We start from the raw sequence: 57,246 nt of genomic DNA on the forward strand, positions 1-57,246 counted from the left end.
CCCGAGACAGGCAGCGTTCGAGACAGGCAGCGCGGGTCACGAGCCCAGGTACAGGCTCCGTGACACCACGCCCACGTCGGTCTGGTCGGTGAACACGCCGTCGACGCCCGCCCGCAGGAAGGCGAGGTGCTCGTCGATCGCCTTGCCGTACGCGCCCGGGTCGGTGCCGAACCGCAGGTCGGTCGGCAGGAACGTGTTCTCCGCGCGCAGCGTGTACGGGTGCACCACCAGCCCGGCGGCGTGCGCGTCGGCGACCAGCGACGACGGGGCGGCCAGACTGCCGTCGGCGTTGCGCGGGATGACCTGGTTCTTGTCCGGCCCGATGCCGTTCACGTACCCGGACAGCTCACGCAGCCCGGCCGGGGTGAGGTAGTCGGCGTACCGGCGCGGGTCCCCGAACGGGGTACCGGAGCCGCCGGTCAGGAACACCTTGCGGGTTCGGAGCCGGTACCTGTCGTGGAGCATCCGCAGGTTCGAGGCCTCGAACGACTGGACGAAGGCCGGGGCGTCCGGCCGGTCCAGCCCGTACCGGCGCAGCGTGCTCACCAGCGCGTCCTCCAGCGGCCGACCCTGGGCCCGGAAGTACGTGGGGTGCTTGGTCTCGGGGTAGACGCCGATCTCCCGCTCCAGCTCCTTCGACAGCGTCATCCGCAGGTCGAGGACCTCGGTGAAGGTGGGGATTCCGAACAGTCCGTTGTAGAGGGTGTTGTGCTGGCGTACCTGCGGCAGCCGCTCGACCGCCCGCAGGGTCCTCAGCTCGGCCAGGGTGAAGTCCTCGGCGAACCAGCCGGTGACCGGCACCCCGTCCAGCAGTTTCGTGGTCCTGCGGCTCGCGAAATCGGGCCGGTTGGCGACGTCGGTGGTACCGCCGATCTCCGGCTCGTGCCGCACGACCAGCACGCCGTCCTTGGTGATCACGAGGTCCGGCTCGATGAAGTCGGCGCCCATCCGGGCGGCCAACTCGTACGAGGCCAGGGTGTGCTCCGGGCGGTACCCGCTCGCGCCGCGGTGGCCGATGACCAGCGGCCGGCGGTGACCACGGCGCTGCTCGGCCGCCTGTGCCGGGCCGGCCGGCGACACCCCCGTCATCACAGCCGGCGCCGCGATCAGCGCACCCGCCTGCAGGACGGCTCGACGACTTGCCACGTCTCCTCCACGGAGCCGTGACGGCGTACCTCGCCGGCCGGCCCCGGAAGGTGAGTCGAGTCGATGCAGGCATACAAATGGCGACGGCTCTGTATCGGTCGGGCGAACTTTTGCGACGCTTCACCCGGGCGCGTGGACCCGTACCGGCCTGAGGTGCTCGAGGAACCACTCCCGCGCCAGCCGGGCCACCTCCTCCAGCGCGCCCGCCTCCTCGAACAGGTGCGTCGCGCCGGGGATGATGTCCAGGCGGGTCTCGCCGGGCAGTTCCCGCTGCGCCTGGCGGTTGAGCTCGATCACCACGGGGTCCTCGCCGCCGACGATGAGCAGGACCGGCTGGTTCACCAGGCGCAGGAATTCTCCGGCGAGGTCCGGCCGGCCGCCCCGGGACACGACCGCCTGCACGATGTCGGGCCGGGCGGCGGCCGCGACGAGCGCGGCCGCGGCACCCGTACTGGCGCCGAAGATCCCGATGCCCAGGTCGGCGGTGCGCTCGTTCTCGGTCAGCCAGTCGGTCAGCCCCGCCACCCGCGTCGCCAGTAGCCCGATGTCGAACCGCAGTTCGGCGGTGCCCAGGTCGACCTGCTCCTCCTCGAGCGTGAGCAGGTCGGCGAGCACGGTCGCCAGGCCGGCCTCGTTGAGCTGGCCGGCCACGTACCGGTTGCGGGGACTGTGGCGGCCGCTGCCGCTGCCGTGCGCGAACAGCACCAGCCCCTTGGCGGCGTCGGGCACCTCGATGTCGGCGTCGAGGATGACACCCGCGACGGGGATTTGTGCACTCTGGTGGTCCACGTCCACAGCGTCCTCCCGGCGGCTCACACGGTGAAGGGGTACGTCTCGGGCACCTCGCCGCGCTCCCAGAGGGCGGTGCGTTCGAGGGGCTCGACCGCCCGCGTGTCGTCGATGTGGATCAGCGCGTCGAACTGCTCGGACGCCCGTACCTGGAAGTAGTGGCTCTGCCGTTCGGTGTCCGGTCGGTAGATGACGCCGATGGCCCGCTCCAGGCGCGCCGCGCGCAGCGCCTCGGCGGCGCGGGACGCATGGCCGAACGACAGCAGGAACTCCTTCTCGCCGGCGGAGTGGAACAGTTCCTCGACGCTGTCGGGCAGCGCCGGCCGTACCCACTTGCGTTCGGCCGGCGAGCCCCAGTCGTCCGCGGCCGTCACGGTACCGGTGTAGGTCGTGAAGCCGAGCAGGCGGCAGTCGCCGGGGTGCCGTTCCCGTACGAGCTGGCCGACGTCGACCTCGCCCTGGCTGCCCAGTTCGGTGGCGCGGGCGTCACCGATGTGCGAGTTGTGTGCCCACACCACGACCTTGGTCGGCTGGCCCTGTTGCCGGCTGAGGTGGCCGACGAGCGCGTCCAGGGTGTCGACCATGTGGGTGTCGCGCAGGTTCCAGGAGGAGACCCGACCGCCGAACATCGACCGGTAGTACTCCGCCGCCGCCCTGACGACCCGGGCGTTCTGCTCGGCGTAGAACGCCTCGTCACCGGCGACCAGCTTGTCGCGTCGCGCGTACTCCGCCGCGTGCCGTTGCAGGTCGACGAGCTGCTCCACGGCACCCTGCTCGCACGTCTCGCCGGCGCCGAAGGCGGCCGCGAACCCGTACGCCTGGCCGTCGTCGCCGCTCGCGTGGTCGAAGCAGGAGTACCGTTCCCGGGCCCGTTCGGCGGCGGCCGGGTCGACGCGTTCGAGGTACGCGATGACCTCCTGGGCCGACCGGTGGAGGCTGTAGAGGTCCACGCCGTAGAAGCCGGCCTTGGCCCGCTCGTCGCCGCCCAGCCGGTCGTTGTACTCGCGCAGCCAGCCGACGAAGTCGAGCACCACGTTGTTGCGCCACATCCAGGTGGGGAAGCGCTCGAAGCCGCGCAGCGACTCCTCGGCGGTCTCGTCGTGGCCACGGCCGCGCACGTACCGGTTGACCCGGTACGCGTCGGGCCAGTCCGCCTCGACGGCGACCGCCCGGAACCCCTTGCGCTCGATCAGCCGCCGGGTCATCGCCGCGCGGGCGGCGTAGAACTCGTGCGTACCGTGGGACGCCTCGCCGATACAGACGAAGTGCGCGTCGCCGACCAGGTCGAACAGCGCCTCCTCGGACGGCACGCCCTCCTCGGTCTGCATCGCGTCGGCGCGTACGACCGCCACCTCGGTCGGGCCCTGTACGCCGGCCGGCGCCCGGGTGGTCGCGGCGGCGCGCAGCAGGTTGCGCACCTCTTCGTCGGTGGTCTGGGTGAAGTCCCAGTACGAGGCGCCGACGGCGAAGAACGGCGACGGGGTGGTCGCGCACACCACCTCGTTGAGGACCATGGACAGTTCCTGGCAGGTCGAGGCCGGTGCGGCCGGCACGGCGACCACGATCGAGGCGGGCCGTTGCCGCTTGATGGCCTGGATGGCGGCGCGCATGCTCGCGCCGGTGGCGAGCCCGTCGTCGACGAGGATGACCGTCTTGCCGCCGATCTCCGGTGGCGGCCGGCCCTCCCGGTACGCCTGCTCGCGGCGCAGCAGCTCGCGACCCTCCTGCTCGGCCACGTGCTGGATCGTCTCCGGCGTGATCCCCAGGCCGCGGACCACGTCGTCGTTGAGCACGACCACCCCGCCGCTGCCGATCGCGCCCATCGCGAGCTCCTCGCGGCCGGGCACGCCGAGCTTGCGGACTCCGAAGACGTCGAGCGGGGCGCCGAGGGCCATCGCCACCTCGTACGCCGCGGGTACGCCGCCCCGGGGCAGGCCCAGGACCAGCACGTCGGGCTGGCCGCGGTAGTGGTCGAGGAGGCCGGCCAGGACGTGACCGGCATCCCTTCGGTCGCGGAACAGGCGGTCGGCCATGCCGGCCCTCCCGAAGTGAGCGGAGGTGACCTACGGTGTCGGCGCTACCCGACGCCCGCCCGCCAAACCCGTTCCGGCCGGTTTGTGGCGATGCGCGCGGCGATGCTCACAGCGCGGGAGTGATGCGCGTGCGGCCAATCTCCTCCGCCGTGCAGGTTAGTTTCTCTTTTTCGCGGCAAGGCGACACGGGGAAAGTCCTGGAAGGAGGTTGTCGCCATGGTACGACCAACCGTGTCGATCGACGATCACCCGGAAATAGCCGAACTGCGTGATCGGTTCGACCGGGTCGCGGAGACTTCTACCGCGAAGTCGGTCGATGGGCTCGCGCTGCTCTCGGGCCTGTACCTCGCCCTCTCCCCGTGGGTGGTGGGGTTCCGGCCCATAGCCGGCGATCTCGCCTCCAACAACCTGATCTGCGGACTCGCCGTGGCGTTGCTGGCGTTGGCGTTCGCCACCATGTGGGGTCGTACCCACGGCCTGTCCTGGGTCGTACCGGTCATCGGGGCGTGGACCATCGTCGCCCCGTGGGTGATCCGCGGTCGTGCCGTCGACGCCGGCATGATCGCGAACAACGTGATCACCGGCCTCGTCATCCTCGCCCTCGGTCTGGCCGTGACCACCATGGCACGCACCAGAAGGGGAGCGGGCGCACCGGGCGCCGGAGCCGGCGGGCGTCGCTGATCCGGCCGACCAGCCGCGGCCGGGCTCCGGCGGCCGGTGGTGATCCCCGGTCGGCGGAGATCGGCGCCTGGGATGATGGGCCGATGCGAGACGTGACCATTCGCGACGACATGATCCGGCTGGGTCAGTTCCTGAAGCTCGCCGGGGTCATCGACTCCGGCGGGGAGACCAAGGAGCGCATCGCCGCGGGTGAGGTCGAGGTCAACGGTGAGGTGGACACCCACCGCGGTAGGCAACTACACCGGGGAGACGTCGTCACGGTGGACGGCGAGGACATCCGGGTGGCCTGAGTGGCCGGTCCCGGCCGCCTGAGGGGCGTACCGGGACCGGCCCGTGTGTACGGGCCCTACGGGCTCGTACAGGTCAGGTTGTTGACGGAGGTGGAGGAGGCTCCGCTGCCGTTGAACCCGAACGTGGTCGTGGCGTTGCCGCCGACGGAGCCGTTGTAGCTGGCGTTCTTCACCGTCACCTGTGACCCGGACTGGCTGTAGCTGCCGTTCCACAGCTGGCTGACCGTCTGGGTACCGGGGAAGGTCCACTTCACGGTCCAGCCGTTGATGGCGGACGCGCCGGAGTTGCGCACCGTCACGTTGGCAGAGAAGCCACCGTTCCAGGAACTGCCCACCGTGTACGAGGCGGTGCAGCCCGAACCGCCGGACGGCGGCGGGGTGGTGGGCGTACCGGTCGGCGTGGGCGTCGGGCTCGGCGACGGGCCGGGGCCACCGCCGCCGCCACCGGGGCCGACCCCGGTCACCTGGCCGTTGCCGCCGTCGAACGTGACGTCGGAGCAGCCGTAGAACGTCTCCTGGCTGTCCGAGCGCGCCCAGACCGAGTAGATGAGGTGCCGGCCGCTCTTGCCCGACGGCAGCCTGGCGGTCCAGTAGTAGTGGCCGTCATTGGTGCCCGGGCCGCCGACGTCCGGTGGGTTGGTCACCTGGTCGAACGGCGCCGACTCCAGGTCGCTCCAGGCCAACGGCCGGGTGGGGCTCCAGCTGTCCTTGGTGATGTACAGCGAGAACGTACCGGGGTGCTTGGCCCAGTTGCTGTAGTCGATCTCCATGCTGGCACCGGAGGTCAGGTGCGTCACCGGCCAGTCGTTGCGGGCGAGGTTGAATCCGGTGAAGTCGTACGGGCCGCCGGTGCCACCGCTGCAGAGCTGGCCGTCGGGAATGAACCCGGCCATCCGGCCGGCTCCGTTGGAGCGCAGCACCGCGAACCAGTTGTACAGCGAGCCGGCCCCGCTCTGGTTGACCGCAGCCGCGCACGCCGGGTTGTTGGGCACGATGTTGCCCTGTGGCGTAAGGCCGTCCTGCCAGCAGAGGTACGTTCGGCTGCCGGGTTTCATCATCGCGCCGTGCGCCGCCGCGCCGGTCGGCACCACGAGCGCCCCGACGCCGGCCGCGAGCACGGCTGCCGCCGCGTACATAGTGAACTTGCGTCTGATGTGCACAACGCCCTCCTTACATCGGTACGTGCGGGGTGGGCGGGGCCGGGCCGCCCGCCCACCCCGGGCTCTCATCCGTTGGGGAACAGTCGGGCGAAGTCGGCGAAGCCGGTGGCGACGTCGACCTGGGCCCAGAACCGGTGGTAGTTGAAGACCGGCGCGGAACCGCCGTTCAGGTATGCCTGAACCTTGGGCCAGTCCGGGTCGTTCTTGTAGAAGGACCGGATGTCCAGGAACGAGTCGCCGGCCTTGATCACGTCGCCGTTCGGCATCTTGCCGGTCCAGCCGGGCGGGATGTACAGGCCCTGGCCGGTGCTGGCGTCGTACGGGTCGTCGAGCCGGTTGTAGTCGGTCTTGGTCTCCGGTACCGACACGCCCTTGCTGTCCTTGTGCAGCCAGATGCCGTCGAGCAGTTGCTTGGCGAGCGTCTTGGCCTGCGTGTTGCCGGACTTGGCGGCGTAGTAGGCGAGCAGCTTCGCGTACGAGCCGGCCACCCCCACGTCGTTGGTGTAGTCCTTGATCGACACGTGCAGGCCCGTGTTGGCCGCGGGGCTGCTCGGGTTCCACGTGTTCGGCTGGCCCGACCAGGTCAGCGTCGACGGGATCTGGTAGTCGCCGTTGCTGCCGATGGTGGTGTTGGCCATCGCCCAGGCGACCCACTTGTCCAGGACCGCCTTGGCCTTGGCGTCGCCGGAGGCGTAGTAGTACTCCGCCACCCGCTCCACCGACCAGGCCTGGAAGCCGAACCACTGGTTGGACGGCGGGTCGTGGTAGACCGGCTGCCAGTCGTACGCCAGGCCGTAGAAGGTCGGCGTGCCGGCCGGCGGGGTCGCGTAGTGACCGTCCCAGCTGTTCGTCGCGCCGCCGGCGATGGCGCCCTCGGCCGACTGGAGCCAGGTGTAGAACTCGATCTGCCGGTTCAAGCTGGTCTGCCAGTCCGACTTGCCCGTCGACGACTTCGGTGCCAGCGCGGCCACGTTGGACAGTGCCCACGCCGCCATCGGGTTCTGGTACCCCTGGTGGTCGTGGCTGGAGCCGATGCGCCACGCCCAGCCGGCGGACGAGTCCATCGCGCCGCCCCAGGCGTAGTACCACGACAGCAGGTAGTTCGAGCTGCTCTTGCCGGTGCCCGCCGGGCAGGACGGCGTGGTGCAGCCGGGGTTCTTGAAGTACTTGTCGAAGAACGAGTACCTCAGGTAGTCGCCCATCTTGGCGGCGTTCGCCACCGCCGACGACACCTGCGAACCCTTGCCCTGGGCGTTGGCCCAGGTGTACGCCCAGTACGCGGCCTGGACGGCGCGCGCGTCGGCGTCCGGGGCGTTGGTGTACTTCCACTGCTTGGCGTACGAGCTGTCCTTGATGAACAGGTCCAGGAAGCCGTTCGGGCCGCCGGCGGCGAACGTGTCGCAGGACGGCTGCGGCACGGTCTCGAACACCGACTCCTGCGGGCCGCGCTGGTAGGTGTTGATGTACGTCACCCGCGAGGTCTTGTCGCCGCAGTGGCCGAACCCGTACGTGTTGTCCACGTCCAGCAGCCAGTGCATGCCGTAGATGTCGTCGGTGCCGTACGCGCTCTTCAGCTCGGCCGAGATCGGGTCCTGACCCGGCGTCACGCCACTGTCCATCTGCGTCGGGTACTGGCTGGGCTGCGGCCACTCCGGCGCGTACGTCGCCGGCTTGCTCGGCCCGTAGAAGCTGTTGGTCGGCTGGTCGGCATGCGACGGGATGATGTACTTCTCCATCGTCTGCCAGGCCGTGTTGAACGGTGCCCAGTCGCCGGTCGCCTGGCCGTGCTCGGCCTCCAGCCACAGCCAGTAGCTGAACGCCTCGGACGTGGTCTCGTGGCCCTGGTCGGGCGCCTCGACCATGAACGTCTCGATCGAGTGGTACGGCACGCCCTCGGGGCTGAAGTACCCGTTCGACGGGTTCTTGATCATGTTGTACATCTGGGTGAACCGGTCGTCGGTGCCGCCGCCCGGTGCGGTCACCGTCGCGGTGACATTCGCCGAGCCGACGCCCGTGCCGCTGACCGTGAACGTCGCCGAGGAGTTGGCCGTGGCGGCCGCCGTGGCGGAGACCGTCACCGTCTGCGGGGTGTTCCAGTTCGCCGTGGTGAACGCCAGCGTTGCCGGGGTCGCCGAGATCGTGGTGGCGCCCGCGCTGCGGGTCACGCTGACCGAGGTGTTGGCCGACGGCTGCTTCGACAGCGAGACCTTGAACGTCGCCGAACCGCCCGGCTGGAGGGTCACGGCCGTCGTGTCGGTCACCACGGCCGGCCCGGTACTGGCGTCGACGAAGACCGGCACGTCGGCGGTGCTGCTCTTCACGCCGGCCGCGTCGTACGCGATCGCCTGCAGGTGGTACGCCGCGGTCTGAGCCGGTACGCCGGTCCAGTCGTACGTGTAGGGCGCCGTCGTGTCGGTGCCCAGCAGCAGGCCGTCGTGGTAGAACTCGACCTTGCTGATCGTGGTGCCGGACCCGGCGGTGGCCGAGGCCGCGATGGGGATCGTGGCCGGCGCGGTGAACCGGGTGTTCGCGGCGGGGCTCGTGATCTGCACCGTCGGCGCCGCCGTCGACCCGTTGCAGGCGGTGCCGTTGAGGGTGAAGGCGGTGGGTACGGGGTTGGATGAGCCGAAGGTGCCGTTGAAGCCGGGGTTGACGGTGGCGTTGGTGGCGAGGCTGCCGTTCCAGCTCATGTTGGTGACGGTGACGTGTTTGCCGCTCTGGTTGAAGGTGCCGTTCCAGCCCTGGCTGACCTTCTGGGCGGCGGCGTCGGGGAAGTCGTACTCGAGCTTCCAGTTGGTGAGGGGGTCACCGAGGTTGGTGATGCTGATGTTGCCGGTGAAGCCGCCGCTCCACTGGCTCTGCACGGTGTAGACGACCTTGCAACCGGTTGCCGCCAGCGCCGGCTGGGCGGCGACGGCGATCAGTCCGCCGCTCAGGGTGACCGCACCCGCCGCGGCGACCGCCCGGCGTAGTCGCGACCGTCTGGCGCGAAGCGATGGGAATCTCATGAGGGGTACTCCTCGGGCATCCGTGTCGAGGCGTACGGGTCGCGCCTCGAGGCTGGGGAGTCGGGGTGGACTGCGTCGGCCACCGGGGTGTGGCCGGGAGGGTCGCCGCTGCCGTTGCCGGTTGCCCTCGGCGACCGTCGAGCTGTGCTGGCTGTCTCGTGTCCGGCGCGCTTGCCGGGCTGTCGTCGCTGCTGGGGTGTGCTGGTCGCGTCCGCACGAAGTGATGGATATCGAATTGACCGCAATCATTGCATGGGAGCGCTTCCATTACAACGGTGTGCGCTCCGACCGCTCCCCGGCCTCGCCCTGCCGCCCCGCCTCCCATGATCACGGAGACTTGTCCGCCCTGGGGACGAGCGACAGCTCCGTGATCACGGGAGGGGATGGCCGGGGAAGCTACCGAGGGGAAGGGGGGCTTCCCTTCGACCTCCTCTCGGCTTACCGTGGGAAACATTGATGGGAGCGTTCCCACCGACGGTCCGCCGCCGATGCTCCCACGCGGCACGCTGGCAGTGGCGACCGCTTCCGCCGCCTCCACGTGCCGCTCCGCCCCGACACCAGGAGGTGAGCCGCTCAGACGGCGCAGGGGAGCCCGCTCGAACGATCGCCCCGCACGCACGAACGTCGGTCGACACCGGCGGCGCGGCACGCCCTCCGCCCGCCGGCGCGACCGCCGTACCCACGCGGGCTCCGCCGCGCACGACGGTGGAGACCGGCGTGCCCCACGCCGGTCTCCACGACTGGCTCCCGTCCGCCGCACGGTGTACCGACGCCGATGTCAACGCGCGCGTCGACGGCGAGCCGGACCGCTACCACCGGCAGGTGAGCCCGGACCTCGCCAGCTCGTGGCCGCCGAGAGCGCCGTGCGCTCTCGGCGGCCATTCCGGCGGCCTACGACGACACCGTGGCCAGCCGGTCCTTCAGGCCCTGACCGAAGGCGGTGGCGGTGCCGTTGTAGTCGGAGATGAGCGAGGGCCCGCTTGAGCAGTTCCAGGTGTTCCAGGTCCAGCCGAGGTACCCGACGCCGTGCGAGTCGGCCCAGTTCATCAGCGTGTCGATGAAGCCGTGGGCGCAGTCGTTCTCACCGATCTCGGTCAGCGACAGTGGTACCTGCGCGGCAACCGGGGCTAGCTGGCTGTCGAAGCAGGACGTGTTCGCGCAGCTGTTGAAGTTGTAGATGTGCGCGAAGGCGGAGAGGTTGTTCAGCGGGTCGGCCGGCTTGTACTGCAACCACTGGGTCAGGTCGTTCGAGTACGCCAGCCCGCCGATCATGATGACGTTGGTCGCGCCGGTCGCCCGTACCGTGGTGACCAGGCTCTGGAAGCCGGCCACCTGGTAGGAGATGCCGTTGCAGGTGCCGCCGTCGCGCCAGCACTTCCAGCCCGACGTCGCGTCGCCGGTCGCCCGCTCCGGGTACGGCTCGTTGAACAGGTCCAGGATCACCGCGTCGTTGCCCTTGAACGCGTTCGCCACGCCCGTCCAGAACGACGGCGCGTACTGGGCGTCCGGCATCGGCTTCTGGCAGGTGGCCTTCACGTCCGAGCAGCCCGCCGACGGCCCGGTGTACTGGCCGTAGTTCCAGTGCATCTCCACGATCGGCGTGATGCCGTTCGACACGAGCAGGTTGACGTACGCCTTGACGGCGTTCTGGTACGCGGCGCCGCCGTACTGGGCGGGCACGTCGGAGGTGCCGAGCCAGCACTCCTCGTTGAGCGGTACCCGTACCGCGCGCACCTTCCAGGCGCGCATCGCGGTGATCGACGCCTGGTCCATCGGGCCGTCCCAGATGCCGTTGCCCTGGATGCAGGCGAACTCGCCGCCGGATCGGTTGACACCGAGCAGCCGGTAGCCGGCGCCGGCCGAGGTGACCAGCTTGTTGCCGGACACGCGGAGCGCGGGCGCGGCGCCCGTCGGCGGTGGACTGGTGGTCGGTGGGCTGGTCGGTGGCGGTGTCGTCGGCGGCGGTGGTGTCGGGGTCCGCGTCGCGGTGGGGCTGGGCGACGGGGCCGATCCGTTGCAGGCGGTGCCGTTGAGGGTGAACGCGGTGGGTACGGGGTTGGATGAGCCGAAGGTGCCGTTGAAGCCGGGGTTGACGGTGGCGTTGGTGGCGAGGCTGCCGTTCCAGCTCATGTTGGTGACGGTGACGTGTTTGCCGCTCTGGTTGAAGGTGCCGTTCCAGCCCTGGCTGACCTTCTGGGCGGCGGCGTCGGGGAAGTCGTACTCGAGCTTCCAGTTGGTGAGGGGGTCACCGAGGTTGGTGATGCTGATGTTGCCGGTGAAGCCGCCGCTCCACTGGCTCTGTACCGTGTAGACGACCTTGCAACCGGCCGCGGCGTGCGCCACGGTGGGCAGCAGTACCGCGGCGGAGAGGCCCACCAACGCGGTGGCCGTGCCCGCGATGAAGGCGGAGCGTTTTCTCATCGACTCTCCTAGCCATTGACAACAGACGATGAAAGCGCTCCCATTGTCGCCCTCTGACCTGCCCTGTCAAGGCGTGGAGACCGACGCGTGTCGCATCGAGGGAATCGGCAAGGATCGATTTTTCCGGTACGGTAGGAGCGCTCTGCGCCTCAGCGAAGGAGCCGCCAGTCATGCCTGACGATCACCTGGCCACGCCCACCGACCTCGGCACGCCCACCGACCCCGGCCCGCTCAGCCGCCGTGGGGTCCTGCGGACGGCCGCGGCAGCCCTGGCCGCCGGTGCCGCCGCGTCATTGGCGGCGCCCCCCGCCGCCGCGGCCGGCGCGGACACCGCGGGCCGCGGTCACGACCGGGTACCGAGAGACCGCATCAGCATCCAGCTCTACACGCTGCGTGACCAGCTCGCCGCCGACCTTGCCGGCACCCTCGCCGCGCTGCACGCCATCGGGTACCGGCGGGTCGAGCACGCCGGCTTCGTCGGCCGGACGGCCGCGCAGTTCAGAGCCGCCCTCGACGCGGTCGGCCTGCGCGCGACGTCGGGGCACGTCGGGATCCCGCAGCCGTTCAACGAGGTCGCCTGGCAGGCCGCGCTGGCCGACGCGCGGGTGGTGGGCAGCACCTACGTCGTCCACCCGTTCTTCGGCCTCGACTCCGGTACCGGGCAGCCGATCCGCAGCGCCGCGCGGTACCGGGACTTCGCCCGCGACCTCAACCGCGCCGGCGCGCTGGCCAGGCGGGCCGGACTGCGCTTCGGGTACCACAACCACCAGCTGGAGTTCCTGCGGACGACCGACGAGCCCGGCCGTACCGGGTACGACATCCTGACCGCCGAGACCGACCCCGAACTGGTGCACCTGGAGATCGACCTGTTCTGGGCGTTCCGCGGCGCGGCCGACCCGGTCGACCTGATCGCCAGGCACCGGGGCCGGATCCGCCAGGTCCACGTCAAGGACCTCGCGACGTCGGGCAGCTTCGAGGATCCGGGCCGGGGCCTCATCGACTTCGGGCGCGTCTTCGCCCACGCCGGCGAGGCCGGCCTGGTGGAGTACATCGTGGAGCGGGACGACGCCGGTACACCGCCCCGCTCACCGGCGGACGCGCTCAGCACCGCCCGCGTCGGATTCGAGTACCTGTCCGCCGTCCGCTTCTGACGGGCCGGACCGTGCGCTTCTCCCGGCCTTCAGAAGCGCACGGTCCGTCAGAAGCGGTGGTTCAGACGTCGTAGTACAGGGCGAACTCGTGTGGCGTCGGGCGCAGCCGGACCGGGTCGATCTCGTTCTCCCGCTTCCACGCGATCCAGGTCTCGATCAGATCGGGCGTGAAGACGCCACCCTCGAGCAGGTACTCGTTGTCGGCCTCGAGCGCGTCGAGGACCTCGGGCAGCGAACCCGGGGTCTGCTTGACCGCGGCGAACTCGTCGGGCGGCAGATCGTACAGATCCTTGTCGATCGGGTCCGGCGGCTCGGTCTTGCTCCTGATCCCGTCGAGGCCCGCCATGAGCATCGCGGAGAACGCCAGGTACGGGTTGGCCGACGGGTCGGGTACCCGGAACTCCACCCGCTTGGCCTTCGGGTCGTTGCCGGTCACCGGGATCCGGGCGCACGCGGACCGGTTGCGCTGCGAGTACACGAGGTTGACCGGTGCCTCGAAGCCGGGCACGAGCCGGCGGTACGAGTTGACCGTCGGGTTGGTGAACGCGCAGATGCTCGGCGCGTGGCGGAGCAGGCCGCCGATGTACCACCGGGCGGCGTCCGACAGCCCGGCGTACCCGGTCTCGTCGTAGAACAGCGGCTCACCGTTCAGCCACAGGCTCTGGTGGGTGTGCATGCCGGAGCCGTTGTCACCGAACAGCGGCTTGGGCATGAAGGTCGCCGTCTTGCCGGCCACCCAGGCCGTGTTCTTCACGATGTATTTGTACAGCTGGAGGTTGTCCGCGCAGTGCAGCAGGGACGCGAACTTGAAGTTGATCTCGGCCTGGCCGGCGGTACCGACCTCGTGGTGCGCCTTCTCCACGGAGAAGCCGGCCTCGATCAGGTGGCGGACCATCTGGGCGCGCAGGTCGACGTAGTGGTCCACCGGCGGCACCGGGAAGTACCCACCCTTGTACGGCGTCTTGTACCCGCGGTTTCCGCCCGGCTCGTCACGGCCGGAGTTCCACCAGCCTTCCACCGAGTCGATGTGGTAGAACGCCTCGTTCGTGGCTGTTCTGTGCCGGATCGAGTCGAAGATGTAGAACTCGGCCTCGGGGCCGAAGAACGCAGAGTCGGCGATTCCGGTCGCGGTCAGGTACGACTCGGCCTTCCTGGCCACGTTGCGAGGGTCGCGGCTGTACGGCTCGCGCGTGAACGGGTCGTGCACGAAGAAGTTCAGCGCGATGGTCTTCTCCACCCGGAACGGGTCGATGAACGAGGTCGACACGTCCGGCAGCAGGAGCATGTCCGACTCATGGATCTCCTGGAAGCCCCGGATCGACGATCCGTCGAAGGCCACCCCGTCGCTGATCAGACTTTCGTCGAAGGATTCCGCCGGCACGTTGAAGTGCTGCATCACGCCGAGTAGGTCGCAGAAGCGGACGTCGACGAACCGGACACCCTCACTGTCGAGGTACCGAAGGAATTCCTCTGAATTGGCGAACACACGTCCTCCCGGCATGGGCACAACATGGCGGCTGGTCGGCTCGTGGCGGGTCAGAGCCCGTCAGGCGCGACGATAGGACCGGGGGATTGCTCCCGCGTGTCCCTTCGATTTCCGACGTGTTTCGCACCGCCTCGCATCGCCTCGCGACCGGCCGAGGGCGTCGGTGGCCCCGTTGATCGGCCGCGTCGGGGTACCGGCGGCCCGCCCCCGCAGGGGGGCGACAGTACGCTGTCGACCGGAGAGGGGACGTAATGACTTCCGAGCGAAACCGGTCGACGGGACGGCCGACCCTGGATCAGGTGGCTTCGCTGGCCGGGGTGGGTCGCGGCACGGTGTCCCGGGTCGTCAACGGATCCGAGCAGGTGAGCAGCCGGGCACGCCAGGCCGTCGAGCAGGCCATCGCCGAGCTGGGCTACGTGCCGAACCGGGCCGCACGGGCGCTCGTGACCCAGCGGACCGACTCGATCGCGCTGGTGGTCCCGGAGCCGGGGGAGCGGTTCTTCAGTGAGCCGTTCTTCGGTCGGATGGTGCAGGCCATCGCCGGCGGGCTGTCCGGCAGTGATCTACAGATGCTGTTGATGATCGCCCAGTCGGCGGAGGAGCGTCAGCGGCTGGAGGGGTACCTGACACGCCAGCACGTCGACGGCGCGCTGCTGCTGTCCCTGCACGGCAGGGACGACGCGCTGCCGGCGCGGCTGGAGGAGCGCGGGGTGGCGACGGTCCGCGTCAGCCGGCCCGCCCATCCCGGGCCCGCGTGCTTCGTCGACGCCGACAACCGCGGCGGCGCGCGCAAGGCGGTGGAGTACCTCGTCGAGCGCGGTCGGCAGCGGATCGCCACGATCGCGGGCCCGCTGGACATGGCGGTGGGCATGGACCGGCTCGACGGATACCGCGACGTGCTCGGCGGCGGGCCGGTCGCGGTCGGCGACTTCAGCGAGGAGAGCGGCGTCTCGGCGATGCACTGGCTGCTGGAGCGCCACTCGGACCTCGACGCCGTCTTCGCCGCCTCGGACACGATGGCGGCGGGCGCCATGCGGGTCATCAAGGAGAGCGGCCGCCGCGTCCCCGACGACATCGCCGTCATCGGCTTCGACGACTCCGTCATCGCCCGCAGCACCGACCCCCAGCTGACCACGGTGTACCAGCCGCTCGAGGCGATGGGCCAGGAGATGGTTCGCCTGCTGCTGGCCAAGATCGGCGGCGAGTCGCTGGACAACTACGAGGTCGTTCTCGAGACCCACCTGGTGGTGCGCGACTCGGCGTGAACACGCCACCGACCGCCCTATTGACACCGACTGATCGAGAGGAAACGATGTGGAAACGCTTCTGCGTGGAAGCGCTCCCAACACCGTTGTTCATCCACTTCGTTTCCCAACCGAGAGGGGCCCGGGATGCACGTCCCCTCGCGCCGGCTGCGCAACAGCGCGGTCGTCGCCCTCACCGCGGTCATGGCGTTAGGCCTGGCCGCGGGCTGTAGCAAGAAGAACGACGCACCGGCCGGGGACGGCCAGCTCAAGCTGGTCGTCGACACGTTCGGCGAGTTCGGTTACAAGGCGCTGGCCAAGGAGTACGAGAGCGCCCACCCGAACATCAAGGTCCAGCTCAGGTCCATCGAGAAGCTGGACGACTACAAACCGAAGCTCACCCAGTACCTTGCCGCGGGTAGCGGCGCGGGCGACGTCGTCGCGCTCGAGGAGGGCATCCTCACCGAGTTCAAGACGCAGCCGCAGAACTTCGTCGACCTGAACCAGTTCGGGGGCGGCGACCTGGCCAAGGACTACCTGCCGTGGAAGTTCGAGCAGGGTAAGGCGTCGAACGGGCAGCTGATCGGGCTGCCGACCGACGTCGGCGGCCTGGGCGTCTGCTACCGGCGGGACCTGTTCGAGAAGGCCAAGCTGCCGACCGACCGGGCCGAGGTGTCCAAGCTCTGGACTACCTGGGACGACTTCATCGCCACCGGTCAGCGATTCAACGCGGGCGGCAGCGGCGCGGCGTTCCTGGACTCCACGACGACGGCGTTCAACGCGATGCTCGCCCAGTTCGGGGACACCAACTTCTACGACCGCAACAACAACCTGATCGCCGACAGCAACCCGTCGGTCCGTAAGGCGTGGGACTACACGATGTCCATGATCGACAAGGGCATCTCGGCCAAGGTCACCACGTGGAGCAACGAGTGGCAGGCCGGCTTCAAGAACGCGTCCTTCGCGGTGACGTTCTGCCCGTCCTGGATGCGCGGCATCATCAAGACCAATGCGGGCGACGCCAGCACCGGCAAGTGGGACATCGCGGATGTGCCCGGCGGCGGAGGCAACTGGGGTGGCTCATTCCTGGCGGTACCGAAGCAGAGCAGGCACGCCAAGGAGGCGTACGAGCTCGCGAAGTTCCTGACCAGCGCACACGGCCAGATCGGCGCGTTCAACGAGTCCGGGCCGTTGCCCAGCAACCTCGGCGCGCTCGACGACGCCACGTTCAAGGCGACGACCGACCCGTACTTCAACAACGCCCCGGTCGGCGTCATCTACGGCGCCGGCGCGAAGGCGCTCAAGCCGGTCTACCGAGGGCCGAAGCACCAGGCGGTGCTGGACCGCGCGTTCCAACCGGCGATCCAGAGCGTGGAACAGGGCAAGGCCAAGGCGGACGAGGCCTGGAAGAACGCCCTGGACGCGGCGAAGAAGGAAGCCAAGTAACCGCTGGAGGTTCGCCGGTGGCACCGCGCAGTGGAATCGGTGCCACCGGCGCACTCCGCCGCAGTCGTAAGGAGTCCGCATGAGTCTCCGGACCGCCCCCGCCGCCCCACCTCCGCAGGCGCCGGTAGGCGAGCCGCCCGCCCCGGGCCGCCCGGCGCGGTACCGGCTGGCCCGGTGGGATCTGAAGTACTCGCCCTACCTGTACATCGCGCCGTTCTTCCTCCTGTTCGGCGCGTTCGGCGCGTACCCGCTCGTGTACACCGCGTGGGTCTCGCTGCACGACTGGAACCTCATCGGTAGCAGTTCATTCGTCGGCCTGGACAACTACCGGGCCCTGATGGTCGACGCGGACTTCTGGAACGCCGTCGTCAACACGATGGGCATCTTCGTCATCGCCACGGTGCCGCAGATGGTCCTCGCGCTGGCGCTGGCCAACCTGCTCAACCGCGGCATGCGGGCACGGACCCTGTTCCGGATGGGGGTCCTGGTACCGAACGTCACCTCGGTCGCCGCGGTCGGGATCGTGTTCGGCCAGTTGTTCGGGCGGGACTTCGGGCTGGTGAACTACCTGCTCGGCCTGTTCGGGGTGGACCGGGTGGACTGGCAGGCCAACACGTGGTCGTCCTGGATCGCCATCGCGACCATGGTGGACTGGCGCTGGACCGGGTACAACGCGCTGATCTTCCTTGCCGCGATGCAGGCGATCCCGCGCGACCTGTACGAGTCGGCCGCCATCGACGGCGCCTCCCGCGGGCGCCAGTTCTGGAGCATCACGATCCCGATGCTCCGCCCGACGATCATCTTCGCGGTGATCATCTCGACGATCGGCGGGCTGCAACTGTTCACCGAACCGCTGCTGTTCGGCAACGGCAGGATCCTCGGCGGCTCGCTGCGGCAGTTCCAGACCGTCGCGATGTACATGTACGAGAACGCCTTCCAGCGCTTCAACTACGGGTACGGGTCGGCGGTGGCCTGGACGCTGTTCATGCTCATCGCGCTGATGTGCGCGGTCAACTACCTGCTCGTACGGCGCTCGGCGCGGTGAGGAAGGGTCATGCTCTCTGCTTCCCGAAGGCTGTGGCAGGCCAGCCCACTGACCTATGTGGCCCTGGTCTTGGCCGTGGCCATGTCGGTCTTCCCGATCTACTGGATGTTCGTGGTGGCCACCCGCACCAACGACACCATCAACAACGTACCGCCGTCGTTGCTGCCGGGTGGTGAGTTGACCACCAACGCCGGTCGGGTGCTCGCCAACGACCACGCCGCCTTCCTGTACGGGCTGGTCAACTCCGTCGTCGTGTCGGTCGCGGTGACCGTCTCGGTGGTGTTCTTCTCGTCGCTGGCCGGGTTCGCGTTCGCCAAGCTGAGGTTCCGGGGACGCGGGCCGCTGCTCATGGTCATCGTCGGCACCATGATGGTGCCGGTGCAGCTCGGCATCATCCCGCTGTACATGCTCATGGTGAAGCTCGGATGGAACGGTCAACTGCAGGCGGTGATCGTTCCGTTCCTGGTCACCGGGTTCGGCGTGTTCATGATGCGTCAGTACGCGAGCCAGGCCGTGGCCGACGAGCTGATCGAGGCCGCCCGCGTGGACGGCTGCTCCACCTTCCGCGTCTTCTGGAACGTGGTGATGCCGGCGCTGCGCCCGGCCGCCGCCGTCCTCGGCCTGTTGACGTTCATGCAGACCTGGAACGAGTTCCTGTGGCCGTTCGCGGTGCTCGACCCCGACACCCCCACGGTGCAACTGTCGCTGAGCCTGCTCGCCACGGCGTACTACACGGACTACTCCCAGGTGTTCGCCGCAACGGCGATGGCGACGTTACCGCTGTTGGCAGTCTTCGTCCTGTTCGGTCGCCAGATCATCGGCGGCATCATGGAAGGTGCAGTCAAAGCGTGACCGCTTACCCTCAATCCGAGACCGACATTCAGCCCCGTTTCCCGGCCGACTTCCGTTGGGGTGCCGCCACCGCGGCGTACCAGGTCGAAGGCGCTGCCCGCACGGACGGTCGGGGACCGTCCATCTGGGACACCTTCTCCCATACGCCCGGGCGAGTCCTCAACGGTGACACCGGCGACGAGGCGATCGACCACTACCACCGTTACCGCGACGACGTCGCGCTCATGGCCTCACTGGGTCTGACCGCGTACCGGTTCTCGGTCTCCTGGCCGCGCGTGCAGCCCACCGGCCGCGGGCCGGCGAACGCGGCCGGCCTGGACTTCTACCGGCGCCTGGTGGACGAGCTGCTGGCGCACGACATCGAGCCGTGGCTGACGCTGTACCACTGGGACCTGCCGCAGGAGCTCGAGGACGCCGGCGGCTGGCCGGCCCGTGACACCGCCGCCCGCTTCGCCGAGTACGCGAGCCTGGTGCACGACGCACTGGGCGACCGGGTGAAGCGCTGGACGACGCTGAACGAGCCGTGGTGCTCGGCGTTCCTCGGGTACACGGCCGGGGTGCACGCGCCCGGCCGCCGGGAGCGTGCCGCCGGCGTGGTGGCCGCGCATCATCTGCTGCTCGGCCACGGCCTGGCCACCCAGGCGATCCGGTCCCGCGACGCCGACGCGCAGGTCGGGATCACGCTCAACCTGTACGCGATGGCCACCGCAACCGACTCGGACGCCGACCGGGACGCGGCGCGCCGCATCGACGGGCTGCAGAACCGGTTCTTCCTGGATCCGGTCCTGTGCGGCCGGTACCCGGGGGACGTGGTGGCCGATCTGGCGGGCGTCACCGACTTCGGGCACGTGCGCGACGGCGACCTGTCGACCATCTCGACGCCGCTGTCCATGCTGGGCGTCAACTACTACACCCGGTACGTGGTGACCGCGGCGGAGAGCCACGCCAACGTCGACGGCCACGGCGGTGGCGGCGACGGATCGGCCGGTTCGCCGTTCCCGGGTAGCGAGCACGTCGCCTTCACCCACCGCGGGCTGCCGGTGACCCACATGGACTGGGAGATCGACGCGGCCGGTCTGGGGGAGGTGCTGCGCCGGGTGGCGACCGACTACCCGTCGGTGCCGCTGTACGTCACCGAGAACGGGGCGGCGTTCCCCGACGAGCCCGGCCCGGACGGGGCGGTGGACGACCCGAGCCGGGTGGAGTACCTCGACGGCCACCTCCGGGCGTGCGCCGACGCGATCGCCGACGGCGTGCCGCTGGGCGGGTACTTCGCCTGGTCGCTGTTTGACAACTTCGAGTGGAGCTGGGGGTACGACCGGCGCTTCGGACTCGTCTACGTCGACTACGCGACGCAGCGGCGTACCCCGAAGACGAGTGCGAACTGGTACGCCGACACGATCCGCCGCTGGGGCAACGGCGGGCGGTGAGCTGACGGCGGGTCGCCGGCTCGGGGCCGGCGACCGTACGAACCCGGGCGCGGCGAGGCCGGCCACCGTCACGGTGGCCGGCCTCGCCGCGCCCGGGTCGTTCACCTTGATCGTCTTGCTCGCCTTGATCGTCACAACGTGCCGGAGTCGGGGTCTCCGGGGCCCGCTTGGGTACAACGTCGCCGACGTGGTGACGGGGTTTGCACCCTGGTTCACGGGAGCGCTCCCAGATAAAATAGACGCTCATCGTTCTATTTTGTATCTGGAGGTGCCATGTCATCGTTGGCGCACCATCACCGTCCCGCACTGCTGCGCGCCCTCACCGTCGCGGCCGCCGCCCTGGTCCTGCTCGCGACCGCCCTGACCGACGCCGCCTTCGCCCACGGCTCGGCGACCGACCCGCCGTCGCGCAACTACGGCTGCTGGCAGCGCTGGGGCAGCAAGTTCCAGGACCCGTCCATGGCCACCCAGGACCCGATGTGCTGGCAGGCCTGGCAGGCCGACCCGAACGCGATGTGGAACTGGAACGGCCTGTACCGCGAGCAGGTCAAGGGCAACCACCAGGCCGCCATCCCGGACGGGCAGCTCTGCAGTGCCGGGCGTACCCAGGGCGGTCGCTACCAGGCACTCGACGCGGTAGGTGCCTGGCAGGCCGCCCCGAAGAGCAGGAACTTCGCGGTGACCGTCTTCGACCAGGCCCGGCACGGAGCCGACTACATCCGGGTCTACGTCACCCGGCAGGGCTTCGACCCCACCAGGCAGAGCCTCGGCTGGGGCAACCTCGAACTGGTCAGCCAGATCGGCAACACCCCCGCCTCGCAGTGGCAGCAGGGCAGCAACGGCGTCACCATCTCGATCCCCGCCAGCGCGCCGGGACGTACCGGTCGCCACATCGTGTACACGATCTGGCAGGCCAGTCACATGGATCAGTCGTACTACTTCTGCAGCGACGTGACTTTCTCCTGATAGAGCCGTTCGGAAACCATCTAATCAATCGATGGCCTTTACTTTGGGAGCGTTTCCATGCCACGATGGCCATCGATGTGGACAGTGGGGTGAGCCGGGACATTCCGGGCCGCCACGGCGCCGAGGCCAGCCGGTCCGATGGTGGCTCGACACCTCCCTCGCCAAGCCCACCCCGCTGTCCACACCTCGCCGTTGACGCGGCGAGGTGGCCCGTACACCCCACACCGCGCACCTCACGCCCCAGGCCTCGTCGTCTCAGCAGGCGAGGCGGACCGCACACCCCACGCCAACCGCTCGCCCAGCGGGGACGCACGATTCCAAGGAGTGCCCCTCCATGAGATTGAGCTTCCAACCCGGCGCCCGACGCTCCCGCACCGCGCGGGGCCTGGCCGCCGCCGGCGCGTTGATCGCCGGCGTCGGCATGGTGACCGTCGCCGCCACCCGCGCCAACGCCGCCGCCGGTTGTTCGGTCAACTACACCGTCAACCAGTGGAACACGGGATTTACCGCCAACGTGGCGATCACCAACCTGGGTGATCCGCTGACCAGCTGGACGCTGGAGTGGGACTACTCCGGCAACCAGCAGATCACCTCCAGCTGGAACAGCTCCTACGCACAGAGCGGCCAGCACGTCACGCTCAAGAACGCGGCCTACAACGGCAGCCTCGGTACCAACGCCACGGTGACCCCGGGCTTCCAGGCGACGTACTCGGGGACCAACACCGCCCCGGCGAGCTTCAAGCTCAACGGGACCACCTGCAACGGCGGTACCCAGCCGACGCCTACGTCGACCCGCCCGACCACCGCACCGCCGACGACGACTCCCCCCACGACGACGCCGCCGACCACCCAGCCTCCCACCAGCCCGCCGCCGTCCGGTACCCATCTCGACAACCCGTACGTGGGCGCCAAGCCGTACGTGAACCCGCTGTGGTCGCAGAAGGCCGCCGCCGAACCGGGCGGCACCAAGGTCTCCAACCAGCACACCTTCGTGTGGCTCGACCGGATCGCGGCCGTCAACGGGACCGGCGCCTACACGATGGGCCTGCAGGCCCACCTGGACGCGGCCGTTGCGCAGGGCGCGAACCTGGTCGAGGTCGTGGTCTACGACCTGCCGGGCCGCGACTGCGCCGCCCTCGCGTCCAACGGCGAGCTCGGCCCGACCGACCTGCCCCGGTACAAGAGCGAGTACATCGACAAGATCGCGTCGATCGAGTCGCAGGCCAAGTACGCCGGGCTGCGCATCGTGCACTTGATCGAGCCCGACTCGCTGCCCAACCTGGTGACCAACGCGGGCGGCACCGCCGGCTCCACCGACGCGTGCGCCACCATGAAGGCCAACGGCGGCTACGAGCAGGGCGTCGCGTACGCGCTGGGCAAGCTGCACGCCGTCGGTTCGAACACCTACAACTACGTGGACGCCGGGCACCACGCCTGGCTGGGCTGGGACTCCAACCTCAACCCGTCCGCGCAGGAGTTCGCGAAGGTCGCGCAGATGGCGACCGGCGGCTACGCCACCGTCGACGGCTTCGTCGTCAACACCGCCAACTACTCGGCCCTGCACGAGCCGTGGATCCAGCCGAGTGTGACGATCAACGGCCAGAGCATCCGCCAGTCGAAGTGGATCGACTGGAACCAGTACAGCGACGAGGCCACCTTCGCGGTCGGCCTGAAGAACGCGCTGGTGTCCGCCGGGTTCCCGGCGCGGATCGGCATGCTGGTCGACACCAGTCGCAACGGCTGGGGCGGAGCCAACCGGCCGACCAAGGCCAGTACGTCCACCGACGTCAACACCTACGTCGACCAGTCCCGGATCGACCGCCGCATCCACGCCGGCAACTGGTGCAACCAGTCCGGAGCAGGCATCGGTGAGCGGCCGAAGGCCAACCCCGAGTCGGGTATCGCCGCCTACGTGTGGGTCAAGCCCCCGGGCGAGTCGGACGGCGCCAGCCAGCAGATCCCGAACGACCAGGGCAAGGGTTTCGACCGCATGTGCGACCCCACGTACACCGGCAACGCCCGTAACGGCAACAACCCGACCGGCGCGCTGCCCAACTCGCCGCTGGCCGGTGACTGGTTCTCCGCGCAGTTCCAGCAGTTGGTGCAGAACGCGTACCCGCCGCTCCAGTGACCGTATGACCGGGTGAGCGCCCGGCGACAGGCGCTCACCCGACACAGGCCCCGTCACCGCCTCGTTGGTGGTGGCGGGGCCCGTGCCGTTCTGGCTGGTGGTCACGGGGATCGCGCCGGTTCGGCAGGCGGGAATACACCCGCCCTGATCAGTGGATCGCCTATTCCGATCATCGATGTCCGTCGCTACGATGTGGGAGCGCTCCCAAGCGTGACGCGCCGGTCGGCCTGCTGAAGGGCGCCGGCCGGCGTAGTCGACACCCCCACTTCCGTCCGGGAGAGCTCATGAAAATCAGCGAACGCCGCGGTCCCGTCACGGCGCTGGCCGTCACGGCCGCGGCGCTGACCACCGCCGCCGCCGTCACCATCGGACTCTCCCCGGGCGCGGCGGCCGGGCAGGCGGCCCATCAGACGGCGGCCGTCGCGGCGGCCGGTGGCACCGGCACCGGTTACCTCAGCGCGAGCGGCAGCCAACTCGTCGACGCCACGGGCAGCCCGGTCCGGCTGACCGGCCTCAACTGGTTCGGCATGGAGACCGACAACAAGACCTTCCACGGCTTGTGGTCGCGCGGGTACAAGGACATGCTCGACCAGATGGCGAGCCTCGGATACAACACGATCCGGGTGCCGTACACCAACGACGCGCTCAAGTCCGGGGCCACCGCCAACAGTGTGGACGCCGTGTCCAACCCCGACCTGGTGGGTCTGTCCCCGCTGCAGATCCTCGACAAGGTCGTCGACTACGCCGGCAAGAAGGGCATCCGGATCCTGCTCGACCGGCACCGGCCGACCAGCGCCGGTCAGACCGCGCTGTGGTACACGTCCACGACGCCCGAGAGTACCTGGATCAGCGACTGGCAGATGCTCGCCCAGCACTACAAGGGCAACCCGACCGTCATCGGCGCCGACCTGCACAACGAACCGCACGCCGACGGCACCGATCCGAACGGCACCGGAGCCTGCTGGGGCTGCGGCGACCAGGCGCGGGACTGGCGGCTGGCGGCCGAGCGGGCCGGCAACGCGATCCTGTCGACCAACCCGGACTGGCTGATCGTCGTAGAGGGCGTCACCTGCGCCAGCGGCGGCAACCCGAACACCTGGGACAACGTCCCGGACACCGAACACTGTGGATGGTGGGGCGGCAACCTGTCGCAGGCGGCCCAGTACCCGGTGCGCCTGAACAAGCCCAACAAGCTGGTCTACTCCGCGCACGAGTACGGCCTCTCGGTCTACCACCAGCCGTGGTTCGACGACCCCTCGTTCCCGGCGAACCTGCCGGCCATCTGGGACCAGCAGTGGGGTTACCTGGAGAAGCAGAAGGTCGCCCCGGTCCTCGTCGGTGAGTTCGGCACGACGCTGGCCGACCCCAAGGACAAGGTGTGGCTGCAGGAGCTGATGAAGTACATGGGCTCCGGTACGTCCGGGATGGACTTCACCTACTGGTCGTGGAACCCCGACTCCGGCGACACCGGCGGCATCCTCAACGACGACTGGAAGACCGTCAACCAGGCCAAGCAGTCCATCCTCCAGCCGTACCTGATCCCGCCGGTCGGCGGTGGCAGCGGTGGCCCGACTCCGGGGCCCAGCGGCACGCCGACCTCCACCCCGACGGTACCGTCCAGCCGTAGCTGCACCGCCACCGTGAAGATCGACAATGCCTGGCAGGGTGGCTTCCAGGCCACCGTCACGGTGCGCAACACCGGCAGCGCGGCGATCAGCCCATGGCAGGCGACCTGGACCGTACCGTCCGGCGTCACGCTGGTCAGCGGGTGGAACGCGACGGTCACCCAGAGCGGCACCACGATGACCGCCGCCGCGCCCAGTTGGAGCCCGTCGCTCGCGGCCGGTGCCTCGGTGTCGGTCGGCTTCACCGCCAACGGGCCGTCCAGCCCGCCGCCGGGCGGGGTGGCCCTCAACGGAACGGCCTGCGGGTGACGCGATGAGAAAGACACTGATCGCCACCCTCGCGGCCACCCTGCTCGGGGGAGTGATGGCGGTGGCCACGCACGCCCCGACGAGCCAGGCCGCGGCGGCCGATCCGTACTCCTGGCGCAGCGTGGAGATCGCCGGCGGTGGATTCGTACCGGGGATCATCTTCAACCAGAGCAGGAAGGACCTGGTCTACGCCCGTACCGACATCGGAGGCGCGTACCGGTGGAACCCCGCGACGGGCCGGTGGATCCCGCTGCTGGACTGGGTGGGCCAGTCCAACTGGGGCTGGAACGGGGTGGCGAGCCTCGCCACCGACCCGGTCGACCCCAACCGGGTGTATGTGGCCGCCGGCATGTACACGAACTCGTGGGACCCCAACAACGGCGCCATCCTGCGCTCGACCGACCAGGGCAACACCTGGCAGTCGACGACCCTGCCGTTCAAGGTCGGCGGCAACATGCCGGGCAGGGGGATGGGTGAGCGACTGGCGATCGACCCGAACTCCAACAGCGTGCTGTACTTCGGCGCGCCGAGCGGCAAGGGGCTGTGGCGCAGCACCGACTACGGCGTGACCTGGTCGCAGGTGACCAACTTCCCCAACCCCGGCACCTACGTGCAGGACCCGGCCAACGAGTACACCGCCGACAACCAGGGCGTCACCTGGGTCGTGTTCGACAGGTCGACGGGTACGTCCGGAAACACCACCAAGGGCATCTACGTCGGTGTCGCCGACAAGAACAACACCGTGTACCGCAGCACCGACGGCGGCGCCACCTGGCAGGCGATCCCCGGGGCGCCGACCGGTTATCTCGCCCACAAGGGCGTGCTCGACCCGGTCAACCACTACCTGTACATCGCGACCAGCGACACCGGCGGCCCGTACGACGGCAGCAAGGGTGACGTGTGGAAGTACGCCATCACGACCGGCACCTGGACGCGGATCAGCCCCATCCCGTCGAGCAGCTCCGACGACTACTTCGGCTACAGCGGGCTGACGATCGACCGCCAGCACCCGAACACGCTGATGGTCGCCACCCAGGTCTCCTGGTGGCCCGACATCATCATCTTCCGCAGCACCGACGGTGGCGCCACCTGGACCCGGATCTGGGACTTCACCAGCTATCCCAACCGGTCCAACCGGTACACCCAGGACATCTCGTCAGTGCCGTGGCTGACCTTCGGCGGCAACCCGTCACCGCCGGAGACCGCGCCGAAGCTCGGGTGGATGACCGAGTCGCTGGAGATCGACCCGTTCAACTCAGACCGGATGATGTACGGGACCGGCGCCACCATCTACGGCACGACCGACCTCACGAAGTGGGACTCGGGCGGCCAGCTCACCATCAAGCCGATGGCCGGTGGGCTGGAGGAGACGGCCGTTCTCGACCTGATCAGCCCGCCCACCGGCGCGCCGCTGCTGTCGGCGCTCGGCGACATCGGCGGGTTCCGCCACACCGACCTGGTGAAGGTACCGATGATGTACACCTCGCCGGTGTTCACCAGCACCACGAGCCTGGACTACGCCGAGACCAACCCGTCCTACCTGGTGCGCGTCGGTGACCTCGACAAGTCCGCGCGGCCGGGCGACAACCGGATCGCGTTCTCCACCGACGGCGGCGCGAACTGGTTCCAGGGTGCGGAGCCCGGTGGCGTCTCCGGCGGCGGTACGGTCGCCGCCGCGGCCGACGGCAGCCGCTTCGTGTGGGCGCCCAAGGGCGCCGCGGTGTCGTACTCGGTGGGCTTCGGCACCTCGTGGGCCACCTCGACCGGCATCCCGAACGAGGCGGTCGTCGAGTCCGACCGGGTCAACCCGAAGAAGTTCTACGGCGTCTCCGGCGGGAAGTTCTACGTCAGCGCCGACGGCGGCGCGACGTTCAAGGCGAGCGCCGCGACCGGCCTGCCGGCGGCCACGGTGAAGTTCAAGGCGGTGCCGGGGCGCGAGGGCGACATCTGGCTCGCCGGCGGCTCGCCCGGCCTGCTGCACTCCACCGACTCCGGCACCACGTTCACCAAGGTGTCGAGCGTCGGGTCGGCGATCAACGTCGGCTTCGGCAAGGCGGCGCCGGGCCAGAGCTACCAGGCGCTGTACCTCATCGGCGCCGTCGACGGCGTCGACGGCGTGTACCGGTCCGACAACGCCGGCGTGAGCTGGGTACGCATCAACGACGACCAGCACCGGTACGGCAACGCCGGCGAGGCGATCACCGGGGACCCGAGGGTGTACGGCCGGGTCTACCTCGGTACCAACGGCAGGGGAGTGCTGTACGCGGACCGGCTCGGCGGTGCGACCACGCCACCCACGGCACCGCCACCCACGGCACCGCCACCCACGACACCGCCACCCACCAGCGCACCCCCTACGACCGCGCCGCCCCCGACCACGGCGCCTCCCGGAACGGCTTCGTGTGCGGTCACGTACACGGTGGTCAACGAGTGGTCGACCGGCTTCCAGGCCGACGTGCGGATCACCAACAAGGGCAGCCAGGCGGTCAACGGCTGGACGCTGGCGTGGGCATTCCCCAATGGACAGCAGATCAGCCAGCTGTGGAACGGCAGCTACACCCAGACGGGCGCGGACGTGACCGTCCGCAATGCCGACTACAACGCGACGATCGCCCCGGGCGGGTCGGTCGGCTTCGGGTTCAACGGCAGCAAGGGCGCCACGAACGGCAAGCCGACGGCGTACACGCTCAACGGCTCACCCTGCGGTTGACCTGGTGTCCATGATCACGGAACTTTTCCATGCCAGGGCACGGAAAAGTTCCGTGATCATGAGGCGGCGGGAAGGTTGCGGCGCATGGTCTCGGCCGTGACCGCCGGGTCGTAGCCGGGCCCGATGCCCTCGACGAGAATGGCGGCCCCGTCGATGTTCCGGGTCCGTAGCGGCAGGATCTCCTGGTACGCCGGGGACTCGTACCAGGCCCTGGCCTCGGCCGTGCCGGGGAACTCGATGATGACGATCGTCCCCGGCCAGACGCCCTCACGGACCTCCACGCCGGCGCCGTGCACGAGGAAGCGGCCGCCGAACGGGTCCAGGGTGGCCTGGATCCGCTCCAGGTATTCGACGATGTCGGGGTGCGGCCGGGGATTGTGCAGGTGGGCGATGGCGTAGGCGGGCATGGCTCCTCCGGTACGGGATCAGTGCGGGGTTGCCAGTCTGTCGCCGCGCGCCACGAGCGTCGATTACCTGGCGGGTAATGGACTTCTCGTCGCGGCGGCGATCCCTACGGTCTTGGTCGGCCACCGCCGGACCGAGGAACGCCGGCCTCGATGCGAGAGGCGCTCATGGGTCACCGGGCGCGGCGGCCAACGAGTTGGCGGACGTGATCCGGCTCGGGCCAGCGCCGACGTCGGCAACCGTCGTGGTCGCGGGCTACAGTCGCGCGAATGAGGACGGCACGGCCGACAGCGCCCCGGACTTCCCTGCTGGCCGGCTTCGCGGTGGCCCTCGTGGTGATCGTCGCGGTGTTCGCGGTCGTGCAGTTGACCCGCTCGACCGGTGGCTCCCCGAAGGGCCCTCCCGGCGGCGCCGCGCCGGTGCCCGGCGTGCTGGCGGCGACGCCGGTCACAGGCCACGTCACCGGCCAGGTGCCCGCCGCGTGCCACGAGCGCAAGGCCGGCAACGGTCAGCCGCTGCCCGACCCGGCGTGTACGCCGGGCGTGATCAGTGCGGCGGTCACCCAGGACAACCTCGGCCGGACGATCTGCCGGCCGGGGTACACGAAGACCGTCCGGCCGCCGTCGTCGGATACCGGTGCGTACAAGCGGAAGGTCATGACGGTCTACCACGAGCCGGGACCGCCGAGCGACTACGAGTTCGACCACCTCGTCAGCCTGGAACTGGGCGGCAGCAACGACGTCGGCAACCTGTGGCCCGAACGCAACGATCACCCGCCGGGCGCGGCCAACAGCAAGGATCCGGTGGAGAACGCCCTCAACCGGGCGGTCTGCAAGCACACCGTCACCCTCGCCGCCGCCCAGAGCGCGATCGCGACCGACTGGACCACCGCGTTGGCCAGGCTCGGCCTGCCGCCGGTGCGGTAACCGCCGCCCGCGTCCCGTGATCGCCGGAAATGGAGCGCTACCGCGGGCGCTCCCGGCGTACCGTCGTCTTCCTGCCCTTGATCGTGGCTCCGCGCAGCGCCGCGATGACGTCGTTGGCGGCGGACTCCGGTACCTCGACGAGCGAGAAGCGGTCGGCGATCTCGATCGACCCGATGTCGCGGCCGCTCAGGTTGGACTCGCCGGCGATCGCGCCGACCAGGTCCTGCGGCCGGACCCCGGCGCTGCGACCGGCGCCGACGAAGAGGCGGGTCATGCCGCTCGTCGGGGGACGCTCACGGCGCTCCCGGCGTCCGCCAGGCTCCCGGCCGCCGCCCTCCCGCCGGCCCCGCGCCTCGCGGGCGGCCCGCGGCGCGACCTCCGGGATCTCCTCCTCGTCGTCGGCGCCGGCGCCGCCGGCCTCGTGCGCCAGCTTGACGGCGGCCAGCGCCACCTCCATGACGTCGAACTCGTCCGCGAGGGACTCCACCACGACCCGGAAGCGCTCCAGATCACCCTCGTCGACGATGCTCTCCTCGATCGCGGCGCGGGTCAGCTCCAGCCGCCGTGCCCGCAGGTCGGCGACGGTCGGCACCTTCTCGACGGTGATCCGGCGCTTGGTGACCCGTTCGATGGTCTGCAGCATCCGGTGCTCGCGCGGCTCCACCAGGGTGATCGCCACGCCCTCGCGGCCGGCACGGCCCACCCGGCCGACCCGGTGGACGTACGACTCGGGAGCGGGTGGGACGTTGTAGTTGACCACGTGGGTGAGCTGCTCGATGTCGAGCCCGCGGGCGGCCACGTCGGTCGCGACGATCAGGTCCGCGCTACCGCTGCGCAGCCGGGCCATCACCCGGTCGCGCTGCTCCTGGCCCATGCCGCCGTGCAGCGCCTCGGCGCGGTACCCGCGCCCGTTGAGGGTTCCGGCGAGGTCCTCCACCTCTTCCCGGGTACGGCAGAACACGATCGCCGCCCCGGGCGCCTCCACGTCGAGGACCCGCCCGAGCGCCGCCGGCTTGTACGCCCGCGGCACCAGGTACGCGCTCTGGCGCACCCGCGGCGCCTCGCCGGGGGCGAGCGTGGGGCGCGCGATCGCGATCCGGACCGGGTCGTGCAGGTGCTGGCGGGCGATGCTCTCGATGCGCGGCGGCATGGTGGCGGAGAAGAGCAGCGTCTGGCGGTCCTGGGGGGCGTCCTGGAGGATCGTGTCGATGTCCTCGGCGAAGCCCATGTCGAGCATCTCGTCCGCCTCGTCCAGGACGACCGTCTCCAACGCGTCCAGCCGCAGGGTCCGGCGGCTGATGTGGTCGAGCGCCCGCCCGGGTGTGGCGACCACCACGTCCACGCCCCGGTCCAGCTCGCGTAGCTGCCGGCCGATCGGCTGCCCGCCGTAGATCGGCAGGACCCGGGTGCCCAGGTCGTGGCCGTACTTGTGGATCGCCTCCGAGACCTGCATGGCCAGCTCCCGGGTCGGGACCAGGATCAGCGCCTTCGGGTCCCGGCGCCCGCCGTCCACCGTCAGCCGCTGGAGTACCGGAATCGCGAACGCCGCCGTCTTACCCGTACCGGTGGCGGCCTGTCCGAGCAGGTCACGGCCGTTCAGTACGGGCGGGATGGCCTCCCGCTGAATCGGCGTCGGCTCCTCGTAACCGAGTTGGGAGAGCGCGTGCAGCAGCTCGGGGCGCAGATCCAGATCGGCGAAGGTGACGCCGCCGTCGGTGGTTTCGTCGACCGGGGCGACGGTGGTCTGGGCGGTTGCGCCGGCGTGGGGATCGTCGGCTGCGTTCGAGTTCATGATCAAGTCCTCGTTCCGGATGGATGAGCGGCGCCGCACTCACCTTCCACACTTCCACCACAGGAGCCGGACTACCGCGCAGCCCCGTGACCAGTTAACCCGGAGTAAACCGGAAGAGATTCCGACCGTACACCGTTGAAGATCTTGTGATTGACGTACCCCTCTCTGTTCTTGATCTTGCACCGGTCGCCGCCGGAAGCACCGCCGGCGAGGCCCTACGCCATACGACCGAGCTCGCCCGCCGCACCGAGGAGCTGGGCTACCAGCGCTTCTGGGTTGCCGAGCACCACAACATGCCCGGCATCGCCAGCTCGGCGCCGGCCGTCCTGATCGCGCACCTCGCCGCGGCCACCTCCACGATCCGGGTCGGCTCCGGCGGCGTGATGCTGCCCAACCACGCCCCGCTGGTGGTCGCCGAGCAGTTCGGCACCCTCGAGGCGCTGCACCCGGGCCGGATCGACCTCGGCATCGGCCGGGCCCCCGGCACCGACCAGATGACCGCGCTGGCGCTGCGCCGGACCATGGAGGGGCTCTCCGCGGAGGACTTCCCGCAGGAGCTCCAGCACCTGATGGGGTACTTCGCCGGGGACCCGAGGCTGCGGATCACCGCCACGCCCGGTAACGGCGAGGCGCCCGCGATCTGGCTGCTCGGCTCGAGCGGGTTCAGCGCCCAGCTCGCCGGCCTGCTCGGCCTGCCGTTCTCCTTCGCCCATCACTTCAGCTCCGCGAACACGGACGCCGCGCTGGCGCTCTACCGCCAGAACTTCCGGCCGTCGCAGTGGCTGGACAAGCCGTACGCCATGGTCGCGGTCAGTGCGGTCTGCGCCGACACCGACGAGCGGGCGGAGCAGCTGTCCTGGCCGAGCGTGCTGTCGTTCCTGCGGCTGCGGCAGGGCCGGCCCGGCCCCATGCCGAGCGTGGAGGAGGCGGCCGCCTACCCGTACACCGAGCTGGATCTGGAGTTCGTCCACTCCCGCCAGGACGGGCAGGCGATGGGCTCGCCCGAGACGGTCCGTCGGCAGCTGACCGGGCTGCTGGAGCGTACCGGCGCGGACGAGCTGATGCTCACCACCCAGGTGTACGACATCGCCGACCGGGTCCGCTCGTTCGAGCTGATCGCGGAGAAGGTGGCAGGCGGCCTGCACCGGCCGAACTGACGACTGGCTGGTCTCCCGGCCGTACCGGCGCGGTCGCCAACCACCGATCGGGGTGGTGGCGACCGCGCCGTCGTTCGTGCCGCCACTGCCCGGCAAGCGGTCTGCCGGACTGAGCAATCCAATGAATTTGATCTTTATCTTAGCATTGCTAACTGACTGGAATGGGTGTTAAACAGGATGGAGCGTCCCGTTTATCCGTGTGGCGCTTCCTTTGAGCGACCTGGGGATTTTGATGTGTGGAGTTGTAGGTTGGGTTGATTTCGGGCGCTCGCTGGCCCGTGAGCAGGCGGCGATGCGGACCATGACGGCGACCATGGCCTGCCGGGGGCCGGACGCCGAAGGCCTGTGGTTCGACGAGCACGTCGCACTGGGTCACCGGCGGCTGGCGATCATCGACCTTGCCGGTGGCGCGCAGCCGATGCTCGTGGAGGGCGATGGAGCCACGGGTTTCGCCGGCGCCTCGATCGGCAAGGGTTCGGCGGCCCGTGACGGCGCGGAGCGCGAAGGTTCCGTGATCGCGGCGCTGACCTACAGCGGCGAGGTGTACAACTTCCGGGAGCTGCGTCAAGAGCTGCGCGCCCTGGGGCACCAGTTCCGCACCTCCAGCGACACCGAGGTGGTGCTGCGCTCGTACCTGCAGTGGGGCGACGAATTCGTGGAGCGCCTCAACGGCATGTTCGCGTTCGGGCTGTGGGACGGCCGCCGGCAGCGGCTGTTGCTGGTACGAGACCGGATGGGGGTCAAGCCGCTCTTCTACCACCCCACGCCGGGCGGGGTCCTGTTCTCCTCGGAGCCCAAGGGCATCCTGGCGCACCCGGAGGTCGACGCCGTGGTCGACGCCGACGGGCTGCGTGAGCTGCTGTCGTTCGTCAAGACGCCGGGGCACGGCATCTACCGGGGTGTCCACGAGGTGCGCCCCGGCCACCTGGTCGTCGTCGACTCCGACGGCGTGCACCCGCGCCGGTACTGGGGTCTGACCGCCCGGCCGCACACCGACGACCTCGACACGACCGTTCGTACCGTGCGCGAGCTCCTCGAAGACATCGTCGCCCGGCAGCTGATCACCGACGTTCCGCTGTGCACGCTGCTCTCCGGCGGTCTCGACTCCTCCGCGATCACGGCGCTGGCAGCGGCGGCGCTCCGCCGTGACGGCGGGGGACCGGTGCGCTCGTTCGCGGTCGACTTCGTGGGCCAGACCGAGAACTTCCAGCCCGACGCCCTGCGCGGCACGCCCGACGCGCCGTACGTGCACGAGGTCGCCAAGCACGTCGGCGCGGAGCACACCGACATCGTGCTGGACACCTCGGCGTTGACCGACCCGCTCTACCGGACGGGGGTGGTTATCGCCAGCGACCTGCCCAACGCGATGGGTGACATGTACACGTCGCTCTACCTGCTCTTCCGCGCCGTACGGCAGCACTCGACGGTGGCGCTGTCGGGCGAGTCCGCCGACGAGGTGTTCGGTGGCTACGCGTGGTTCCACGACGAGCAGGCGGTCAACGCGGATACGTTCCCGTGGATGACCGTCATGCGGCGCGGAGCGAGAGACCCCGAGACCGCCCTCGAGCTGCTCGACCCGGACCTGGCCGGGCTGCTGAACCTGGACGAGTACCGCGACGCCGCGTACCGGCAGGCACTGACGGAGGTGGACCACCTGCCGGCCGAGGACCCGCGGGAACACCGCATGCGTGAGGTGTCCTACCTGCACCTGACGCGGTTCGTGCAGATCCTGCTGGACCGCAAGGACCGGATGAGCATGGCGCACGGCCTGGAGGTGCGGGTGCCGTTCTGCGACCACCGCCTCGTCGAGTACGTCTACAACACCCCGTGGTCGATGAAGACCTTCGACGGCAGGGAGAAGAGCCTGTTGCGGGCGGCCACCGCGGACCTGCTGCCCGAGTCCGTCGTGAAGCGGGTCAAGAGCCCGTACCCGTCGACGCAGGACCCGGCCTACGAGCGGACGGTTCGGCAGCAACTCGCCGACATCGTCGCCGACGCTCAAGCGCCGGCGTCCGGCCTGCTCAACAGCAAGCGGGTACACGAGCTGCTGGAGGAGCCGACCGACCGCACCGGCTTCGGGCAGGCCCGTCGCGCCGCCGAGCTGGCCCTCGGCCTGAATCAGTGGCTGCGGCGCTACCCGGTCCGGATCGCGGTGTGAGGCGTTACCGGCCCACGAGCACCTCGCGCGTCTCGCGGGCGATCTGAAGCTCTTCGCGGGTCTCGACGACCAGTACCGGCACGGTCGCGCCGTCGGGGCTGACCGGCCCGTCGTCGGTGCGGTTGCCGACGGCGGGCACGGGCACGCCGAGCAGGTGCAGGCCGGCGCAGATGTCGCGGCGTACCTCGGGGGTGTCCCAGCCGATCTCCCCGGTGAACACCAGCGCGTCGAGCCGGTCCAGGTTCGTGCTGGCGGCGGCGATCTCCCGGCGTACCCGGTGGTTGTACACGTCGAGCGCGAGCGCCGCGTCGCGGTCGCCCGACTCCGCCGCGGCGACGAGCTCGCGGGTGTCGGACGAGCGGCCGGCGGCCAGGCCGAGCAGGCCGGAGCGGCGGTACAGGCCGTCGCTCAGTTCGCGCAGGCTCATCCGCCCGTCCAGCAGCCACAGCAGCATCCCCGGGTCGATCGCCCCGCTGCGGGTCGTCATCGGTACCCCGTCGAGCGGGGTGAACCCCATCGACGTGTCCACGCTGCGGCCGTCGCGTACCGCGCAGACCGAGGAGCCGCCGCCCAGGTGCGCCAGGACCATGTGCAGTTCGGTGGCGGGCCGGCCGAGCAGCTGCGCGGCGCGGCCGGTCGCCCAGGCGTAGGACAGCCCGTGGAAGCCGTAGCGGCGCAGCCCGTACGCGGCGCGCCAGTCGGCGGGCAGCGGAAAGGTCGCCGCCGGCTTCGGCAGCGTGGCGTGGAAGGCGGTGTCGGGGCACAGCACGTGCGGCACGTCGGGCAGGGCGCGGCGCAGCGCGTCGACCAGGACGAGGGCCGGGGGTACGTGCAGCGGCGCCAGGTCGGCGACCCGGCGCAGGGCGGCGAGCAGGGCGCCGTGCATCGCCGTCGGCTTGCGGACGACGTCGCCGCCGTGGACGAGGCGGTGCCCGACCGCGTGCGGTCGCGGCACCCCGCCGAGGAAGCCGGCCACCGCGTGCAGCGTCTCGTCCGACGCCGGCGGCTGGTCCAGGTCGAGGCGGTCGCCGACCTTGTCCTCGTCGTCGACCAGGGCGAGGTGCAGGCTGTGCGAGCCGCCCACGACGACCAGGACGCTCACGGCCGACGCCTCCGGTCCGGCACCGGCTCGAACGGGTGGGCGCCGGGAGGCCGGTGGACATCTGGCGTTCGTTGCCGGGTGGTGCGGCGGCCGGAGAACACATCGGTCAGCGCCGCGGCGAGCGCGACCAGGACGAGCCCGATCGCGACGATCAGGGCGACCCGGAACGCCTGCGACCAGTGGCCGCCGGTGGCCGCAAGGTCGGCGAAGAAGACCGAGCCCACGACCGCGATGCCGACGGCGGAGCCGATCCGCTGGCAGACCTGCATCATGGCGCCCGCGCTGCCGCCCATGCGCGGCGGTACCTCCGACAGCGTGATCGCCTGGTTGGGTGCGATCACCAGGCCGCTGCCGAGGCCGGCGAGGAGCAGCGGCGCGGCGGTGGCGAGCGGGGCGGCGTGTCCGGGGACGAGGCTCACCGCTCCGGCGATGCCGGCGAGCCCGGTCACGACGAGCGCGAGCCCGACGGCGACCAGCGGGCGGCCGAACCGGTTGACGACGCGGCCACCGACCGTCGCGGCCACGGCGGAGCCGAGCGCGAACGGGGTCACCGCCAACCCTGCGAGCAGCGCGCTGTAGCCCAGGCCGCTCTGCAGGTACAGGGTGTAGACGAAGAAGATCGCGGTGAAGCCGGCGAAGTACAGCAGCCCGATCAGCGCGCCGAGCGCGTACGAGCGGAGCTGGAACAGGCCGAGGTCGACGACCGGTTCGCGGTGCCGGGCGTGCCGGCGTTCCCAGCCGACGAACCCGGCCAGGACCACCGCGGCGGCGATCAGTAGCAGCCACTTCTCCTGGCCGGGCCACTGCTGCTCCTGTACCAGCGGCAGCAGGACGAGCAGCACGCCGGCGCCGAGCAGCGCGACGCCGACCGGGTCGAGGCTCTCCCGGCGGCGGCGCTCCTTCGGCCGCGGTGGGATCAGCCGCCAGCCCAGGACGACGGCGGCGATGCCGACCGGGACGTTGACGTAGAACACCCAGCGCCAGCCCTCCTGCGCACCGGCGAACTGGATCAGCAGGCCGCCGAGCAGCGGACCGATCGCGGTCGAGATCCCGACCGTGGCGCCCATCAGCCCGAACGGCCGGCCGCGCTCGGCGGGCGGGAACAGTTGCTGGATCAGGGCGACCACCTGCGGGTTGAGCACACCGGCGGCGCCACCCTGTACCAGCCGGGCGGCCACCAGCCAGGTCGCGTGCTGGGCCAGCCCGGCTGCCGCGCTGGCGACGGTGAACAGGGCCAGGCCGGCGATGAACACGTTGCGCCGGCCCCGGGCGTCCCCGTACCGCCCCGCGGGTACCAGGGTCAGGCCGAACGCGAGGGCGTACCCGGACAGGACCCACTGCACGTCGCTCTGGGTGGCGTGCAGACCGGTACGGATCGACGGGATCGCGACGTTGACGATGCTCACATCGAGCAGCGTCATGAACGACGCGACCAGGCAGACCGAGAAGGCGCGCCAGCGAACTCTGGGATCGTGGACAGCTGGCGGGGTCATGACCCCGCCAGCTGTCCACGATCGCGAAAGGTAGCCATGGAGCGTCACCCCTACCCGGGTGGCTCAGCGGCAAACGGTAGGCGAGGCGCGTCACCCCGCGGCGGGCGCGAGCGCCTCCATGATCTCTTCGGCCCGGCGAGTCGCGGACGCCGGATCGACGTCGGGTGACCCGACGAGCGGGTCCCAGTTCAGGTCGTAGAAGAGTTCGGTGACCCCCACCTCCGCGAGGCGCCGGGCGTCGGAGCGGATCTGCTCGTACGACCCGGAGAGCGGCGCCCGCTCGCCGTCGCCGGCCGGCTCGCCGGCCCGTACCACCCCGCGCGAGACGATCCGGACCGCCGCCGGGTCGCGGCCGGCCTCGCGCGCCGCGTCGCGGACCACGGCGATGCTCTCGGCGACCGTGGTGAGGTCGGTGCGGCTTGCGCTGACCCAGCCGGCCGCGGCGCGGCCCGCCCGGCGCAGGGCGCTGCGCGCGGTACCGCCGAGGAGCACCGGCGGGCCGGGGCGCTGGACGGGCTTGGGCTGCATGCTGCTGGGCGGGACGGTGTAGAACTCGCCGTCGAACCGACTCACCTCGTCCGCCCAGAGCGTACGCAGTACCGCCAGGTACTCCTCGGCCCGGGCGCCGCGCCGCTCGCTCGTCGCGCCGGTCGCGGTGAACTCCACCGGCGACCAGCCGCTGCCCAGCCCGAGGTCGAGCCGGCCGCCCGAGACGATGTCCAGGCTGGCGGCCTGCTTGGCGAGGTAGACCGGCGACACGAACGGGAAGTTCACCACCGCCACACCCAGCCGGATCCGGGACGTGTGCGCCACCGCGTACGCCAGCGACACCAGTGGATCCAGCACGCTGCGGTACACCGGAGCCAGCTCCTGGTCGGCGCCGACCAGCAGCCGCTGGAAGGTCCACAGTGAGTGGTAGCCCAGCTCCTCCGCCCGCGCGCCGAAACGTGCGATGTTGTCCGGGCTGGCCCACGCGCCCGCTACCGGCAGGCCGAATCCGATGCGCATGGCTCCACCGTAGGCGATCGGCCGGGCCGTCCGGCGTGGTCGGGTGATCGGTTTGGACCGTGGCAGGTACGGGCATGGGGGCCGGCATGGCCAGACTCGTGACCCGGCTGGAGCGGCTGCCCCTTCTCGACAGCGTCGCCGACCGGGCCCGGAAGCTGGTACGTGCCGCGCTCGGTTCCCAACGGGTACGCGACGTGCTGCACGGGGTCTGGCTGGGTCATCCGCTGCATCCGGCACTGGTACAGATGCCGATCGGTGCGTGGCTGAGCGCGGCGGTCCTGGACGTCCTACCCGGACAGCGGACCGCCGCCACGGCGCTCATCGGGGTCGGTACGGCCGGTGCCCTGCCGGCGGTGGTGACCGGAGCCAATGACTGGGCGTCGCTCTCGCGCGAGCAGCGCCGGGTGGGGTTGGTCCATGCCGGGACCAACACCGTCGCGCTGGCGCTGTACGGCGCGTCGCTGACGGCCAGGCTGCGCGGGCGTCACACGATGGGGCGCGGCCTGGGCTACCTGGGCCTCGCCGTGGTCGGCGCCGGTGCCTATCTCGGCGGCCACCTGTCGTACTCGCTCGGCGCCGGGGTCAACCAGGCCGTACCCGGCCTGTGGCTGATGCGGGGGACCTGGCAGCGCGTCGGCGCCGTCGAGGAGTTCTCCCAGGGCGAGCCGGCGGTGCGCAAGCTGGGCGGTACGCCCGTCCTGGTGTACCGGGAGGCGGACCGGTTCACCGTGCTGCTGGAGCGCTGTGCGCACCACAACGGGCCACTCAGCGACGGCACGATCGTCGAGATCGACGGTGACTCCTGCGTGGTCTGCCCCTGGCACGGCAGCACGTACCGGCTGCGCGACGGTCTGGTGGTGCACGGCCCGGCGGCGAACGACCAGATAACGCTGCGCACCCGGGTCGTCGAGGGTCAACTCGAGGCGTCGCCGGTCTGAGGTGCGGGCGGCGTCGCCGTCGCCCACAATTGAGGCCATAGCCCGTGACGACTCTCCGCCGCCGCCCACGCGGCGGCGGTCCGGGCGTATCCGACAACAGACAGGCGCGTGACCGGGGCGTCCCATCCCTTGTGATGGCCGTGGATGCCGTCGGTCCCCGACGCCATCAGGACGAACTGTGCGGTCCGGACAGACGCCGATGGGCGCCCGGGCGGACCGGTACGAGAACCGGCTCGCGGCTACCGATGTGGGGGAGGGGGCCAGAGATGGCCAAGAAAGCTGTCACCTGGGCTGCGATCGCGTTCCTCGTGTTCTTCGTGGCCTTCCATCCGGACGCCGCTGCCCATGCCACGCGGAACCTGGGCGGCCTGATCATCAACATCGGGAAGGGCTTCGGGGACTTCTTCACGAGGGTCGCGACCTGACCGGGGGTACGGCACCTTTAGTTGTACTATGCTAAAGGTTATATCCGTACAAGTATCTGAGGTTTTCGCGTGCCTGAGCTCGACCGCCGCGGGCGGCTGCTGGTACTGGCCATCTGCTGCATGAGCCTGCTGATCGTCAGCCTCGACAACACGATCGTGAACATCGCTCTCCCGTCGATCCGGCGGGACCTGCACGCGTCGATGTCGGGACTGCAGTGGACGATCGACGCGTACACGCTGGTGCTGGCCAGCCTGCTGATCCTCGGTGGCTCGACCGGCGACCGGGTCGGCCGGCGCCGGACCTTCCAGACCGGACTGGTCGTCTTCACCATCGGCTCGCTGCTGTGCAGCGTCGCACCGAGCCTCGGTTGGCTCGTCGCGTTCCGGATGGTGCAGGCGGTCGGGGGCTCGATGCTCAACCCGGTGGCCATGTCGATCATCACCAATACCTTCACCGAGCCGAGGGAGCGGGCCCGTGCGATCGGCGTCTGGGGCGGCGTGGTCGGCGTCAGCATGGCCCTGGGGCCGGTCGTCGGCGGAACGCTGGTCGCGGCGCTGGGCTGGCGGTCGATCTTCTGGATCAACATTCCGGTCGGGCTGGCCGCGCTGCTGCTGACCGCGCGGTTCGTGCCCGAGTCCCGGGCGGCCCACCCCCGCCGCGTCGACCCGGTCGGCCAGGTCCTCGTCCTCACCCTCCTGGCGTCGTTGACGTACGCCATCATCGAGGGTCCGGCCGCCGGCTGGTCGTCGCCACGGATCATCGCCTTCTTCGCGCTCGCCGCCGCCGCGTTCGTCGCCCTCCTCGGGTACGAGTCGCGCCGCCGGGAGCCGCTGCTCGACCTCCGGTTCTTCCGCAGCGCGCCGTTCTCGGGAGCCACCGTGATCGCGGTCAGCGGGTTCGGCGCGATGAGCGGTTTCCTGTTCCTCAACACCCTTTACCTCCAGGAGGTCCGCGGGCTCTCCGCGCTGCACGCCGGGCTGTACACGCTGCCGATGGCGGTGATGACCGCCGTCTTCGCGCCGCTGTCCGGGCGGCTCGTCGCCGCCCGTGGACCGCGACTGCCGCTGGTGCTCGCCGGCGCGGCGATGACCGTGAGTATCCTGCCGTTCACGCGGTTGACAGCGGACGTGCCGGTGGGCTGGCTGATGGCCGGCTACGTCGTTTTCGGCTTCGGCTTCGGCCTGCTCAACGTCCCGATCACCAACACCGCCGTCTCCGGGATGCCGCGCTCGCAGGCCGGCGTCGCGGCGGCGATCGCCTCCACCAGCCGCCAGGTGGGCCAGTCGCTCGGCGTCGCGGTCATCGGATCGGCGGTGACCGCCGGCCTCGGTGGCCCGATGGCGGCGCACTTCACGCAGGCCAGCCACGTCGGCTGGTGGATCGTCGCCGGCTGCGGGCTGACCGTCCTGGCTTTCGGCACGCTGACGACGGGGCGCTGGGCGCGTCGTACCGCCGAGGAGGCGGCGGCCCGCATCGCCCCGGCCAGGACCCCGGCCCAGGTGGGTGCGCGATGAAGACCCGCCCCGGGACCGCCGACAGCGCCGGGACCGCCGACAGCGCGGCCGGGCGCGCGGAGGCCGCGGCCCGGGTGTGGCGGGGGATGCGGACGCTCGTCCTCGACCTGCATGACCGGCGCAGGGAGGTAGGCGAGGCCCTCGGCCTGAGCTTCGTCCGGGCCAAGGCGCTGCGGTCGCTGGCCGCGGGCCCGCTGACGATGCGGCAGCTCGCCGAGCGGTTGGCGACCGATGCCCCGTACACCACCGTGGTCGTGGACGACCTGCAGCGGCGCGGGCTGGTCCGGCGTGGTGCGCACGCCGGCGACCGGCGGCTGAGGATCGTGACGCTGACCCTCGCCGGGGCGGACGCCGCCGAGGTGGCCGAACGCATCCTGGGGCGCCCGCCGGAGCCGGTTCTCGACCTCGACGACGCGGACCTGGCGGCGCTCGACCGGATCGTGGCGAAGCTGCTGGGTACGGGCCGGGTTCCCGACTCCGCTGTGGTCGCGGCATCCGTGCGCCATGCTTGACCGATGACCGATCGGATCGGTTGTGAAATGTCCCACCTCGAACGCACCGTGCTGGACGACCCGCCGATGTCCGGCGTCGTCGGCCTCGACCAGCTCAGCCTGGTGCGGTTGCCGTTCGTGCCCGAGGTACGCCTGCATCTCGCCGTCGACCCGATCATCTTCGGCGCGCGGATGGAGGCCGAGCGGGGTACCGGGCTGGCGCCGTTCTGGGCGTCCGCCTGGGCCGGCGGCCAGGCCGTATCGAGGTACGTCCTCGACCATCCCGAGGTGGTCGCCGGGCGCCGGGTACTCGACCTGGGAGCCGGTTCCGGGCTCGTCGCCATCGCGGCGGCCGTCGCCGGTGCGGCGGCGGTGACCGCGAACGACATCGACCCGTACGCCCGGGCCGCCGCTACGCTGAACGCGCGCGCCAACGGCGTCGTCGTCCACGCCGACGGTGCCGACCTGCTCGGCGGCGACGGTGCCGGTGCCGAGGTGGTGCTCGTCGGTGACCTCTTCTACGACGGGTCGCTGGCGGCGCGGGTACTGGCGTTCGTCGAGCGGGCCGCGGGACGCGGGGCACGGGTCCTGGTCGGCGATCCCGGCCGGGCGTACCTGCCGCACGGGCCGTTGGAGGTCGTCGCGAGGTACGAGGTGTCGATGATGGGACCGCCCCAGGACGCCGAACTCAACGAGGTCTACGTGCTCCAGCCGCGTGGCTGATCACCGCGGGGCGCGAGTTGCGGACCGAGATCTTGGCCGAACCCCTGCGGAGAGTCGCGCGTCGTGGTTGAGTCGAGGCGTCCGATCTGGCGTTTGCGGGCGTACGCGGTCATTCGCACGATGAGGCGATCACGCGCGCGATGGGGCGGCGCGTGTACGTCCATTTTTTGGGTAGGCGGACCGCCTTGTACCAGCCGGCTTACTGCGGTCACGCACCAGGCGTCGCCGCCGTCGGCGGGTTGGGCGATGTGGGCCGCAGGCCAGAGCGGCTCCTGATCTGCATCCGCAGGTCATCGGGCCTGACAAGGGAGAACGGCAATGGCACAGGGCACGGTGAAGTGGTTCAACGCCGACAAGGGTTTCGGCTTTATCAGCCCGGACGAGGGCGGCCCCGACGTGTTCGTTCACTTCTCCGCCATCGAGTCCGGCGGTTACCGCTCGCTCGAGGAGAACCAGCGGGTCGAGTTCCAGGTCACACAGGGCCAGAAGGGCCCCCAGGCCGAGCAGGTCCGCCCCCTCTGATCTCCGGCGGGGCTCGCGCCTGCCGCCGACTCGACGAGCCGGTGCGGTCCTTGAGCAACGATCGGGTGCGCCGGTGCGGTCGGCCGGCGCACCCGATTTCCCGTACCCGTGGCGGCTGGTCCGTGCCCCGTACCGCCGGGGGGACGGCCGCCGGCTCGGCGCCCGCGCCGCCCGTCACCGGGGGTGGATACGATGCGGGAATGGCGACCGAACCGGAGTCGCTCGCGGCAGCCCCCGGCTGGCAGGGGCCCTCGCTGCCCCTGTCGCCCCTGTCCCGGGTGCGCCTGGACGAACTGCTGCACGAGTTGCTGAACCGGGTCGGCGAGGTGGCGGCGAGCCGGGAGCGGCTGCGGGCGCTGCTGGACGCGGCGGTCGGCATCGGTACCGATCTCGACCTGCGCAGCACGCTGGAGCGCATCGTGATCGCGGCCTGCCGGTTGGCCGACGCCGAGTACGGCGCCATCGGCGTGATCGGGCCCGACCGTACCCTCGCCGATTTCATCACCCACGGCATCAGTGACGAAGACCGTCGCCGGATCGGAGCGCTGCCTCGTGGGCACGGCGTACTGGGCCTGCTGATCGAGGATCCCCGGCCGATCCGGCTGACCGACATCGCCGCGCACCCCCGCGCGTACGGCTTCCCGGATCACCATCCGATGATGCGCAGCTTCCTCGGTGTCCCGGTGCGCATCCGGGAGCAGGTGTTCGGCAACCTCTACCTGGCTGAGAAGCGCGGCGGGGGCCAGTTCACCGACGACGACGAGGAACTGATGACCGCGCTGTCGGTCGCGGCCGGCGCCGCGATCGAGAACGCCCGGCTGTACGCGCAGATGCGCCGGCGCCAGCGTTGGCTGGAGGCGGCGGGGGAGATCACGTCGGTGCTGCTGGGTGAGGTCAACCGCACCCAGGCGCTGCAACTCGTCGCCTCCCGCGCCCGGGAGGTCGCCGAGGCCGACATCACGCTGGTGATGATCTACGACGAGGCGACCGACGCGCTCACGGTGGAGGTTGCCGCCGGCAACGCGCCGCCCGACCTGATCGGCGCGACGGTGTGCGGTTCCCGCAGCGAGTTCGGCACCGTACTGGCCGACCGGCACATCGCCGTCGTGGAGGACCTCGGGAAGGCCACCGACTGGTCGGTGCCGCTGGCGACCGGCACGGCCCTGCTGGTACCGCTCGCCGCGGCCGGCGAGACTCTGGGGGCGCTCGCCGTGGCGTACCGGCGGGGCAGCGTCGCGTTCGCCGAGGACCCCGACATCGCGCTGGTCGAGACGTTCGCCGGGCAGGCCGCCCTGGCGCTGGAGCGGTCCCGGGCCCAGGACGAGCGGGAGATGCTCGCGGTGCTCGGCGACCGCGAACGCATCGCGCGCGACCTGCACGATGTGGTGATTCAGCGGCTGTTCGCGGCCGGCATGCAGTTGCAGGGAGCCGCCCGGTACGCGACACCCCCCGAGGTCGGTTCCCGCATCGAGGCCGTGGTGGACGATCTGGACACCACGATCCGCGACATCCGGGGCACGATCTTCGAGCTGCGTACCGGCGACGCGGGCGACCTGCGGCACCAGATCCGCGCGCTGGCCGACGAGGCGCGCTGCGCGCTGGGCTTCCGGCCGCACCTGAGCCTGGGCGGGCCGCTGGACAGCGCCGTACCCGAGCCGGTCCGGCCGGCCCTGCTCGCGGTCCTGCGGGAGGCCCTGTCGAACGTCGCCCGGCACGCCAGGGCCGGCGCGGTCGAGGTCAACGTCGTCGTCGACGGCGGGCGGCTGGCCACCACGGTCGTCGACGACGGCGTGGGCCTGGGCGAGGTCGACCATCACAGCGGGCTGGACAACATGCGCCGCCGCGCCGAGGAGCTGGGCGGAACGTTCGAGATCGGGCCGGCGCGTCCGTACGGCACCGCCCTGACCTGGGCCGTGCCGGTCTAACGCTTGCCGAGCAGCTTCGCCGCCAGCACGGCGGCCTGGGTACGCCGCTCCAGGCCGAGCTTGGCCAGCAGGCTCGACACGTAGTTCTTGACGGTCTTCTCCGACAGGAACATGCGCTGGGCGATCTCGCGGTTGGTCAGCCCCTCGGCGACCAGCGCGAGGATGCGCCGCTCCTGCTCGGTCAGGTCCCTGAGCTCGTCGGGCTGGTCGGGGCCGCGGCGGATGCGGTCGAGGACCCGGGCGGTGACGGCGGGGTCGAGCAGGGACTGGCCGGCGGCGACCCGGCGGACCGCGTCGACGAGGTCGGTGCCCCTGATCTGCTTGAGGACGTAGCCGGCGGCGCCGGCCATGATCGCGGCGAACAGCGCCTCGTCGTCCTCGTAGGAGGTGAGGATCAGCGCCTGGATGGTCGGGTCGATCGACCGGATCTCCCGGCAGACGTCGATGCCGCTGCCGTCGGGCAGTCGGGCGTCGAGCACGGCGACGTGCGGACGCAGCGCCGGGATGCGGTGCCCGGCGTCGACCGCCGAGCCGGACTCGCCCACGATCTCGATGTCGCCGTCGGCCTCGAGCAGGTCGCGCAGGCCACGCCGGACGACCTCGTGGTCGTCGAGCAGGTACACCCGGATCATGTGGCTTTTGTACCTGACGCCGGAGGGCGCGGAAGGGGCCGAAGGTCCCGAACCGGCCGTGCCCCGCCCCCGGCTGGAGCGTGCCGGCCGTGGGTGCAGAGAGGCGAGGACGGGCCGCACTGCTCCACCCGACGGGCCCAACGGCCCTGTCGCCCGGGCCGGACACGCCGCACAGTGGGGACGGGCGCAGCGGAAAGGTGGCGGCCGTGCGACCGGTCAGGGTCAGGGACGTCATGACCGACATGGTGGTGGCGGTACGGGAGCAAGCCGGCTACCGGGAGATCGTGGACGCCCTCGTCTGGTACGGGGTGAGCGCCGTCCCGGTGATCGACGCCGACGACCGGGTCGTGGGGGTGGTCTCCGAGACCGACGTGGTGCCGAAGATGGTGTTCGACGGCGACGACCCGCGGGCACGCCTGTTCGGCCGGGGCCGCCGCCGTACGGCGAACCACGACGCCTCCGGCGACACCGCCGCCGAACTGATGAGCAGCCCGGCCGTCACGATCGGCCCTGACGCGTCCATTGTGGAGGCAGCCCGGTTGATGGAGGCCGAGTCGATCAAGCGCCTGCCGGTGGTGGGCGACGAGGGCCGGCTCGCCGGGATCGTGAGCCGCCGGGACCTGCTGCGGGGCTGCCTGATGCCGGACGCGGTCACCGCCGGGGACGAGCCTCGTCGCCGTCCCGACGTGGCGGATCGCAGCAGCCGCTACATCTTCGAAGCCGGCCTGTGATGGAGACCGCGTACGACCTGCTGGCCGCGCAGCCCTTCCTGGCCGGACTGTCACCCGAGCACCTGCGGCAGCTGTCGTACCTGGCGAGCCGCACCGTGATCCACACCGGGAGCCGGGTGTTCTCGGAGGGCAGCCGGGCCGACCGGTTCTGGTTCGTCAACCGGGGACGGGTCGAGCTGTCCACCCATGTACCCGGGCGGGGCGACGTGGTGGTGGAGACGCTCGGCCCCGGCGCGGTACTGGGCTGGTCGTGGCTGTTCCCGCCGTACCAGTGGCACTTCGACGCGTACGCGGTGGAGACGACGTTCGCGGTGCGGATGGACGGGTTCGGGGTCCGCCGGCTGTGCGACGCCGACCACGAGCTCGGTTACCAGTTGATCCGGCGGTTCATGCAGGTGGCGGTGGACCGGTTGCAGAAGACGAGGATGCGCCTGCTCGAGCTGTACGCCGTCCGGTCGGAGATCAGTTGCGGGTACGGGCGATCAGCACCGGACAGTCGGCGTGGTGTAGCAGGTGCTGGCTGACCGACCCCAGCAGCAGCCCGTCGAACCCGCCGTGGCTGCGGGCGCCGACGATCAGCAACTGCGCCTGCCGGGACCGCTCGGCCAGGATGGCGGCCGCGGCGCCCCGGACCACCTCGCACTCCACGACCACGTCCGGGTACCCGTCGCGCCAGGTCGCGAGCCGGCTGGCCAGCTCCGCCCGCAGATCGGCGTCGAGCCGCTCCGCGTCGTACCCGATCGGCGGCATCCCGCCGGTCCACGGCGGAAGGGGCGCGGTGTAGGCGGTGACCGCCACCAGCGGAGCCTGGCGGCGCAACGCCGTCTCGGCGAAGGCCGTACGGAGGGCCTGCTGCGCGGAGTGTGAGCTGTCGACGCCCACGACGACCGGGCCGATCGCGGTGTTGGCGCGCCCCCGCACGACCACCACCGGGCCCGGGGAGTGCGCCGACACCTGGGCGCTGGCCGACCCGAGCAGCAGGCCGGTGAACCCGCCCCGGCCACCGTCGCCCACGACGACCAGTCCGGCGTCGCGGGCCGCCTCGAGCATCACCTTGACCGGGTGGCCGGCGACGGTACGGCCGCGCACCTCGGACGTGATCGTACGGGCCGAGGCCACCGCCTCGTCGACGATCTCTCGCGCGCGCTGCTCCGTCACGGGCGGGCGGGCCTCACCGCGGCCGGGGAGGTGGCCGCCGAGCGGGCGCCACCGGTAGCTGGCGAGCACGAGCAGCTCCACCTCGCGCAGCCAGGCCTCGGCGGCGGCCCACTTCAGCGCGGCGGTGCTGGCCGGTGATCCGTCCACGCCGACGACCACGACGGTCATCGTTGCACCACCGGCCGGCCGGCGGCGCGGTACGACGACGGGGAGCCGTCCACGTCGATGACGATAGGCCGGTCGAACGCCGTTGTCACCGACCCCGTATCTAGTCGCTCGGATACTTGGCGAGGATCTCCTTGAGCCGGGCGACGAAGCGCAGCGACTCGTCGTGGTCGCGCTGCCAGACGTTCCTACCGAAGATCAGTCCGGTGGCGCCGGCCTCCATCGCCTCCTGGGCCTTCTCGAGCATGGCCTGGTCGCCGGCCTTCTCCCCGCCGGAGATCAGTACCAGCGTGCGGTTGGCCGACCGTACGACCGCCTCGACGGCCTGCTGCTCGGTGAACTCGGCGTCGTAGCCACCCGGTACCCCGGTGCGCCGGTCCGGCTTGGGGAAGTTCACCTTGACGACATCGGCGCCGAGCTCGCTCGCGGTACGCGCCGCGTAGTCGACGGCGTAGAAGGAGTCCTTGCCGCCCTTGGCGTCGATCGCGTCGCCGCGCGGGTACGCCCACACGATCAGGGGCATCCCGAGCTGGTGCGCCTCCTCGCGGACCGTCCGGAACTGGGCGAAGTCCTGCTCCTGTACGGGCGAGCCGACGTACATCGTGTAGCCGACCGCGTCGGCGCCCAGCCGTACCGCGTCGGCGACGCTCGCATGCAGCGGCGAGAGCGGCTGCGCGTCCGGGGGGATGTCGGTCTTGCCGTTGAGCTTGAGGATCAGAGGTACCTCACCGGCGTAGTCCCAGTAGAACTTCTCGGCCAACCCGATCTGCAGGGCGACGCCGTTGAACCCGCCCTCGACCGCGAGCCTGACGATGTAGCCGGGATCGGCGGCCGCCGGATTGGTGAAGAAGTCGCGCGGCCCGTGTTCGAGCCCCTGGTCGTACGGCAGGAACAGGGCCGTTCCGTTGCCCAGCCCGTGCTTGTACAGGATCCGGTGCAGCCGGCCCTTCTTGCCGGTGTTGAGCCCGATCTCGGTGAGCCGGGGTCGACGGGTCATGGTGGCCTCCAAATGTCCCAGCGGGTCAGGCGTTCTCCGGTGACCGGGCGATCAGGACCGGGCAGTCGGCATGGTGGATCAACTGCAGCCACACCGCCCCGGGCAGCGCGCCGGTGGTCGCCCCGTGCCCGTGACAGCCGACGACCAGCAGTTGCGCGTGGCGCGACCAGCGGGTCAGTACCGCGGCCGGGCTGCCCTGGTCGACGACGTAGTCGACCGGTACGTCCGGGTACTTGTCGTGCCAGCGGGCGACGTGCCCGACCAGCGCCGCCCTCAGCTCGTCCTGGATCCTGCCGGTGTCGTACTCGGCGGCCGGCGCTCCCGCCGTCCACGGCGGCGTCGACACGTCGTACGCGAACCCCGCCACCAGCCGGCAGCCGCGCTGGGCCGCCTCCTCGAACGCGAGACCGGTGGCGGCGTCCGCCGACGCCGACCCGTCCACGCCGACGACCACGGGGTCGGTCTCGTCGCAGTCGTCGTCGCGCCCCCGGACCACCGTGACCGGGACCGGCATCCGCGCGGCGAGCTGTACGCTCACCGAGCCGGCCAGCAGCCTGGCGAAGCCGCCGCTGCCGCGGCCGCCGACCACCAGCATCTCGGCGTCGTTGCCGGCCTCCGAGAGCACCCGCACGGGTTCGCCGAACACCGCCGCGCCGTGGACGTGCGCGTGCGGTGCGACGGTGCGGGCCTCCGCCACCGCGGCTTCCATGATCGACATGGCCAGGTCACGCACGTACTCCCCGAACTCGTGGCTGACCTGGATCTGGACGGTTGATGTCCGCCAGTTGTAGACCACCAGCACGACGAGTTCGGCGCGCCGGCGCTCGGCCTCCCGCGCCGCCCAGCACAGCGCCGCCTCGCTGGGCGGGGAGCCGTCCACCCCGACGACGATCCGCGTCGTCACCCAGGGTCCCCGGCGGCCGTCGAGGTCGGCGCCGGCAGCAGCGCCGATCCGGGGCGGGCGGGCGCCGTACCCCGCGGTCCAGGGCCGGTCGTTCATGACCGGTGCTGTCTCCCGCCGGTGTCGTGCCGCCACGGTCGCCGTACCTCCCGCTCTGTACCTCCAAGCCTCCGTACCTCCAAGCCTCGGCGCGCGCCGGGTGAGGTGGCGGTGCCGTTGGACCCGACCCGGGCAGTCTTTGGTCACCGGTCGACGCCCGCCGGGAGACCGGGACGCCCGTCGGGAGACCGACCGGACGGGGGCGAAGGTCCCCGACCGGGTGGGCGGGCGGCCCTGGCGCGGCCGGCCGGCCCCGGCGCAGGCTCGGTTGGAGAGGGGGTTGCGGTGAGCGTTCGTTGGGCCGCCGGCACCGTACGAGCCCGGATGCTGCCCGTACGTCGGGTGGGCAGCGCCGGTGCGCGCGAACTCGCCGCCAGCGCCTCACTGGACGACGCGCTCCGGGGATTGGCCGGCTCGCCCTACGGCCGGAACGCGCCCCCCGACAGCTCGCTGGCCGCCGCGCAGCGCGGCGTCGCCGCGACGCTGCTGGACAGCCTGCGGGTACTGGCCAGATGGGTCCCCGCCGACGGGGTGGCTCTGCTGCGGCTGCTCGCGGGTTGGTTCGAGCTGGTCAACATCGACGACCGGGTACGGGTCCTCACCCGGCCGGGCGCGCCGCAGCAGCCCCCGTTGCGGCTGGGCGTGCTCGCCACCGCGTGGCCCCGCCTGGCCGGCGCCGGGTCCCTGCCCGAGCTGCGGGCCGTGTTGGCCGGGTCGCCGTGGGGCGACCCGGGCGGGGACGGCCCGTACGAGCTGTCGCTCTGCCTGCGCCTGCGCTGGGCCGAGCGGGTGGCGGCCGAGGTGCCACCGGCGCGACCGTGGGCCGCCGGCGCGGTGGCGCTGCTCGCCGCCCGGGACCGGATGGTCCGCCAGGCGTGCCTGCCGGAGCCGGCCGCCCGCAGCGTCGGCCACCTCCTCGGCGGGCGCTGGTGCGGTACCGCATCGCCGGCGCACCTGTCGGACCTGGCGCCCGCGGCCGCCTGGGTGCTCGCCGGCGTCCGGGACCCGGCCGACCTGCGGCAGGCCGAGGCGCGATGGTGGGCGCGGCTGCGCACCGACGGCGCCCGGTTGCTGGCGTCGCCCGGGTTCGGCCCGCGCCCGGTGATCGGCGCGGCGGCGTTGCTGGCGGTTGACGCGCGGCTGGTACACACGGCGCTCCAGGTGGCCGCGGGTACCGGCCGGCGCGCCGGCGTGCTGGCGCAGGACGATCCTCCGATCCGCCCGGTATGGGGCCCGGCCGGCAGCACGGCCGCGGAGGTGCTGTACGAGCTGGCGTGAACCGCCGCCGACCTTACCCCTTCCCACCGCCGCATCCGCGCCATGTCGCGTGGTCGTCGGCGTGCCCGAGTGCAAAGCTGAAACTAGTGCCAGGTTGGAAAGGCGCCAGGCTGGCTCGTGGGGCCTGCGGTCGCGGTACAGCTTGGGGGGCACGGTCGCGGAAGGGGGTGGCCCGCATGGGCGATGACCACCCTCCGCCCTCCGCCGGCCCCGCCCGCCGGGCGTCGCCCCCGGACCCGGCCGCGGAGCTGGCCTTCCCCGGCGCGGCGAAGCTCGAACTCGACGAGCTGCTGGAGCAGTTGGTGGCGCGGGCCCGTGACGTGCAGGACACCCAGGGGCGGCTGCGCGCGCTGCTGCGGGCCAACCTGAAGGTCGCCCGGGGCATCGACGAGGGGGACGTGCTGCGGCGCCTCGTCGACGCCGCGCGCGAACTGGTGAACGCGCGCTACGCCGCCGTCGGTGAGGTACGCGACGGTGATCTGGTCCAGTTCGTGCACGCCGGCATGGACGAGGGGACGGCCGCCCGGATCGGCCGGATCCCCGAGGGCAAGGGGCTGCTGGGCCTGCTGGTGCAGCATCCGCAGCGGCTGCGACTGAGCGACCTCGCCGAGCACCCCTACTCGGCGGGCTTTCCCGAGCACCACCCCCCGATGCGGTCGTTCCTCGGCGTACCGGTACGGGTCCGTGACCGGGTGTTCGGCCACCTGTACCTGACCGACAAGCAGGGGGCCGAGGAGTTCACCGCCGAGGACGAGGATCTCCTGGCGGCGCTGGCGGTGGCGGCCGGGATCGCGATCGAGAACGCCCACCTGTACGTCGAGAGCCGGCAGCGACAGCGGTGGCAGGCCGCCATGGTCGAGATCATCACGCAGTTGCTGACCGGCAGCGACCTCGATCAGACCCTGCGGCAGATGGTGCGGCTCGCGCTGTGCGCCAGCGACGCCGACGGCGCCGGCGTGACCGTGCCGACCGACGACCCGGGCTTGCTGCGGGTCGCCGCCGCGGCCGGGAACTTCTGCCGGTGGCAGGGCGAGGTCTTCCCGAAGGAGTGGTCGGCGTCGGCGATCGCCCTGCACGAACGGCGGCCCGTGCTGGTGACGGATCTGCGCGACGACCCGCGGATCCGGATCGCCGGGCACTGCCCGGACGAGGTGGGTGCCGCCCTGATCGCACCGGTCGCCGCTGAGGGCCGCGCGGCCGGCGCGCTGATCGTGTCCAAGTTCCCGGAGAACGGGTCGTTCGACGGTGCCGACCTGGACATGATCAGCGGTTTCGCCGCGCAGGCGGCGCTCGTCCTGGAGCTTGCGGAGGCGCGCCGCGACAACGAGCGGCTGCGGTTGCTGGAGGACCGGGAGCGGATCGGCTCCGACCTCCAGCACAGCGTGATCCAGCGCCTGTTCGGCCTCGGCCTGTCGATCCAGGCGATCGCCGCGCGGGTCGCCGACCGCGGTCTGGAACGGCTCATCACCGACCGGGTGGAGGAGATCGACGAGATCATCCGGGACATCCGCGAGACGGTCTTCGCGCTGCGCGCGTCGGCCCGGTGACCTGACCGGCTTCGACTCGGCACGACCGGGTAGGGAGGGCGTTGGAGTCGAAGGAGAAGACACGGGCCGTCGGGAGGTGGACCATGTCGACGGTGAAGCGGTGGACGGTCGACGTTCTCGTCAACGACGACGAGGGGCGCACGTACGCCGAAGCGTGCCTGCACAGCGGAGAGGCGGATACCCGGTTGGTCGGGATCGGCCGGGCCAAGTTGAATCCGGCCGACCGCGACATCCCGGAGATCGGCGACGAGCTCGCCGCCGCCCGGGCACTATGCGATCTGGGGCAGCGCCTGTTGGTGGAGGCCGCCAACGACATCGAGGCGGTCACCCACGAGCCGGTACGCCTCAGGCGGTGAGACCGGCCGGCGGGGGCGGGACCGTGGCCGGCCCCCGCCGGGCTGAGCCCGTCAGTCCTTGATGATCTGTCCCTTGCCGATCACCACGATGCCGTTCGGGGAGACCGTGAAGCGTTCGCGGTCGCGTTCGAGGTCGACGCCGATCTCCATGCCCTCCGGGATGCGCACGTTCTTGTCGATGATGGCGTTGCGGACAACGGCGTGCCGGCCGACGTCGACCCCCTCGAACAGGACCGAGCCCTCGACGTGCGCCCAGGAGTGCACGTGGACGTTCGGGGACACGATCGAGTTCTCGACGAGTGAGCCGGAGACCACCGCACCGGGGGAGACCATCGAGCCGATGGCCCGCCCGAGGCGCTCCTGCCCGCCGTGCACGAACTTGGCCGGCGGCCACGGCCGGTTCTCCGTGTAGATGGGCCAGTCGTAGTTGTACAGGTTGAAGACCGGGTGGATCGCGATGAGATCCATGTGCGCGTCGTAGAAGGAGTCCAGCGTCCCGACGTCGCGCCAGTACCCCCGGTCCCGCTCGGTGCTGCCGGGCACGATGGTGTCGCGGAAGTCGTAGACGTTGGCGTCGCCGCGCTCGACGAACATCGGGATGATGTTGCCGCCCATGTCGTGCTTGCTGCTGATGTCCTGGGCGTCCCGCTGGAGCGCGTCGATCAGCGCCGCGGTGGTGAAGACGTAGTTGCCCATCGAGGCGTAGACCTCGTCGGGGGAGTCAGACAGCCCCTGCGCGTCCGTAGGCTTCTCGCGGAACGACGCGATCCGCCGGCCGTCGTCGGTCACCTCGATCACACCGAACTGGTCCGCCATGGACAGCGGCTGGCGGATCGCCGCGACGGTGGCGCCGGCGCCGGAGGCGATGTGGGCCTCGACCATCTGCCTCGGGTCCATCCGGTAGATGTGGTCGGCGCCGAACACGATCACGTAGTCCGGGCACTCGTCGTAGATCAGGTTGAGGTTCTGGTAGATCGCGTCGGCGGAGCCGGCGAACCAGCGCGGCCCGAGGCGCTGCTGCGCGGGTACCGGGGTGACGTAGTTGCCCAGCAGGTTCGACATCCGCCAGGTGCGGGTGATGTGGCGGTCGAGCGAGTGCGACTTGTACTGGGTCAGCACGACGATCTGCAGGTAGCCGCCGTTGACGAGGTTGGACAGGGCGAAGTCGACCAGCCGGTACAGGCCGCCGAAGGGTACGGCGGGCTTGGCCCGGTCAGCGGTCAACGGCATCAGTCGCTTGCCCTCGCCACCGGCGAGGACGATAGCGAGGACCTTGGCAGCCATACATCCGACGCTAACGATCCGATCGGCCCGGCACCACTCGGACACGGCACTTGTCAGGCTAAGGTGCCTTGCATGGCAGCGTTCACCGGCCGGCTCCGCGTCGATCTCATGACCCGCGAGTACCCGCCGGAGGTCTACGGCGGCGCCGGCGTCCACGTCGAGTACCTCGCCCGCGAGCTGCGCCACCGCGCCGACACGCGGGTCCACTGCTTCGGCGCGCCCCGGCCGGAGCCGGGCGTGACCGCGTACACCGACCCCCCGGGCCTGGACGGTGCCAACCCGGCGCTGCGCACCATGGGCGTCGACCTGGAGATGGCTGCGGGGGCGGCCGGCGCCGACGTGGTGCACAGCCACACCTGGTACGCCAACCTCGCCGGCCACGTGGCCAAGCTGCTGTACGGGGTGCCGCACGTCGTCACCACGCACAGCCTGGAGCCGCTGCGGCCGTGGAAGGCCGAGCAGCTCGGCGGCGGGTACGCGCTGTCGTCGTGGGTCGAGCGGACCGCGATCGAGGCGGCGGACGCGGTGATCGCGGTGTCCGAGGGGATGAAGCGCGACGTGCTGGCCGCCTACCCGGAGGTGGACGCGAGCCGGGTACGGGTCGTGCACAACGGCATCGACACCGAGCAGTACAAGCCGGACCCGGGTACCGACGTGCTGGAGCGGCTGGGGGTCGACCCGGGTAAGCCCAGCGTGGTCTACGTCGGCCGGATCACCCGCCAGAAGGGCCTGCCGTACCTGCTGCGCGCGGCCCGGTCGCTGCCGCCCCAGGCGCAGCTGGTCCTGCTGGCCGGCGCCCCCGACACCCCCGAGATCCTCGCCGAGGTCGAGGCGCTCGTGGCCGAGCTGCGGTCCAGCCGGGAGGGCGTGGTCTGGGTACAGGCGATGCTGCCCAAGGACGAGGTCATCCAGGTCCTCACGCACGCGACCGTGTTCGTCTGCCCGTCGATCTACGAACCGATGGGCATCGTGAACCTGGAGGCGATGGCGTGCGAGACCGCCGTCGTGGCCACCGCGACCGGCGGCATCCCGGAGGTCGTCGACGACGGCGTGACCGGCCTGCTGGTACCGATCGAGCAGGGCGCCGACGGCACCCCGCTGCACCCCGACCGGTTCGTCGCCGGGCTCGGCGAGGCCGTCACGAACCTGCTCGAGGAGCCCGGGCGCGCCGCCGAGATGGGCCGCGCCGGCCGGCGCCGCGCCGTGGAGCACTTCTCCTGGGCGTCGATCGCCGACCGGACGGTGGAGGTGTACCGCTCGGTGCTCGGCTGATCAGTCGGTAGCCGGCCGCAGCCAGAGCGCGCCCAGCGGCGGTACCCGCAGCGAGGCCGACGCGGGCATGTTGTGCCACGGCACGTTCTCCGCCTGCACGGCGCCCAGGTTGCCGACGCCGGAGCCGCCGTACACGTCCGCGTCGGTGTTGACCACCTCGGTCCAGGTGCCGGCGCGCGGCAGGCCGATGCGGTAGTCCTCGTGCGGCACTGAGGCGAAGTTGACCACGCACACCAGCGGTGAGCCGTCCGGGGCGAGGCGGACGAACGAGAACGTGTTGTTGGCCGAGTCCTCCGAGCTGATCCAGCGGAACCCGGCCGGGCTGGTGTCCTGGCTCCACAGCGCCGGGGTGGACCGGTACGCGGTGTTGAGGTCCTGGACCAGGCGCTGGACGCCGGCCCGGGCCGGGTCGGACAGCAGGTCCCAGTTCAGCCCGCGCTCCTCGCTCCACTCCCGGTCGTCACCCAGCTCCGAGCCCATGAACAGCAACTGCTTGCCCGGGTGCGCCCACATGAAGGCCAGCAGGGCGCGCGCGTTGGCCAGCTTCTGCCACAGGTCGCCGGGCATCTTGCCGACCAGGGAACCCTTGCCGTGCACGACCTCGTCGTGGCTGATCGGCAGGACGTAGTTCTCGCTCCACGCGTACACGGTCGAGAAGGTCATCTGGTGGTGGTGCCACTGCCGGTGGACGGGCTCCTTGCTGAGGTACGCGAGGGTGTCGTTCATCCAGCCCATGTTCCACTTGAAGCCGAAACCGAGCCCCTGCGCGTGGGTCGGCCGGGTCACGCCGGGCCAGGAGGTGGACTCCTCGGCGACCGTGACGACGCCCGGGTGGTGGCGGTACACGGTCGCGTTCATCTCCTGGAGGAACTCGATCGCGTCCAGGTTCTCCCGCCCGCCGTACTTGTTGGGCGTCCACTCGCCGTCGGCGCGGGAGTAGTCGAGGTAGAGCATGGACGCGACCGCGTCCACCCGCAGGCCGTCGATGTGGAACTCGTCGCACCAGTACAGCGCGTTGGCGACCAGGAAGTTGCGCACCTCGTGGCGGCCGAAGTCGAAGATGAGGGTGCCCCAGTCGGGGTGTTCGCCGCGCCGCGGGTCGGCGTGCTCGTACAGCGGGGTGCCGTCGAAGCGCGCGAGCGCCCACTCGTCGCGCGGGAAGTGCGCCGGCACCCAGTCGACCAGGACGCCGATACCGGCGGCGTGCAGCCGGTCGACCAGGTACCGGAACTCGTCCGGGTCGCCGAAGCGCGCCGTCGGCGCGTAGTAGCCGGTGACCTGGTAGCCCCACGAGCCGCCGAACGGGTGCTCCATCACCGGCATAAACTCCACGTGGGTGAAGCCCATCTCGGTGACGTAGTCGGTGAGCTGGTCGGCCAGCTCGGTGTAGGACAGTCCGGGCCGCCACGAGCCGAGATGCACCTCGTAGACGCTCATCGGCTCCTGGTGCGGCCGGTTCTTGGCCCGCCGGGCGAGCCAGTCGGAGTCCTTCCAGTCGTACCGGGACTCGAAGATCACCGACGCGGTGTGCGGGGGCACCTCGGTACGCTGGGCTAGCGGGTCGGCCTTCTCCCGCCAGACACCGTCCTGCCCGAGGATGCGGTACTTGTACCGCTGCCCGACCGCGGCCTCCGGTACGAAGATCTCCCAGACGCCGCTGCCGCCCAGCGACCGCATCGACCAGCCGTCGTGCGGGTCCCAACCGGTGAAGTCGCCGACCACCCGCACGCCGCGGGCGTTGGGCGCCCACACCGCGAACGAGGTGCCGCCCTCGCGCGGGTGCGAGCCGAGGACGTCCCACAGCCGCTCGTGGCGACCCTCGCCGATGAGGTGCAGGTCGAGCTCGCCCAGGGTCGGCGGGTACCGGTACGGGTCGTCGCGGACCTCGCCGTCGACCTCCAGCCGGTAGTCGGGGACCCAGCCGGGCAGCGTCGCCTCGAACAGCCCTTCCGCGTGGCACCGCTTCATCGGGTACCGCCGCGCGCCGTCCCCGGTCTCCACGACCACCTCGACCACGGTGGCGCCGCGCCGCAGCGTCCGGATCACCGTCTGGTCGTCGACGGGGTGCGCGCCCAGGATGGCGTGCGGGTCGTGTACGTCGCCGTTGATCAGCTGGTCCATTCCACGTCCTTAGGGGGTGGCGTGAGAGAGGCGTTAGCCGACGATCCGTTCGATCGCCTGCAACGGTATCCGCATCCAGGTCGGCCGGTGCCGGGCCTCGTAGGCCACTTCGTAGACGGCCTTGTCGAGCTCGTACGCGCACAGCAGCGCCTGCTGCTCGCGGGGGTCGAAGCCGGCCCCGCCGGCGTACCCCTCGCAGAAC

The 57,246-nt window shown here is 70.8% G+C and carries 47 protein-coding genes (1 of these 47 only partly in view); 28 read left to right on the forward strand and 19 right to left on the reverse strand.

The window, feature by feature from the left end; all coding sequences use genetic code 11:
* Positions 1-36: 36 nt before the first annotated feature.
* From Pme01_RS05040 to Pme01_RS05050, 3 genes are all read right to left on the reverse strand, one after another.
* Positions 37-1,146: a glycerophosphodiester phosphodiesterase gene (locus Pme01_RS05040; protein ID WP_239088030.1), complete on the reverse strand. Its 1,110-nt coding sequence runs from the start codon at positions 1,144-1,146 to the stop codon at positions 37-39.
* A gap of 120 nt (positions 1,147-1,266) precedes the next feature.
* On the reverse strand, positions 1,267-1,941 hold the full coding sequence (locus Pme01_RS05045) for a dienelactone hydrolase family protein (protein WP_373315453.1): 675 nt from the start codon (positions 1,939-1,941) through the stop codon (positions 1,267-1,269).
* Between the two features lie 17 nt (positions 1,942-1,958).
* Positions 1,959-3,968, reverse strand: coding sequence for an erythromycin esterase family protein (locus tag Pme01_RS05050; protein WP_168117138.1), 2,010 nt, complete (start codon positions 3,966-3,968; stop codon positions 1,959-1,961).
* 216 nt (positions 3,969-4,184) lie between these two features.
* Between Pme01_RS05050 and Pme01_RS05055 the strand changes: the two genes are divergently transcribed.
* On the forward strand, positions 4,185-4,649 hold the full coding sequence (locus tag Pme01_RS05055) for an SPW repeat protein (protein WP_203935435.1): 465 nt from the start codon (positions 4,185-4,187) through the stop codon (positions 4,647-4,649).
* An 83-nt stretch (positions 4,650-4,732) separates the two neighbouring features.
* Positions 4,733-4,939, forward strand: coding sequence for an RNA-binding S4 domain-containing protein (locus Pme01_RS05060; protein ID WP_168117137.1), 207 nt, complete (start codon positions 4,733-4,735; stop codon positions 4,937-4,939).
* Between the two features lie 56 nt (positions 4,940-4,995).
* On the opposite strand, the gene Pme01_RS05065 is transcribed toward Pme01_RS05060, so the two are convergent.
* From Pme01_RS05065 to Pme01_RS05075, 3 genes are all read right to left on the reverse strand, one after another.
* On the reverse strand, positions 4,996-6,075 hold the full coding sequence (locus Pme01_RS05065; RefSeq protein WP_168117151.1) for a lytic polysaccharide monooxygenase auxiliary activity family 9 protein: 1,080 nt from the start codon (positions 6,073-6,075) through the stop codon (positions 4,996-4,998).
* Positions 6,076-6,164: 89 nt separating this feature from the next.
* Positions 6,165-9,107 carry a glycoside hydrolase family 48 protein gene (locus Pme01_RS05070; protein ID WP_203935436.1) on the reverse strand — a complete coding sequence of 981 codons (2,943 nt, stop codon included), beginning with the start codon at positions 9,105-9,107 and terminating at the stop codon, positions 6,165-6,167.
* Positions 9,108-9,998: 891 nt separating this feature from the next.
* Positions 9,999-11,528, reverse strand: coding sequence for a cellulose binding domain-containing protein (locus Pme01_RS05075; protein WP_168117135.1), 1,530 nt, complete (start codon positions 11,526-11,528; stop codon positions 9,999-10,001).
* Positions 11,529-11,698: 170 nt separating this feature from the next.
* Here Pme01_RS05075 and Pme01_RS05080 point away from each other — a divergent pair, with 170 nt between their 5' ends.
* Entirely contained in the window at positions 11,699-12,679 is a 981-nt protein-coding gene (locus tag Pme01_RS05080; RefSeq protein WP_168117134.1) for a sugar phosphate isomerase/epimerase family protein, read from the forward strand.
* A 61-nt stretch (positions 12,680-12,740) separates the two neighbouring features.
* On the opposite strand, the gene glnA is transcribed toward Pme01_RS05080, so the two are convergent.
* Entirely contained in the window at positions 12,741-14,165 is a 1,425-nt protein-coding gene (glnA, locus tag Pme01_RS05085; protein WP_168117133.1) for a type I glutamate--ammonia ligase, read from the reverse strand.
* A gap of 251 nt (positions 14,166-14,416) precedes the next feature.
* On the opposite strand from glnA, the gene Pme01_RS05090 reads away from it, so the two are divergent.
* From Pme01_RS05090 to Pme01_RS05130, 9 genes are all read left to right on the forward strand, one after another.
* Complete coding sequence (locus Pme01_RS05090) at positions 14,417-15,430, forward strand: LacI family DNA-binding transcriptional regulator (RefSeq protein WP_168117132.1); 1,014 nt, start codon at positions 14,417-14,419, stop codon at positions 15,428-15,430.
* A gap of 126 nt (positions 15,431-15,556) precedes the next feature.
* Entirely contained in the window at positions 15,557-16,855 is a 1,299-nt protein-coding gene (locus Pme01_RS05095) for an ABC transporter substrate-binding protein (RefSeq protein ID WP_168117131.1), read from the forward strand.
* 79 nt (positions 16,856-16,934) lie between these two features.
* Positions 16,935-17,900 carry a carbohydrate ABC transporter permease gene (locus Pme01_RS05100; protein ID WP_168117130.1) on the forward strand — a complete coding sequence of 322 codons (966 nt, stop codon included), beginning with the start codon at positions 16,935-16,937 and terminating at the stop codon, positions 17,898-17,900.
* 9 nt (positions 17,901-17,909) lie between these two features.
* Positions 17,910-18,752, forward strand: coding sequence for a carbohydrate ABC transporter permease (locus Pme01_RS05105; protein WP_168117129.1), 843 nt, complete (start codon positions 17,910-17,912; stop codon positions 18,750-18,752).
* Positions 18,749-20,182: a glycoside hydrolase family 1 protein gene (locus tag Pme01_RS05110; RefSeq protein ID WP_168117128.1), complete on the forward strand. Its 1,434-nt coding sequence runs from the start codon at positions 18,749-18,751 to the stop codon at positions 20,180-20,182. The genes Pme01_RS05105 and Pme01_RS05110 overlap by 4 nt, the downstream gene beginning before the upstream one ends.
* Positions 20,183-20,455: 273 nt before the next feature.
* Positions 20,456-21,148, forward strand: coding sequence for a lytic polysaccharide monooxygenase auxiliary activity family 9 protein (locus tag Pme01_RS05115; protein WP_168117127.1), 693 nt, complete (start codon positions 20,456-20,458; stop codon positions 21,146-21,148).
* A gap of 334 nt (positions 21,149-21,482) precedes the next feature.
* Complete coding sequence (locus Pme01_RS05120) at positions 21,483-23,279, forward strand: glycoside hydrolase family 6 protein (RefSeq protein WP_168117126.1); 1,797 nt, start codon at positions 21,483-21,485, stop codon at positions 23,277-23,279.
* Between the two features lie 284 nt (positions 23,280-23,563).
* A complete protein-coding gene (locus Pme01_RS05125; protein WP_168117125.1) occupies positions 23,564-25,213 on the forward strand; it encodes a cellulase family glycosylhydrolase in 1,650 nt (549 codons plus the stop codon).
* A 4-nt stretch (positions 25,214-25,217) separates the two neighbouring features.
* On the forward strand, positions 25,218-27,923 hold the full coding sequence (locus tag Pme01_RS05130; RefSeq protein ID WP_168117124.1) for a cellulose binding domain-containing protein: 2,706 nt from the start codon (positions 25,218-25,220) through the stop codon (positions 27,921-27,923).
* 56 nt (positions 27,924-27,979) lie between these two features.
* Here Pme01_RS05130 and Pme01_RS05135 read toward each other — a convergent pair whose 3' ends face one another.
* Positions 27,980-28,330 carry a DUF1330 domain-containing protein gene (locus Pme01_RS05135; protein WP_168117123.1) on the reverse strand — a complete coding sequence of 117 codons (351 nt, stop codon included), beginning with the start codon at positions 28,328-28,330 and terminating at the stop codon, positions 27,980-27,982.
* A 267-nt stretch (positions 28,331-28,597) separates the two neighbouring features.
* Here Pme01_RS05135 and Pme01_RS05140 point away from each other — a divergent pair, with 267 nt between their 5' ends.
* Positions 28,598-29,254 (forward strand): hypothetical protein, encoded by a 657-nt coding sequence (locus Pme01_RS05140; protein ID WP_203935437.1) that lies wholly within the window; start codon positions 28,598-28,600, stop codon positions 29,252-29,254.
* Between the two features lie 37 nt (positions 29,255-29,291).
* On the opposite strand, the gene Pme01_RS05145 is transcribed toward Pme01_RS05140, so the two are convergent.
* Positions 29,292-31,046 (reverse strand): DEAD/DEAH box helicase, encoded by a 1,755-nt coding sequence (locus Pme01_RS05145; RefSeq protein ID WP_168117122.1) that lies wholly within the window; start codon positions 31,044-31,046, stop codon positions 29,292-29,294.
* A 146-nt stretch (positions 31,047-31,192) separates the two neighbouring features.
* Between Pme01_RS05145 and Pme01_RS05150 the strand changes: the two genes are divergently transcribed.
* Positions 31,193-32,203, forward strand: coding sequence for an LLM class flavin-dependent oxidoreductase (locus tag Pme01_RS05150; protein WP_168117121.1), 1,011 nt, complete (start codon positions 31,193-31,195; stop codon positions 32,201-32,203).
* A 232-nt stretch (positions 32,204-32,435) separates the two neighbouring features.
* Positions 32,436-34,361 (forward strand): asparagine synthase (glutamine-hydrolyzing), encoded by a 1,926-nt coding sequence (asnB, locus tag Pme01_RS05155; protein WP_168117120.1) that lies wholly within the window; start codon positions 32,436-32,438, stop codon positions 34,359-34,361.
* Between the two features lie 4 nt (positions 34,362-34,365).
* Here the strand turns inward: asnB and Pme01_RS05160 are convergent, their stop codons facing one another.
* From Pme01_RS05160 to Pme01_RS05170, 3 genes are all read right to left on the reverse strand, one after another.
* Complete coding sequence (locus tag Pme01_RS05160; RefSeq protein WP_168117119.1) at positions 34,366-35,463, reverse strand: acetate/propionate family kinase; 1,098 nt, start codon at positions 35,461-35,463, stop codon at positions 34,366-34,368.
* Positions 35,460-36,956 (reverse strand): MFS transporter, encoded by a 1,497-nt coding sequence (locus tag Pme01_RS05165; protein ID WP_168117118.1) that lies wholly within the window; start codon positions 36,954-36,956, stop codon positions 35,460-35,462. The genes Pme01_RS05160 and Pme01_RS05165 overlap by 4 nt, the downstream gene beginning before the upstream one ends.
* Positions 36,957-37,046: 90 nt before the next feature.
* Positions 37,047-37,964, reverse strand: coding sequence for a TIGR03619 family F420-dependent LLM class oxidoreductase (locus Pme01_RS05170; protein ID WP_168117117.1), 918 nt, complete (start codon positions 37,962-37,964; stop codon positions 37,047-37,049).
* An 86-nt stretch (positions 37,965-38,050) separates the two neighbouring features.
* Here Pme01_RS05170 and Pme01_RS05175 point away from each other — a divergent pair, with 86 nt between their 5' ends.
* The 7 genes from Pme01_RS05175 to Pme01_RS05205 all read left to right on the forward strand — a co-directional run bounded on the left by Pme01_RS05175 (position 38,051) and on the right by Pme01_RS05205 (position 44,503).
* Complete coding sequence (locus Pme01_RS05175; protein ID WP_168117116.1) at positions 38,051-38,902, forward strand: Rieske (2Fe-2S) protein; 852 nt, start codon at positions 38,051-38,053, stop codon at positions 38,900-38,902.
* Positions 38,903-39,168: 266 nt separating this feature from the next.
* Positions 39,169-39,327 (forward strand): hypothetical protein, encoded by a 159-nt coding sequence (locus Pme01_RS05180; protein ID WP_168117115.1) that lies wholly within the window; start codon positions 39,169-39,171, stop codon positions 39,325-39,327.
* 69 nt (positions 39,328-39,396) lie between these two features.
* On the forward strand, positions 39,397-40,842 hold the full coding sequence (locus tag Pme01_RS05185; protein ID WP_168117114.1) for an MFS transporter: 1,446 nt from the start codon (positions 39,397-39,399) through the stop codon (positions 40,840-40,842).
* On the forward strand, positions 40,839-41,354 hold the full coding sequence (locus tag Pme01_RS05190; RefSeq protein WP_168117113.1) for a MarR family winged helix-turn-helix transcriptional regulator: 516 nt from the start codon (positions 40,839-40,841) through the stop codon (positions 41,352-41,354). The genes Pme01_RS05185 and Pme01_RS05190 overlap by 4 nt, the downstream gene beginning before the upstream one ends.
* Positions 41,355-41,381: 27 nt before the next feature.
* Entirely contained in the window at positions 41,382-42,056 is a 675-nt protein-coding gene (locus Pme01_RS05195) for a class I SAM-dependent methyltransferase (RefSeq protein ID WP_168117149.1), read from the forward strand.
* 318 nt (positions 42,057-42,374) lie between these two features.
* On the forward strand, positions 42,375-42,578 hold the full coding sequence (locus Pme01_RS05200; protein ID WP_168117112.1) for a cold-shock protein: 204 nt from the start codon (positions 42,375-42,377) through the stop codon (positions 42,576-42,578).
* Between the two features lie 200 nt (positions 42,579-42,778).
* Complete coding sequence (locus Pme01_RS05205) at positions 42,779-44,503, forward strand: sensor histidine kinase (protein WP_168117111.1); 1,725 nt, start codon at positions 42,779-42,781, stop codon at positions 44,501-44,503.
* Here the strand turns inward: Pme01_RS05205 and Pme01_RS05210 are convergent.
* Positions 44,500-45,135, reverse strand: coding sequence for a response regulator (locus Pme01_RS05210; RefSeq protein WP_168117110.1), 636 nt, complete (start codon positions 45,133-45,135; stop codon positions 44,500-44,502). The genes Pme01_RS05205 and Pme01_RS05210 overlap by 4 nt on opposite strands.
* A gap of 206 nt (positions 45,136-45,341) precedes the next feature.
* Here Pme01_RS05210 and Pme01_RS05215 point away from each other — a divergent pair, with 206 nt between their 5' ends.
* Together Pme01_RS05215 and Pme01_RS05220 are read left to right on the forward strand one after the other, a co-directional pair.
* Positions 45,342-45,866, forward strand: coding sequence for a CBS domain-containing protein (locus tag Pme01_RS05215; protein WP_203935438.1), 525 nt, complete (start codon positions 45,342-45,344; stop codon positions 45,864-45,866).
* The gene (locus tag Pme01_RS05220) at positions 45,866-46,390 is read left to right on the forward strand and encodes a Crp/Fnr family transcriptional regulator (RefSeq protein WP_168117109.1); all 525 of its coding nucleotides are present in this window, start codon (positions 45,866-45,868) and stop codon (positions 46,388-46,390) included. Before Pme01_RS05215 ends, Pme01_RS05220 begins: the two co-directional genes overlap by 1 nt.
* Here Pme01_RS05220 and Pme01_RS05225 read toward each other — a convergent pair.
* The 3 genes from Pme01_RS05225 to Pme01_RS05235 form a co-directional block, all read right to left on the reverse strand.
* On the reverse strand, positions 46,329-47,192 hold the full coding sequence (locus tag Pme01_RS05225) for a universal stress protein (RefSeq protein WP_168117108.1): 864 nt from the start codon (positions 47,190-47,192) through the stop codon (positions 46,329-46,331). The two genes, Pme01_RS05220 and Pme01_RS05225, sit on opposite strands and share 62 nt — an antisense overlap.
* Before the next feature lie 100 nt (positions 47,193-47,292).
* On the reverse strand, positions 47,293-48,186 hold the full coding sequence (locus tag Pme01_RS05230) for a class I fructose-bisphosphate aldolase (protein WP_168117107.1): 894 nt from the start codon (positions 48,184-48,186) through the stop codon (positions 47,293-47,295).
* 25 nt (positions 48,187-48,211) lie between these two features.
* Positions 48,212-49,186, reverse strand: a complete 975-nt coding sequence (locus tag Pme01_RS05235) for a universal stress protein (protein WP_168117106.1) — start codon at positions 49,184-49,186, stop codon at positions 48,212-48,214.
* Between the two features lie 285 nt (positions 49,187-49,471).
* Here Pme01_RS05235 and Pme01_RS05240 point away from each other — a divergent pair, with 285 nt between their 5' ends.
* The 3 genes from Pme01_RS05240 (at position 49,472) to Pme01_RS05250 (ending at position 52,367) form a co-directional block, all read left to right on the forward strand.
* Positions 49,472-50,464: a hypothetical protein gene (locus Pme01_RS05240; RefSeq protein ID WP_168117105.1), complete on the forward strand. Its 993-nt coding sequence runs from the start codon at positions 49,472-49,474 to the stop codon at positions 50,462-50,464.
* A 176-nt stretch (positions 50,465-50,640) separates the two neighbouring features.
* The gene (locus Pme01_RS05245; RefSeq protein ID WP_168117104.1) at positions 50,641-52,011 is read left to right on the forward strand and encodes a GAF domain-containing protein; all 1,371 of its coding nucleotides are present in this window, start codon (positions 50,641-50,643) and stop codon (positions 52,009-52,011) included.
* 83 nt (positions 52,012-52,094) lie between these two features.
* The gene (locus Pme01_RS05250; protein ID WP_168117103.1) at positions 52,095-52,367 is read left to right on the forward strand and encodes a DUF1876 domain-containing protein; all 273 of its coding nucleotides are present in this window, start codon (positions 52,095-52,097) and stop codon (positions 52,365-52,367) included.
* Between the two features lie 51 nt (positions 52,368-52,418).
* Here the strand turns inward: Pme01_RS05250 and glgC are convergent, their stop codons facing one another.
* A complete protein-coding gene (gene glgC, locus Pme01_RS05255; protein ID WP_168117102.1) occupies positions 52,419-53,651 on the reverse strand; it encodes a glucose-1-phosphate adenylyltransferase in 1,233 nt (410 codons plus the stop codon).
* 72 nt (positions 53,652-53,723) lie between these two features.
* On the opposite strand from glgC, the gene glgA reads away from it, so the two are divergent.
* Positions 53,724-54,923 (forward strand): glycogen synthase, encoded by a 1,200-nt coding sequence (gene glgA / locus Pme01_RS05260; RefSeq protein WP_168117101.1) that lies wholly within the window; start codon positions 53,724-53,726, stop codon positions 54,921-54,923.
* Here glgA and glgB read toward each other — a convergent pair whose 3' ends face one another.
* On the reverse strand, positions 54,924-57,044 hold the full coding sequence (glgB, locus tag Pme01_RS05265; protein WP_168117100.1) for a 1,4-alpha-glucan branching protein GlgB: 2,121 nt from the start codon (positions 57,042-57,044) through the stop codon (positions 54,924-54,926).
* Positions 57,045-57,077: 33 nt separating this feature from the next.
* Positions 57,078-57,246, reverse strand: the 3' end of a protein-coding gene (locus Pme01_RS05270; protein ID WP_168117099.1) for a maltokinase N-terminal cap-like domain-containing protein. 1,166 nt of this gene lie beyond the right edge of the window; 169 of the gene's 1,335 nt are visible here — the last part of the coding sequence; its start codon lies beyond the right edge, outside the window; its stop codon occupies positions 57,078-57,080.

It is taken from the genome of Planosporangium mesophilum (assembly GCF_016863255.1).
Taxonomy (GTDB): domain Bacteria; phylum Actinomycetota; class Actinomycetes; order Mycobacteriales; family Micromonosporaceae; genus Planosporangium; species Planosporangium mesophilum.

What these genes read in the sequence shown, in the direction of transcription:
- Pme01_RS05200 (WP_168117112.1), top strand. Translation starts at nt 42,375, where the DNA reads ATGGCACAGGGCACGGTGAAGTGGTTCAACGCCGACAAGGGTTTCGGC.
- glgA (WP_168117101.1), top strand. Translation starts at nt 53,724, where the DNA reads ATGGCAGCGTTCACCGGCCGGCTCCGCGTCGATCTCATGACCCGCGAG.
- glgC (WP_168117102.1), bottom strand. Translation starts at nt 53,651, where the DNA reads ATGGCTGCCAAGGTCCTCGCTATCGTCCTCGCCGGTGGCGAGGGCAAG.
- Pme01_RS05170 (WP_168117117.1), bottom strand. Translation starts at nt 37,964, where the DNA reads ATGCGCATCGGATTCGGCCTGCCGGTAGCGGGCGCGTGGGCCAGCCCG.
- Pme01_RS05245 (WP_168117104.1), top strand. Translation starts at nt 50,641, where the DNA reads ATGGGCGATGACCACCCTCCGCCCTCCGCCGGCCCCGCCCGCCGGGCG.
- Pme01_RS05125 (WP_168117125.1), top strand. Translation starts at nt 23,564, where the DNA reads ATGAAAATCAGCGAACGCCGCGGTCCCGTCACGGCGCTGGCCGTCACG.
- Pme01_RS05205 (WP_168117111.1), top strand. Translation starts at nt 42,779, where the DNA reads ATGGCGACCGAACCGGAGTCGCTCGCGGCAGCCCCCGGCTGGCAGGGG.
- Pme01_RS05235 (WP_168117106.1), bottom strand. Translation starts at nt 49,186, where the DNA reads ATGAACGACCGGCCCTGGACCGCGGGGTACGGCGCCCGCCCGCCCCGG.
- Pme01_RS05050 (WP_168117138.1), bottom strand. Translation starts at nt 3,968, where the DNA reads ATGGCCGACCGCCTGTTCCGCGACCGAAGGGATGCCGGTCACGTCCTG.
- Pme01_RS05090 (WP_168117132.1), top strand. Translation starts at nt 14,417, where the DNA reads ATGACTTCCGAGCGAAACCGGTCGACGGGACGGCCGACCCTGGATCAG.
- Pme01_RS05220 (WP_168117109.1), top strand. Translation starts at nt 45,866, where the DNA reads ATGGAGACCGCGTACGACCTGCTGGCCGCGCAGCCCTTCCTGGCCGGA.
- Pme01_RS05070 (WP_203935436.1), bottom strand. Translation starts at nt 9,107, where the DNA reads ATGAGATTCCCATCGCTTCGCGCCAGACGGTCGCGACTACGCCGGGCG.
- Pme01_RS05120 (WP_168117126.1), top strand. Translation starts at nt 21,483, where the DNA reads ATGAGATTGAGCTTCCAACCCGGCGCCCGACGCTCCCGCACCGCGCGG.
- Pme01_RS05055 (WP_203935435.1), top strand. Translation starts at nt 4,185, where the DNA reads ATGGTACGACCAACCGTGTCGATCGACGATCACCCGGAAATAGCCGAA.
- Pme01_RS05210 (WP_168117110.1), bottom strand. Translation starts at nt 45,135, where the DNA reads ATGATCCGGGTGTACCTGCTCGACGACCACGAGGTCGTCCGGCGTGGC.
- Pme01_RS05225 (WP_168117108.1), bottom strand. Translation starts at nt 47,192, where the DNA reads ATGACCGTCGTGGTCGTCGGCGTGGACGGATCACCGGCCAGCACCGCC.
- Pme01_RS05130 (WP_168117124.1), top strand. Translation starts at nt 25,218, where the DNA reads ATGAGAAAGACACTGATCGCCACCCTCGCGGCCACCCTGCTCGGGGGA.
- Pme01_RS05135 (WP_168117123.1), bottom strand. Translation starts at nt 28,330, where the DNA reads ATGCCCGCCTACGCCATCGCCCACCTGCACAATCCCCGGCCGCACCCC.
- asnB (WP_168117120.1), top strand. Translation starts at nt 32,436, where the DNA reads ATGTGTGGAGTTGTAGGTTGGGTTGATTTCGGGCGCTCGCTGGCCCGT.
- Pme01_RS05065 (WP_168117151.1), bottom strand. Translation starts at nt 6,075, where the DNA reads ATGTACGCGGCGGCAGCCGTGCTCGCGGCCGGCGTCGGGGCGCTCGTG.
- Pme01_RS05230 (WP_168117107.1), bottom strand. Translation starts at nt 48,186, where the DNA reads ATGACCCGTCGACCCCGGCTCACCGAGATCGGGCTCAACACCGGCAAG.
- Pme01_RS05250 (WP_168117103.1), top strand. Translation starts at nt 52,095, where the DNA reads ATGTCGACGGTGAAGCGGTGGACGGTCGACGTTCTCGTCAACGACGAC.
- Pme01_RS05165 (WP_168117118.1), bottom strand. Translation starts at nt 36,956, where the DNA reads ATGACCCCGCCAGCTGTCCACGATCCCAGAGTTCGCTGGCGCGCCTTC.
- Pme01_RS05145 (WP_168117122.1), bottom strand. Translation starts at nt 31,046, where the DNA reads ATGAACTCGAACGCAGCCGACGATCCCCACGCCGGCGCAACCGCCCAG.
- Pme01_RS05075 (WP_168117135.1), bottom strand. Translation starts at nt 11,528, where the DNA reads ATGAGAAAACGCTCCGCCTTCATCGCGGGCACGGCCACCGCGTTGGTG.
- Pme01_RS05105 (WP_168117129.1), top strand. Translation starts at nt 17,910, where the DNA reads ATGCTCTCTGCTTCCCGAAGGCTGTGGCAGGCCAGCCCACTGACCTAT.
- Pme01_RS05175 (WP_168117116.1), top strand. Translation starts at nt 38,051, where the DNA reads ATGGCCAGACTCGTGACCCGGCTGGAGCGGCTGCCCCTTCTCGACAGC.
- Pme01_RS05060 (WP_168117137.1), top strand. Translation starts at nt 4,733, where the DNA reads ATGCGAGACGTGACCATTCGCGACGACATGATCCGGCTGGGTCAGTTC.
- Pme01_RS05195 (WP_168117149.1), top strand. Translation starts at nt 41,382, where the DNA reads ATGTCCCACCTCGAACGCACCGTGCTGGACGACCCGCCGATGTCCGGC.
- Pme01_RS05180 (WP_168117115.1), top strand. Translation starts at nt 39,169, where the DNA reads ATGGCCAAGAAAGCTGTCACCTGGGCTGCGATCGCGTTCCTCGTGTTC.
- Pme01_RS05095 (WP_168117131.1), top strand. Translation starts at nt 15,557, where the DNA reads ATGCACGTCCCCTCGCGCCGGCTGCGCAACAGCGCGGTCGTCGCCCTC.
- glgB (WP_168117100.1), bottom strand. Translation starts at nt 57,044, where the DNA reads ATGGACCAGCTGATCAACGGCGACGTACACGACCCGCACGCCATCCTG.
- Pme01_RS05140 (WP_203935437.1), top strand. Translation starts at nt 28,598, where the DNA reads ATGAGGACGGCACGGCCGACAGCGCCCCGGACTTCCCTGCTGGCCGGC.
- Pme01_RS05100 (WP_168117130.1), top strand. Translation starts at nt 16,935, where the DNA reads ATGAGTCTCCGGACCGCCCCCGCCGCCCCACCTCCGCAGGCGCCGGTA.
- Pme01_RS05190 (WP_168117113.1), top strand. Translation starts at nt 40,839, where the DNA reads ATGAAGACCCGCCCCGGGACCGCCGACAGCGCCGGGACCGCCGACAGC.
- Pme01_RS05115 (WP_168117127.1), top strand. Translation starts at nt 20,456, where the DNA reads ATGTCATCGTTGGCGCACCATCACCGTCCCGCACTGCTGCGCGCCCTC.
- Pme01_RS05080 (WP_168117134.1), top strand. Translation starts at nt 11,699, where the DNA reads ATGCCTGACGATCACCTGGCCACGCCCACCGACCTCGGCACGCCCACC.